The following is a 54744-nucleotide window of genomic DNA, read 5'->3' as shown; positions in this document are numbered from 1 at the left end:
GGTCCGGTCCAGTTCCCGGTCAACAGCGTCGGCTCGTATTGCGTCAGCGTACCGGTCTTGTCGAAAACGACGGTGTCGATTTCCGCCAGCCGTTCCAATGCCGATCCGTCCCGTGCCACGATACCCCAGATGAACAATCTGCGTGCTGCAACGACCTGAACCATCGGAACCGCCAACCCCAGCGCACATGGGCAGGCAATGATCAAGACCGAAATCGAAATCGTCAGGGAGAGGTGGATGTCCTGTGTCACCGCAAACCACGAAAGGAATGTCAGCACCGACAGTCCGTGGATAACGGGGGCATAGAGACGCGCGGCCCTGTCGGCGAGTATCCGGTATTCAGACCGGCCGTCCTCGACGGCTTCCAACATCCTATGCAGCTCGGCGACGGTCGAATCTCCCGGTGCGGCGGTGGCTTCGACGGTCAGGGGATGGCCGACGTTCAAATCTCCCGCGCGAACCTGTCCGCCCGGTCCAACCGTCTCCCAACGGCTCTCACCCGTCAGCAATGAACGGTCAAGTTCCGACTGGCCGGAGAGAATCGTCCCGTCGGCTGGAATTCTATCGCCGGCTGCAATCAGAGTGCGGGTTCCGGGCGCGATTTCGTTCAGCGGAACATACTCGATCCGTCCGTCCGCGCGTATCACATTCGAGCCTTTCGGCATCATCTCGGCCAGCGCCGTCGCCGCCGAGTGTGCCTTCCTTCGCATCAGATGATCCAGCGTGCGTCCGACGAGCAAAACGAAGAGTAGCGAGGTACTGGCCTCGAAGTAGGCTTGCCGTCCTTCGGCGAACGTGTCGTATACGCTGAGACCGAACGAGAGCAGCACGCCGATGCTGACCGGCACATCCATGTTGGCCCGACCGTGCACGAGCGCCCGCCACGCCGACCGGTAGAATGTCGCCCCGGAGTAGATCACGGCCGGTAGTGCGAGCGCGGCCGACATCAGGTGGAGCGTCTGACGTGTTGCCGGGTCCGCACCCGCCCAGACCGATACCGACAGCACCATGATGTTCATTGAGCAAAAGCCGGCGACTGCCAGCGCGCGCAGCAGGCCTGACACCTCACCGTCCGGTTGATCGCGGCCTTCCGCCGGCAAGACAGCCGTGTAACCGATCGTTCCGATCAGAGCGGCAAAATCGGGTGGCGAACCATTTTCCGCTTGCCAATGGATGGTTACACGCTTTGCCGTGAGATTGGCGCGCGCCATGTGAACTTCGGGGTGCTTGCCAAGAGTCGATTCCAGAAGTGCCATGCATGAACCGCATCGCATGTCCGGAACGGACAACGTGATCTGCCTAAGACCATTGCCCAAATCCCTGCTTGCCAACGCGATCTCGTCCACACCCGGCCTTCTTGATCCGGGCTCGTGGAGCGACAACGCAATGGACGCACAGCAGGTCATTGTCCGTTCCTCGCTACCTCATTGCCTTATAGGCATGCCATGTGGCGTGGCCGAGCAAAGGAAAAACGACGATCAGTCCGACAAGTCCCGTCAGCAGGCTGGCGAGAAAGAGGGCGAGGACGATCGCACCCCAGACCATTGAGGGTCCCATGTTGTTCCAGACCATGACAACGCTAACGCCCATCGCCGTGAAGGCGTCTATGCGCTCATCCAGAAGCATCGGGATTGAGAACACCCCGATTGCAAAAGCGAATCCAGCGAACAATGCGCCCACACACAAGCCGACGATCAGCATGCCCCAGCCCGAGGGGGTGGTGACCAATAGCCTTGCTACGCCATCAAGGCCGGGGAACGGATTAACGCCGAAAAAGAGCGCGTAGATAATAACCGCCGCCCTCATCCAGAGCAGCATCACCATGCACAGCAGCATCCCCGTGAAAAACACCTGCCCTCCAGCTCTCGGCCGGACGAATAACATCTCACGAAACGTGGTGCGTTCCCCGTTCGCCAAACTCCTGCTCTTGACATAGAGCCCTGCGGCAAAGAGCGGGGCGACGATCAATATGCCCGCCAATGCGGGAAAGAGAAGATAGTCGCTATCGAGCCGAAACAGCATCACGGTGGCCATCAGCGCGAGTAAGAACACCACGAACCCATAGGCCAGACTTGGCCAGGGTTGCCGGATCAAGTCCTGCCAGCCTTGGCCAAGCCAACCGAGAGGAGCGCCGAGGGGCAGATGCCGCTGCCACTCGGGATTCATCGTCTCCTGTATCCCCGATACCTCGCTCCGATATCGGCCGGAAGTGTCGTCCTGCGGCATCTGATCCTCCTCGTGCGTTCAGCAAGCTGAAGCGGCGGCCCTGAATTGGTTGGGCTGCTGCCCTTTTTCCTTGATATGCTCGATGCAGGCGGGCTGGGTGGCGATCGCCATGTAAACAAAATGGGCGTTAGCGCCGACAAAGATCGCCCCGGTCAGCCCGATCAGCAGCCACTTGAAAGCGCGTGGTATAGGTCTCTTGGCTTCGGGCATCACTGTTGACCCCCACCCAGCTTGTTCACATAAAGCGCGAGTATCTTTATCTCAGCGGGACTGAGGCGTTCGTCCCAGGTGGGCATATGTCCCTGCCGTCCGCCATGGATCGACTGGACGATCCGTTCGATGCCCCCGCCGTAAATCCAGCGGCCATCGGTCAGGTTCGGCGCACCCACATCCTGTTTGCCTTTGGCGTCTTCGCCGTGGCATGCCACGCAGCTAGCCATGAACACCTCGCGGCCCGCAGCTATCTGGCTGGCGTCTGCGGCCTCGGTGGACGTATTGCTCAACGAATAGACATAGGCGGCGACGTCGCTCACCTGTTTTCGGTTGAGCATTTCGTCTGTTCCGAACGCAGGCATCTGGGACACGCGGCTTTGCGAGTGCGTCGTATTGACCCCCACCGTCATGGTCTGGACGATCTTTTCTGGTCCTCCACCCCAAAGCCAGTCGTCATCGGTAAGATCGGGGAAATCTCGTCCGCCCTTGCCGTCCCTTCCATGACAGGCGGCGCAGTTGTCTCCGAACAACTGGTGGCCGCTGGAGGCCACCTTCGCCATCAGCTTTTCGTCGGCACGGATCTCATCGAAGGAACTGGTCTCGATCTTCTCGATCCAGGGCGCGCGCGAAGCATCGGCTTCTATGATCTTTCGCTCTACCGCCTGCTTTTGACCCGTCCCGATCAGGCCCCTCGTATACGTGCTTCCAAGCGGCCAGGTCGGATACAGTATCCACCAGAGAGCGGCGAACAGGTGCGTGATGATGAGGAAGAGCAGAACCCCGCGCGGTACAGGAGTATCGAGCTCCTTGATGCCGTTCCACATGTGTCCCGTCGTCTTCCGGCCTGTTACGGGATCGACTTCCTCTATCGCCATGGGGTGTCGTCCTTATCGAATATGTCCGTTTCCGCCCGATCGAAACGCGCCTTGTTGGAAGGCCAGAAGGTGTAGATGATCACCCCGATCGAAAACAGGATGAGATAGAACAAGCCCCAAACCTTGGACAGTTCCAACATGGTTTCGTGGCTAACATCCATCTCAAATCCCCTGAGGAATCAATTGTTGGGGTTCGGCATCTGCTCCGGTGCCGCAGTGTTCTGGTAGGCAGCTTTCGTGAGGCGGCCAAGCACCTGCAGATAGGCGACCATGGCGTCCATTTCCGTCACTCTGGTTTTTACACCGTCAAACGCAGAGACCTGCGTGTCTTGCCCATAACGTTCCGTGACGCCTGAGGATTGCTCGCTGTCTGGATTGGCTTGGCCGAAGGCATCGGCAGGCGCGTTTGCGACCATGTCGTCCGTATAGGGCACGCCCACGGTTCTCAGCGCCGCCACTTGGTCGCGCAGATCGGCAAGATCGAGTGGGGTTGTCGCCAACCATTGATAGGACGGCATGTTGGATTCCGGGACGACCTCGCGAGGGTTGATCAAATGGGCCACGTGCCAGAGATCGGAATACTTTCCGCCGATGCGCGCCAGATCGGGACCCGTGCGCTTTGAACCCCACAACATGGGATGGTCATACTTGGATTCGACCGCAAGAGAATAAGGACCGTATCGCTCGACCTCGTCCCGCAGCGTTCTGATCATCTGGCTGTGGCAGGCGTAACACCCTTCTCGGACATAGATGTTCCGGCCCGCCGCCTCGAGAGGTGTATACACTCTCATGTCCGGGGCGTCCTCGACCGTCTCGTGGATCGTGAACAACGGGGCGATCTCGACGAGCCCGCCGACGCTACCCGCTACAACGATAGCCAGCATAAACCCGACGGCCGTCCGTTCCAGTCTTCCATGCAGAGGTTCGCTCATCTCTCACTCCGCCGGCGCATTTTCGAGAAGGCCCGAAGTCAGGGGCGCGTCGTGAACTGCTCTCACGGCGGGAGCCGTTCGGACGGTCATCCAGATATTGAAGCTCGCCACGATCGCCCCAAGGAGGAAAAGCAGCCCTCCGAAAGCGCGTGCGATGTAGTAGGGATACATCGCCAGCAGACTGTCGACGAATGAATAGACTAAGGTGTTGTCGGCTGAATATGTGCGCCACATCAAGCCCTGGATGATGCCGGAATTCCACATGGCGAAGACGTAGATGAGCGTGCCTGCAAGCGCCAACCAGAAGTGGACTTCGACCAGGGCTGCAGAATACATCCTTTCGCGCTTCCAGATCGATGGAACGAGTGTGTAGAACGCCCCGAACGTTATCATGGCGACCCAGCCCAGCGCACCGGCATGAACGTGTCCAACCGTCCAATCGGTATAATGAGACAGTGAGTTGACGGGTCTGATTGCCATGAAAGACCCTTCGAATGTCGACAGACCGTAGAAGAACGCCGCCATCATGATGAAGCGAAGAGTGGCGTCGTCACGAACGCGATGCCAAGCCCCGTTCAACGTGAGCAACGCGTTCCCGGCCGACGCCCACGACGGAACGAGCAGCATGACCGAGAACGTCATTCCAAGGTTTTGCACCCAGATAGGCAGCGCGGTGTAATGGAGATGGTGGGACCCCGCCCACATGTAGAAGAAGGTGATCCCCCAGAAGCTGAGAATGGACAATCGATAGGAAAAAATCGGCCGCTCAGCGCGGATCGGCAGATAATAGTAGAGCATCCCAAGGAAGCCCGACGTCAGAAAAAACGCCACGGCGTTGTGCCCATACCACCACTGGACCATCGCATCCTGTACACCGGGCCAGACCGTGTAGCTTTTGGCGTGTCCGAACGATACCGGCACTGCCAGGTTGTTGACGATATGGAGGATCGCCACAACGATGATGAAGGCGAGATAATACCAGTTGGCCACGTAGATGTGCGGTTCCTTGCGCCGCGCCAAGGTGCGTACGAAGAGCGCGAAATAGGCGATCCAAACGATCACGAGCCAGAGGTCGGCATACCATTCCGCTTCAGCGTATTCCTTGGACTGGGTAACGCCCATGAAATACCCGCTGACCGCGATCAGACAGAAAAGGTTGAAGCCGAAGATCACGAACCACGGCGAGAGTTGATCGGCCAGCCTTGCGCGCGATGTTCGCTGAACGACATGAAATGATGTTGCGATCAAGGCGTTTCCACCGAAGCCGAAGATCACCCCTGTCGTATGAGCGGGCCGTATACGGCCGAAGCTCGACCACGCCGTATCGAAATTCAGGCTCGGCCAGGCAAGCTGTGCGGCTGCCCAGACGCCGATAAACATGCCAAAGACCGCCCACGCCAGTGTGAGGGCCACGCCGACCTTGATTGGGTCGTCATAGTAGCTGGAAAAGCGCGAAGCATCCGGTTCTTCGCTGAAAGCCGAAGTCAGGATGTAGCAGAACAACGTGCCGCAATATACGAGGACGATAGCGCCGTGTATGCCGATGGGATCAAAGCGGCCAGCGGCCGCCATCATGACACCGACAATCATCAAAGCGATAAGTATGGCTGCCGCGGACCCCCGCTCTCCGCTCGTGAGCTGTCCCATCGTTCCATCCCCCGGCTGTGCCGATGATGGTGCTCCACAAAGCGTTGAAAGGCAAATCCGTTCTACGCGCGAAGATAGACTAGATCGTCCAGCGAGGCTCTGGATCACGTTTTATGCGAAATAACTTAGTCTGGCCCCAACTCGTTGATCAAGCCAGAAGATGACGGCTGCTACGATGCAGATTGCCGAGAAAGAGGTGTGAGCACTTCGGCCGTAAAACCAGGACCTCAAAAGGCGTCTTTCGGGATTCCCTCCGGTCGCATCTGTTTCTTCAGAGAGGCGATCCGGAAAATTGCGTTCGGCGCGCCGTAGCCGCGGTAACCCTGACGCTCGACGATCTCGAAAAAGAAACCCTCTCCATAGGTTCCGCTATAGAGCTGAAAATATTCACCATGCTCGTCCCGGTCATAGAGGATGTTTTCCGCTTTCAGCCGCTCGGTCAGAGCCGGATCGAGGCCGAAGCGTGCTTCGACGTCGTCGTAGTAGTTCGGCGAAATGTGCAGCGATCTGAAACCGCAAGCACGAAGGTTTTTGGCGGTTGCAAAGATGTCCTCGGTCAAAAATGCCAGATGCTGTATGCCGGCCCCGAATTTCTCGGCGATGAAATGTCCCGCCAGGGTGCGGCGATTCTCGGCGCCGTTCATGGTAATGCGCAGCGTCCCGGTGTCGTTCTCGACGACTTGACTGCGCACCACCCCGGCCGGGTCGATGATATCGACCATCGGGGTCTTCCGCGTTTCGAAAATGGACGTGTAGAACAGAAGCCATGTGAGCATCTCATCGTAGCCGACCGTCTGGGCGACGTGATCGATGCGCAAAAGGCCTGCAGACGGCGCGGCGCTGTCATCGGTGACCGGCTGAAAGTCGATTTCGGAGAAGCGACCCAATGCACTCTTGTCGTCGATGAGATAGACGATCCCGCCGCCCACGCCCCGAATGGCGGGCAGCTCGAGCTCACCGTCCGCGACAGGCTGGGTGAATGGCTCGGCATCCAAGGCGAGCGCGCGCTCATAGGCCTTTGCCGCATCGTCGACGATCAGGGCCATGGCATAGGCAAAAGTACCGTGAACGGCGTAGGCGGCGTTCGCGAATCCTGCCTGATCGACATTGACGAGGATCCGGATCTCGCCCTGTTCGAAGAGGGAGACCTTTTTCGTGCGGTGGGTTGCCGTCCTTTTGAATCCGAGGGTGCGCAGCAATGCAACCAGCTCGACTTCATCCTGTTCGTCCGTGGCGAACTCGACGAAGCCGACGCCCTTGACGGAAGGCCTTTCCGGCATCGCCGCTCCGGTCATGCTTCCGATGCCGAGATGGCGTCGTACCTGGTCGCCGAGATAGAGCAGCGAGCGGTGGCCGTCGGCAGCGATCGCACGCGACAAACCGCCTCGGAACTGGTCGTTGAAGATCTCCAGGGAGAAATAGCCGTCATAACCTGTCGCCGCGACGGCTTCGGTGAACGCCGTGACGGGAAGGTCGCCTTCACCCGGCATATTTCGGAAGTGGCGGCTCCAGTAGAGCAGGTCCATGTCGATATCAGGGGCATCGGCAAGCTGGACGATGAAGAGTTTCTCTTTGGGAATCGAGCGGATGGAATTGACGTCGATTTTGCGCGACAAGGTGTGGAAGCTGTCGAGGATAAGACCGACATTCGGATGATCGGCGCGACGGACGATCTCCCAGGCGTCGCGGTGGTCGCTGATATGGCGGCCCCAGGCAAGCGCCTCGTAGCCTACCCTCAGTCCACGCTTGGCGGCACGCTCGCCAAGTTCATGAAAGTCCGCCGCCGCCCGGTCGATGCCGCCGATGGCGGCCGGCGAGACGTTGGAGCAGACGAGCACCAGATCCGTTCCAAGCTGCTGCATGACGTCGAACTTCCGTTCCGCGCGGTCAAACGTGCGGCTTCGCAGCGGCTCCGGCATGCCTTCGAAATCGCGAAATGGCTGAAACAAGGTGATCTCCAGGCCATGGTCGCGGACGAGTTTTCCGACATCCGTCGGGCTTCCGTCGAAGGCAAGGAAATCATTTTCGAAGATTTCGACGCCGTCGAAGCCCGCTTCGGCGATGGCCTCGAGCTTCTCGGGAAGTTCGCCGCTGATCGTTACAGTCGCAATCGAGGTCCTCATGTCAAAGCCCTTCCGATATCCGTGCGAGATTAAACGAACGCCGAGCACCACGATGCGTCCCGGAAAATCGATCGCTACTATTATGGCAAATGTCGTGAGGAATTCAAATAGCGTGTCTTATTATAAATTCTCATATAATTTTGAAAAACTCTGTTGATTTGAGCGCTCCTCTCTGGCAATCATTCCTCTCACAGTCAAAAGGTGAGGTGGCTGTCCGGTCGAGTGACCGCCAAAGGAGGAGGAATCACATGTTCAAATCTATGCTGACGCGCCGAAACGCGATGCTCGGAGCCGCGGCCCTGGTGGCTGCCGTCACCCTGGCGCAACCGGCCGCCGCCATCACGCCCGATGAAATCAAGGCCCGCGGCAAGATCATCGTCGGAATTCAGGGTGACAACCCGCCTTGGGGCTTTGTGACCAGCAGCGGCAAACAGGACGGCCTCGACGCCGACATCGCAACGCTGTTTGCCAAGGAACTGGGTGTTTCGGTCGAGTTCGTGCCGCTTGAAGTCAACAATCGCATTCCCGCACTGACGGCCGGCCGTGTCGACGTTCTGTTCGCAACGATGGCGATGCTGCCGGATCGTGCAAAGGCCGTGCAGTTCAGCAAGCCCTATGTTGCCAATGCCATTGTTCTGATTGGTCCAAAATCGGCTGAAATCAAGACGAATGCCGACATGGCCAAATTCACGGTCGGCGTCGCCAAGGGGGCTGCCCAGGACACGCAGGTCACAAAGAACGCACCGGCGGGCACGACCATCCGGCGCTATGATGGAGATGCCCCGAGCGTCCAGGCGCTGGTGTCCGGCCAGGTCGAGACGCTGGGCGGCAACATCTTCTACATGGACCGGGTGGAGAAGGCCCGTCCGGGCGAATTCGAAAACAAGCTTGAGTTCCAGAAGCTCTACAACGGCGCTTGCACGCGTCTCGGCGAAAAGGAAATCAATGCGGCGCTCAACACCTTCATCGACAAGATCAAGGCCAACGGCGAACTCAAGGCAGTCTACGACAAGTGGATGAAGGTTCCGGTCCCGGAATTCCCGGAAACGCTGGAAGGCATTCCGTTCGCGGCGAACTGAAAGCTCATAAATCGAGCATTTAGTCGAGGAGGTGGGCATCCCTGGTGATGCCCGCCAACGCTACCATCATGTTTCGAGACCGGCTTCGGCCCGCATCCAGGAGCGCGATCATGAACAAACCAATTTTTGTGCTCAACGGGCCGAACCTCAATCTTCTCGGTCAGCGCGAGCCGGCGATCTATGGCACCACGACGCTGGCCGACGTCAGGAAACGGTGCGTGACCAAGGCAAAAGCCCTGGGATTCGACGTCGAATTTCGCCAGACCAATTTCGAGGGCGAACTGGTCGAGAGCGTGCACCAGGCCCGGACTGACGCCTGTGGCATCATCATCAACCCTGCCGGCTACACGTTCACATCAATCGCTCTTCTCGATGCGCTGAAAATGTTCGACCCGCCGAAGATCGAGCTGCATATTTCCAATGTTCATGCGCGCGAGAGCATCTACCACAATTCGCTGATCTCACGCGTTGCCACGGCTATCATGATCGGTTTTGGAGCCGACGGCTACGAACTCGCCGTCCAGGCGATGGCTGGAATGGTCAAGCGGGACTGAACTCGGGAAGTCGGATCAGAAGGATCGCCATGAATTATAAGTTGGATTTCACCCCGGTCATAGATGGCCTGCCGAGCCTTCTGCTCGGCTGCCTCGGGACATTCTTGCTTGCCATTTGTGGGATGCTGCTGGCGATCATCATCGGAATTGGCGGCGTTGCGCTCCGCGACTCCGCCCTGAAGCCGGCGCGATGGCTGGTCATCGCCTTCGTCGAGTTGATCCGCAACACGCCGTTTCTGGTCCAGATCTTCTTCATCTACTTCGCGCTTCCGCTCGCGGGCATCAGGCTGGATCCGACACCGACGGCGATTATCGCGCTCGGCATCAACGGCGGCGCCTACGCGATTGAAATCATTCGCGGCGGCGTCCAGTCGATCCCGAAGGGGCAGATGGAGGCCGGTCTGGCGCTTGGTCTGCACAAGGCTCAGGTTTTCCGGCTGATCATCCTCAAGCCGGCATTGCGGGCGATCTATCCGTCTTTGACCAGCCAGTTCGTCCTGTTGACGCTCACCACCAGCATCGCATCGGCAATTTCGGCCTATGAGCTGACCTCCGTTTCCCAGCGCATCGAGTCGGAGAGCTTTCGCAGCTTCGAGGTCTACTTCACGGTCACCGTTTTCTATTTCGTGATCTCCTGGCTGATGATGCGCATCTTCGCGCTGTTTTCGGCGCGCTACTTCAAATATCCGGTCAAGTAGGAGGAATTCCATGGGTCACGAAGAATTCGTCTTCCTCCTGATCGGCCTGAAATGGACCGTGCTCCTGTCTGCCGTCGGCTTTGTCTGCGGTGGCATTGCAGGGCTCGGCGTCGCCCTTGCCCGTGCCTCGGGCCTGCCGCTGCTGGAACGCGTCACGGCCGGCTACATCGCCGTCTTCCAGGGAACGCCTCTGCTGATGCAGCTTTTCGTCGTTTATTACGGCCTTGCTTTGGTCGGGCTGATGCTCGACGCCTGGGTGGCCGTTGCCATCGGACTGACACTGCACGCCAGCGCCTATCTCGGCGAGATCTGGCGCGGATCGATCGAAGCGGTTCCGCGCGGCCAGACGGAAGCGGCAAAGGCTCTCAGCCTCCGTTACGTCTCACGCATGAAGGATGTCATCCTGCCGCAGGCGCTGCGCATCTCGCTGCCCGCCACGATCGGTTTCCTGGTGCAGTTGATCAAAGGCACCTCGCTTGCATCGATCGTCGGCTTCACCGAGCTGACGCGAGCCGGCAACATCATCTCCAACCAGATCTTCCAACCGCTGACGGTCTTCGGCATCGTCGGCATTCTCTATTTCGTGATGTGCTGCCCACTGACGATTCTTGGCGCCCGCCTCGAACGAAAGTTTGCCGCCTCCGCGCGCTGATCCGCATCCCTCGTCCTCGACGCTGTCCAGCCCGCCAATATGGAGTTCTACCGATGACCAGTCCCAGTCCCGCTCAAGGCGGGCAAACCATGATCACCATGGAGCGGGTGGAGAAGTGGTATGGTGCTTTTCAAGCCCTGCACGACATCAACATATCGGTTCGCAGCGGCGAGAGGATCGTCTTGTGCGGGCCTTCCGGCAGCGGCAAGTCGACGCTCATTCGCTGCATCAACCATCTCGAGACCTACGAGAAAGGTGAAATCCGCGTCGGCGGAATTCTTCTCGGCAATCAGGCCAAGACCATCGATGCGATCCGTCGCGAAGTCGGCATGGTCTTCCAGCAGTTCAATCTGTTTCCGCATCTGACCGTACTGCAGAACTGCATGCTGGCGCCGATGAAGGCAGTCGGCGTCGGCAAGGCGGAGGCCGAGGAAAGGGCACGCGGGCTGCTCGAGCGGGTCAAGATCCTCGAGCAGGCCGACAAATATCCGGTGCAGCTTTCGGGCGGCCAGCAGCAGCGTGTCGCCATCGCCCGCGCGCTTTGCATGCGGCCGAAAGTCATGCTGTTCGATGAGCCGACGTCGGCGCTTGATCCGGAGATGGTCAAGGAGGTGCTGGATACGATGATCGCGCTGGCCGATGAGGGCATGACGATGATCTGCGTCACGCACGAGATGGGCTTTGCCCGCCAGGTCGCCGATCGGGTGATCTTCATGGCCAGCGGCGCGATCGTCGAGGAAGCCCGGCCGGCCGAGTTCTTCACAAACCCACAGCATGAGCGAACGAGGAAATTCCTCGGAGAAATCCTGCGGAAGTAAGGGTCTCAAGGTTTCGATGCGTCTGGCAAATTATGGGAGCCTGCAATGAAGTCGCTAGAGATTGCAGTCATGGGAGCCGGCCTCATCGGCAGGCGCCACGTCGAGCGCATCATGTCCGAGCCGGGAACGGTTCTCTCGGCGGTCATCGATCCTTCCGCCGCCGGTCGCGACTTCGCCGAGACTGTCGGCGCCCGATGGTACCGAAGCTTCTTAGACATCCGCGTCCAGGACAGGCCTGACGGCGTGATCGTCGCAACGCCGAACCAGCTTCACGTCGAGAACGGAATGGAGATCGTCGCTGCCGGCATCCCCGCTCTGATCGAGAAACCGATCGCCGACGATGTCGATGCTGCTGCAGCACTGGTTGCCGCCGGCGAGAAGGCAGGCATCCCACTGCTGGTCGGCCATCACAGGCGCCACAATCCGATGATCCAGGCGGTCAAGCAGATCGTCGACGGCGGAAGGCTTGGCCAGATCGTCACGGTGCACGGCACCTTCTGGGTCGCCAAGCCCGACGACTATTTCGACATCCCCTGGCGGCGCGAAGCGGGCGCCGGCCCGGTCTTCGTCAACCTGATCCACGATGTCGATCTCTTCCGATATCTCTTCGGTGAGGTCGAAGCCGTCCATGCGATGGAATCGCACGCCGTGCGGAACCATGCCGTCGAGGATACGGCCGTCGTCACGCTGCGTTTTGCAAGCGGGGTCCTTGCCACCCTCAACGGCAGCGATGCCGTGGCCGCGCCCTGGAGCTGGGAGGCGACCACCGGGGAGAACCCTGCTTTTCCCCGTTACGATCAATTCTGCTACCAGATCGGCGGCACCAAGGGTTCGCTCGGAATTCCCGATCCGACGCTTTGGACAAGTTCCTCGAGGCCGGATTGGCTCGAGGCGCTTGCTCAGGAGCGCGTGCCTTACCAAACAGCCGATCCCCTTTGCGTTCAGCTCAGACATTTTTGCGACGTCATTCGTGGCGATGCAACGTCTTTGGTGAGTGGCCGGGAGGGCCTCGCCACGCTCAGGGTCGTCGAGGCGATCAAAAGATCGGCGCGCTGGGGACAGATGATCCACCTCGCGGACGCCAGCGCCTCTTCCGATCCCCAGAAAGCCTGACCACATGATCACCGGGACGACCAAACTCATCGCGCACCTCGGCTATCCGACGGAGTCGTTCAAGGCGCCGCTGATCTACAATCCGTACTTCGAGAAGAACGGAATTGATGCCGTCGTCGTGCCGATGGGCTGCAGGCCGGAGGACTATCCGGCGTTTTTGAAACTTCTGTTCCGGCTATCCAATATCCACGGCGCTCTGATCACGATGCCGCACAAGATTTCGACGATGGCGCTGCTCGACGAAACGTCGACCAACGCGAAAGTCGCCGGCTCGTGCAATGCGGTCCGTCTCGGTTCGGACGGCAGGCTGATCGGTGACATGTTCGATGGCGAGGGCTTCGTTCGCGGCGTGTTGCGCAAGGGTAAAAAGGTTGAAGGAGCCCATGCGCTCATCGCCGGTGCCGGCGGGGTCGGCTCGGCGATCGCGGCGTCCTTGGCGCAGGCAGGCGTGGAGCATCTCGCCATCTTCGACGCCAACCAGACGACCGCCACCGCGCTGCTGGACAGGCTGAGGAAGTATTATCCACAGCTTGACGTGACGGTCGGCTCCGCTGATCCTGAAGGTTTCGACATCGTCGTCAACGCGACACCTCTCGGCATGCGACGGGGTGACCCGTTGCCGATCGATATCGACCGCATCTCGCCATCGACCTTCGTCGGCGAAGTCGTGCTGACGAGGGAGATAACCCCTTTTCTCGAGGCCGTGCGGGCGCGCGGCTGTGCATTTCAGGTTGGGACGGACATGTTGTTCGAACAGATCCCCGCCTATCTCGAATTCTTCGAATTCCCGACGACGACGGCCGACAATCTGCGTGCCATCGCCAAACTCGGATGATGCAAATTCAGAGCATGATGCCGAAAGTGTGAGCGGTTTTCGGACGACATCCGGTTCTAGAGCGAGGCGGTGATGCCGCCATCGACCGTCAGCATATGGCCGTTGACGAAGGAAGAAGCATCCGAGGCGAGGAAGACGGCGGCGCCGACGAGCTCCTTGACCTCGCCCCAGCGGCCGGCCGGCGTGCGGGTTTCCAGCCAGGCGGAAAACTTCGGATCGTCGACAAGCGCCTGGTTGAGCGGCGTGCGGAAGTAGCCGGGCGCGATCGCATTGACCTGCAGGCCATATTTCGCCCAGTCGGTCGCCATGCCGCGCGTCAGGTTCTTCACCGCGCCCTTTGTCGCGGTATAGGGCGCGATGCCGGGACGGGCGAGTTCGGCCTGGACGGAGGCAATGTTGATGATCTTGCCGCGGCCGCGAGCAATCATCGCCTGGGCGACCGGCTGGCTGACATAGAACAGGCTGGAGACATTGGTCTTGAAGATCTCGTCCCATTTGTCGACCGGAAAGTTCTCCAGTGGTGTGCGGAACTGCATGCCGGCATTGTTGACGAGAATGTCGATCGGGCCGATCTCCGCCTCGATATAGGCGATGGCGGTGCGGCTCGCCTCCGCATCGGTGACGTCGAAGGCGGCACTGACGGCGTGGCGATGGCTGCGACGGATATCTTCGGCTGCCGCCTCCGCCTTCTGCGCGTTGCGGCCGTTGATGATGATCGAAGCGCCATGCTCGGCAAGCCCGACCGCCATTGCGCGGCCGATGCCCTGACTGGAGCCGGTAACGAGGGCGCGGCGGCCGGAGAGATCAAAGAGGGGGAAGGTCAAGAGGCTGCTCTCATCTTAGGAGGTCAACTTGAAAAACATAGCACCGGGTGCTACTTCCAGGCATGGTGGAACGCTTTCAAAAACCGGCTGGTTACCAAGGCGGGTCGCAAAGCGCGAATATCGGATTCCGAATTATTGAAAGCTATCAGGCAGGTCGCGGAAGGCAAGGCCGATGATCTAGGCGGCGTCTGGAGATCGAACATGGCAAAAAGCATTCAGTACAAGAGCGATTCGTTCGAGGCGATTCACACGCCCGCGAAGGCTATGCATGAAATAGGAACCATCGACAAGGAAACGATGCGCTCCTTCGATGATAGCTGCCTGGTTTCGCCGCGCGCGCTTGGTCCCGAGGCCATCAAGGCACTGCGGGAAAGCAATCACGTCAGCCAGCCGGTTTTCGCCCGATATCTCAATACCAGCCTATCCACCGTGCAGAAGTGGGAAAGTGGCGCCAAGCGGCCGAGCGGGATAGCGCTGAAGCTGCTCTCGATCGTGCGAAAGCACGGGCTTCAGGTTCTGAACTAGGCCTTTCCAAGTCTCCTGATATTTCTTATCAGCTCCCCGGCGAGCCGCAGGCTGGCGGCGGTCGCCATCGTCATTTGCGGCAGCAGCAGCCATTCGAGCGTCCAGGCTGCACCCGAGCGTTCCTGTTCGTGCACGAGGGACTGGTGGACGCCAGATAGAAGAGTGGCGTTGAAGCGCGCGAGCGAGATGAGGACCTCGGCGGAAACGGGGTTTTGCTTGTGCGCCATCGCCGACGAGGTGCCGCCGCCCGATATTTCTATTTCATCGCCGGCCTGGGCAAGCAGCGCGATATCCTGCCCCATCTTGCCGAGACTGCCCGATATCGATGCGAACAGGCCGGCGATGTCGGCGATCGGCAGACGCCCGCTTTGCCATTGCGGTGCATCGGTGAGGCCGAGTTCCTGGGCGAGCGAGGCCCGGATGGCTGCTGCCTGCGACCCGAGCTTGTCCAGCGTGCCGGCCGCACCCCCGAACTGGACGGGAAAACTCTGCTCGGTCAGGCGGTCGCGATAGGTCGTCAACGGTGCATGCCACGCGCGGAGGCGATCGGAGACGGTGATCGGGATCGCCGCCTGCATGCGGGTGTGACCCATCAGCTTGTTCCGGCCGAACTGGCCGTCGAGCGCATCGAGCCCCGCGGCGATGGTGGAAAGCCGGCCGGCAAACAAGAAGACGACGGCCTTCAGGCGGATCATCAGGCTGGTATCGATGACATCCTGGCTGGTCGCGCCGAAATGCAGGCTTTTTGCCGCTTCCTCGCCGGCATCAGCGCGCAGCTGCTTGATGAGGTCGGGAACGACGACACCGTCCCTTGCTGTTGCCGACCGAAGACTGGAGACATCGGGTGAGAAGGCAGCGCAAGTTTCAGCGATGCGCCTTGCGGCTTCGGCAGGAATGAGGCCATGAGCGGCTTCGGCCCTGGCGAGCGCGGCCTCAAAGGAGAGCATCGCCCGTATATCCGCCTCTGCGGAGAAATAGGGCGCGATTTCGTCGTCGCCGAGCAGGCCGGAAAGGAAGGGGTGATCGAAGGGCAATGCGGTCATGATCGTCTCGGTTCGTGGTGGTGGCCCCCTCATCCGGCTGCCGCCACTTTCCAGCGGGGAGAAGGGACCCGAGGCGGCGTCCGCGCTTTATGGGCAGGTGATCTCGTGGCACGTCCCCTCCCGCCGTGGGAGAGGGTAGGGTGAGCGGGAGGCTACTTGCACGGAGCTCTGCGAACAAGCGACTTGCGCGGCCCGCCCTCAGATATCGAGAAACACCGTCTCCTTCGGACCCTGTAGATGGATGTCGAAATGACAGGTCGCGCCGTCGCGGGTGGCGATCATCGTTGCGACGCGCTCGCGATGTTCGATGCGGCAAAGCAGCGGGTCGGCGGCGTTGGCCTCCGTCTCTTCCGGAAAATACATGCGCGTGTGCAGGCCGATATTGATGCCGCGGGCGACGATCCAGAAGGTGATGTGCGGGGCTTGCCTGCGGCCGTCCTTGAAGGGGACGTGGCCGGGCTTTACCGTCTCGAAGCTGTAGACGCCGTCCTCGGCGCGGGTCGGGCAGCGGCCCCAGCCGGTGAAATTGGGATCGGCGGCGCCGCGCATTTCCGACGGGCTGTTGTAGAGCCCGGCGCTGTCGGCCTGCCAGATCTCGATGACCGCATCGCGCACCAATGCGCCGGCGCCATCGAAGATCCGGCCGGTGACGGTGATGCGTTCGCCGAGCGTCTTGTCGTTGACCATCGCGATGCCGAGATCGGTGTCGTAGACACCCAAGATATCGCAGAAATTCGGCGTCAGGCCGATATGCACATAGGGGCCTGCCGTCTGCGACGGGGTTTCCTTGAGGTAGCCGAGCTGCTGCATGGTCAGTTGCCCTCCGGTCTGTTTTCGAACATCGTCGAGCGGCGGCCGCGCAGCACGATATCGAATTTATAGGCGCGTGAATCCATCGGGATGGTGTTGCCCCAGTCGAGCGGCGCGATCAGCTGCTCGATCGCCGCCTTGTCGGGGATGGTGCCGACAATCGGACATTTCCAGATCATCGGATCGCCTTCGAAATACATCTGGGTGATCAGGCGCTGGGCAAAGCCATGGCCGAAGATCGAGAAATGGATATGGGCGGGACGCCAATCGTTGATGCCGTTCGGCCAGGGATAGGCGCCGGGGCGGACGGTGCGGAAATGGTAGCGGCCATCCTCGTCGGTGATGGCGCGGCCGCAGCCGCCGAAATTCGGGTCGATCGCCGCCAGATAGGTTTCCTTCTTGTGGCGATAGCGGCCGCCGGCATTGGCGTGCCAGAACTCGACCAAGGCGCCGGCAACCGGCCTGGCGCGTTCGTCGAGCACGCGGCCATGGACGATGATGCGCTCGCCAATCGCACTTTCGCCGGGCTGCGCGTAGTTCAGGATCAGGTCGTTGTCGAGTTCGCCGATCATCGAATGGCCGAAGACTGGGCCGGTGGTCTCGGAAATCGTGCCGTCGAGCGACAGCAGCGCGCGCTGCGGCGCGCGCAGCACGGAGGTCTTGTAGCCCGGCGTCAGCGCCGGCGCGTGCCAGGCGCGGTCGCGGGCGAAGAAGCCGCCGGTCTCGGGCTTGCGGTTCGGTCGTTCGGACATGTTCCTCCCTCAGGCCGCTTTTTCGGCGTCCATCTGTTCAAAAGCCTGCTTTGCGATCTTGATCGCGTGATTGGCGGCGGGAACGCCGGCATAGATCGCCACATGCAGCAGCGCCTCGCAGATATCCTCGCGGGTCGCCCCGGTATTGGCGGTGGCGCGCACATGCATGGCGACCTCGTCGTCCTGGCCAAGCGCCGCAAGCAGAGCAATCGTGATCATCGAGCGCTCGCGCTTCGTCAGTGCCGGGCGCGACCAGACATGGCCCCAGGCAGCTTCGGTGATCAGTTCCTGGAAAGGGCGGTCGAACTCCGTCGATGTGGTGGCGGCGCGGTCAACATGGGCATCGCCAAGCACGGCGCGGCGGGTCGCCATGCCCTGGCGATAGCGCTCGGAAGGGGACGCGGTTTCATTCATGGGCTGACTTCTCCAGGCGGAATGGATGTGAGGAAGGCGCGGATGATCGCCGTCAGCGCGTCGGGCTGCTCGACGCAGGGAATGTGCGCGCAATCACGGATCACTTCATAGCGGGCGCCGGAGATCAGCTTCGCGGTCGAAAGCACGAGATCGGGCGGCGTCGAGCCATCCTGGTCGCCGACGATGCAGATCGTCGGGACGGTGATCGTCTTTGCGACCTCGGTGAAGTCGGCATCACGAATCGCGGCGCAGGCGGCGACATAGCCCTCGACGGGCTGGCGCGTCAGCATGTTGCAATAGCCGGCATAGGCGGTGCTCTCGGGCCGGCGGAAGGCGGGCGTGAACCAACGCTCCATGACCGCGTCGACGATGCTGGCGATGCCGTTTTGCTCGACGGCGGCGATGCGGGCGTCCCAGCTCTCCGCCGTGCCGATCTTGTGGGCGGTGTCGCAGAGGATGAGCGCGCGGATGAGATCCGGCCGGCGGTGATAGAGCGACTGGGCGATGAGGCCGCCGACTGAGAGGCCGCAGATGACGGCATCCTTGACCGACAGCAGATCGAGAAGTCCGGCGAGATCCGTCGCATGGTCCTCGATCGATGACGGAAGCTGGCCGACATCGGAAAGGCCGTGGCCGCGCTTGTCGTAAAGCACGATGGCGAATTCGCCGGCAAGCTGCACCACGACGTCGCGCCAGATGCGAAAATCGGTGCCCAGCGAGTTGATAAAGACGATTACCGGCCTGTCGGCAGGGGCACCAATGATCTGATAATGGATCGTCACGTCGTTTATGCGGGCGAATTGCACGTCACTCTCCTCCTGAATTGTGAAATTGACTGGTTGATCCGGTTAAGTAAAATGATATTTATTGGCGTTTCGATAACCCTGGAGTTATGCGAGCGATGATCGACAGCCGGGTCAAGTTCCGCCATCTGCAAACCTTTGTCGAGGTGGCGCGGCAAAAGAGCGTCATGAAGGCCGCCGAATTGCTGCATGTCAGCCAGCCTGCGGTCACCAAGACGATCCGCGAACTGGAACAGGTGCTCGGTGTCGGTGTTTTCGAGCGCGATGGCCGCGGCATCAAGATCACCCGCTACGGCGAGGTCTTCCTGCGCCACGCAGGTGCGGCGCTGACGGCGCTGCGCCAGGGTCTCGATTCTGTGTCGCAGGAGCAGTTTTCCGATGCGCCGCCGATCCGGATCGGCGCGCTGCCGACGGTGTCATCGCGCATCATGCCGCGGGCGATGGAACTCTTCCTCATGGAAAAGACCTGGAGCCGGGTGAAGATCGTCACCGGCGAGAACGCGGTGCTGCTGGAGCAGCTTCACGTCGGCGACCTCGACCTCGTCGTCGGACGTCTGGCCGGCGCCGAGAAGATGGCGGGCTTTTCCTTCGAACATCTTTATTCCGAGCAGGTGGTGTTTGCCGTGCGCGCCAGCCATCCGCTGCTCGAGGGGCGGCAATCGCCGTTTGCGGGCTTCGGCGACTACACGGTGCTGATGCCGACGCGGGGTTCGATCATCCGGCCGGTGGTGGAAAATTTCCTCATCGCCAACGGCGTCTCCAGCCTGCCGAACCAGATCGAGACGGTGTCGGATTCGTTCGGCCGCGCATTCCTCAGGGCAAGCGATGCGATCTGGATCATTTCCTACGGCGTGGTGGCCGGCGATGTCGCCGACGGGCGGCTGGCGCTTCTGCCGGTCGATACCGGCGAGACCAAGGGGCCGGTCGGGTTGACGATGCGCGCCGATGCAGTGCCGTCGCTGCCGCAATCGATCCTGATGCAGACGATCCGCGAGGCGGCAGGCGAGGCGACCCTTTAAATTCGCTTGGTGAATGCCCAGATTTGGACTATGTCTAATTCAATACAGGAGGCTTTCATGCAGCATGCGCGACGGGAGCAACGGGAGGACCAGGGGCCACAGCGGCTGGACATGGAGCGGTTTGCTCCGGCCAACCGCAAGAGGCTGAGCGCCCCGGCCCTGCGAACCTTTCTGGCGATCGCCGATCTCTGGGGGCTGAGCGAGGAGCAGCGTCTGCTTATGCTCGGCTATCCATCCCGGTCGACCTACCACAATTGGGCCAAACAGGCGCGCGAGCACGGCGGTTTCACGCTCGATGTCGATACGCTGACCCGCATCTCGGCCGTTCTTGGCATCCATCAGGCGCTCGGCGTGCTGTTTTCCAATGAACGCGCTGGCGTCGCCTGGCTGCGCACGCCGCACCAGGCGCCGGTTTTCGGCGGGCATCCGCCGCTTGATATCGTGACGAACGGGACCCAGGACGGGTTGATGACCGTACGCCGGTTTCTCGACGGCGCCCGCGGCGGCCTCTACATGCAGCCGAATATGCTCGACGAAGCCTTCACACCTTACAAAGATGCGGACATCGTCTTCCGGTGAGGGATCGATTTGCCGAGGCGCCGCGTCCGTCATACCGGCTGATCCCGTCGCAATTTCCGCCGATCGGGCTTTTCGAGACGGTGACGCGGGCGGCCGATCTCCAAGCCGTGATGGAGCTCGTCGGTTGGACCAACGACCGGCTCGTCGCCGACCGCATCCAACGGCTTCCCGAGGACCAATGGGTTTATGGCGTCGCCAATGCCAGCATTGTCATGGCGGCATTCCTGCATGTCGCGCCGGGAGGAATGCGTTTCAACGGCCCCGATCTCGGCGCCTGGTACGCAGCCGACGATCTCAAGACGGCCGCCGCCGAGGTCGGCCATCATCTCAGGCGCGAGGCCATCGCGCGCGGGGTGGCGACGATGGCGCGCACCTATCGAAGCTACGCGGCCACCCTGTTTGGTAACTACCTCGACATTCGCGGAGAGCAGACGCTACGGCCGGATGTCTATGACGGCACGAGCTATGCGGCGTCGCAGGTGCTGGGAGAAGAGGTGCGTTCGACCGGCGGTGCCGGTATCCTCTATGATAGTGTCCGGCTGAGAGGTGGAATGGCGATCGTCGCCCACCGGCCGCGCAATATTCAGGGCGTGGTGCAGGCCGACCACTTCGAAATCACCGTGTCCGCCACCGACCGGCGCATCGATGTCAGGAAGCTTGCAGCCTGACAACGGCAACCGCAGACGCCTGCCGTGCCGGGGATATGGTGATGCTCAAACCGGCAGTCGTTCGGCCCATGCCTTCGCCGCCTTCGCCATCATGGACAGGTGATCGGCACTGGAGAAACCGGAGATGGTTTTGCGCGGCTTGAGATCGTGGTCGCCGTCCTCGAGCCAGAGGATTTCGATCCTGTCGGACAGATCGTAGCCCGGCACCTCGTCCCGCGTGCCGAATTCGTCGCGTGTTCCCTGGCAGATCAGGGCGGGCGTCGTCAGCCCTGTGAGATGGCCGGTGCGCAGCTTCTCCGGCTGGCCGGGCGGATGGAAGGGATAGCCGAGGCAGAGCAGGCCGGCGACCTTTCCCTGACGATGAAGATCGTCGGCGACCATGCTGGCGACCCGGCCGCCCATCGACTTGCCGCCGATGATCAAAGGGCCGCTGACGCCGAGCTCGGCAACGGCCGCCTCGTATTCGGGATTGAGCGTTTCGGCGCGCGGCGGCGGTTTACGACCGTCCGAGGTGCGGCGGGCGGCCATATAGGCGAATTCGAAGCGGGCCACACGGAAGCCAACGCCGGCTAGTGCATTTGCCGCTGATGTCATCGATGCCGAATCCATCGGCGCGCCGGCGCCATGGGCCAGAAGGATCGTGAAGCGGGCATCCTGTGGCCCCTGCAGCAGAAACCGGTCAAGCATCGGTAATCCTCCATCCCATCGCCGGAACCATGTCGACGGCCGTGACTTCTTCCTTGAAAGGAGACCGACAATGTCGACGAACGATCAAAACGTAAAGCCCGAGCAGCGGCGACCCAAGGATGTCGGCGCCGTTCCAGAAAAACCGGAGCCCGCCGACGCGGAATCGATGGCGCCGCCTGTGGTGCAGCCGGCTGGGGTCAGGGACAAAAGCGAACGACCCGTGGTCAATCCGATCACCGGGGTCGCCTCCTGATCGACCATGGTCGATTATCGTGTAGAACCGCGGAACCGCCTCTTGAAACCCCGGCCGAAAGGGTCCATATACCCGTCCTGCCTGAAAAATGGATGCGCGCGGTATCGACGTCGTCGAGCTGCTCGTGTCCGACAGGATAAGGGCGCTCCCCGCAAGGGTCGAGCGCCCTTTTTGCTTTCCAGCCCTCGTGGCCATCCTGGTATTACCTGGCCGCAGGTTCAAATCGTGCCCCCGCAACCAGTTCAAACATAAATGTTGACCGCTCCCATCTGAGGGGGCGGTTTTTGCGTTTCGGGACGTTGACAAATCTGCCCCCTCCGCAAGCCGACTGACCTTGCCCATCCAGTTTTGAGTTCGCTCCAGCGGTTTTTGGTTGCTGTTGTTGGTTCGGTAGCGGCGGGTTGCGGTGCGGAGCCATTTCGGCTGCGCAGCACCGCATCACGTCGCGGGTTGAGTGTCTGAGCGAATTCGGCCGGTGTCAGCCAGCCAAGGCCTGAATGCGGGCGTTGATCGTTGTAATCGCTACGCCAGTTTGAAAGCGCAGACCGGGCATGAGCAAGCGACGAGAACAGAGTTTCATTCAAGAACTCGTCTCGCAGCCGCCCGTTGAAGCTTTCGATAAAAGCGTTCTGGATCGGTTTTCCAGGCGCGATGTATTGCCAGTCAACCTTGGTCCGGTCCGCCCATTGCAAGATCGCGTTGCTGGTGAACTCGCTGCCGTTGTCGCTGACGATCATCCTCGGCTTGCCGCGCACCTCGATAATCCGGTCAAGCTCCCGTGCGACGCGAAGACCGGAAAGCGATGTATCGGCGACGAGCGCCAGGCACTCCCTCGTGCAATCATCGACGACGGTCAGAATCCGCAATCTGCGCCCATCGGTGAACTGATCCGACACGAAGTCTAGCGACCAACGATCATTGGCCACCATCGGAACCAGCATCGGCGCTCGCGTGCCTATCGCTCGCTTGCGACCGCCGCGCTTGCGCACCGTCAGTTTCTCCTCCCGATAGAGCCGGAAGAGCCTCTTGTGGTTCACGAGGTGACCTCAACGTCGAGAAAGCCGCGCTGTCGTGCGACGTCAACAAGATCATACTGCCGTCGCTGGCTTTCCAGATTGGTCATCACCTGTGACTGAGTGGACTGCCGAACGTAAACGACGGCCTTGCGTTCAAGTAGCGCTGTCGGAATCAGATCAGTGCTGGTCATCGTTGAGCTCCTCGACGGCCAGACCGGCCGCCTGCATCAGCAGGCAAGCCAGTGTTGATATCGCCTTCTTGCGATCCTTGTCGCTCAGTCCGTCGAGCGTGCGGGTTTTGAATATCAGGTCGAGCTGCCGGCCCGACGCCGGCACCAGCGTGTTGCGGGATCTCATCATCTTCCTCCTGAGTGATTCTATGTTCACCTCAGAAGAGTGCCGCCTTCGCACCGCCTGAGACCAGTCTGTTCAGTTCGATCAGCGCCGCAAGATCGACGCACGCCGTTCCCATGGTCATGCCGCGGCACACCACAGGATCAATCATCCACCCCGAAATCGCGATCACGACACCTGTCGGTCCCAAAACCTTCAAAAACCGACCTGTCGCTCGTTCTTCGACGCGCCGAACAGACACCTTTTGGCCGAAATACGGATGCCAGCGATAATGAACTTCGACTTCATCGCCGACATGGGCAGAATGAACGGGGGATGGCCTTGAACAGGAAGAATGCTCTCTTCGCCGGGCACGACGCCGGGGCCGAGAGCTGGGCGACCGTCGCCTCGCTGATCGAGACCTGCAAGCTCAATGCCGTCGAGCCGTTTGCGTATCTGACGAGTATCCTCACCGCCATCGTGAACGGCCACAAGCAAAGCCAGATCGCCGACCTATTGCCGTGGAATTGGATGAACAAAGCAGCCCAAGTTTAGCGGCCTTTTTGGTTGGAAGGGCCGAATCTATCTGTTCTCCGCAGCTCAATGACGGGGTCATGAGGCCGAACAGTTATGGTGCGCTCGCTGCGGTAGGTCCTGCCGAGATCAGAAACAATTTCAATTTCGCAAGCGACCTTGGCTGGGGCAACGATGGAAACCTTGATGGTTGCATTCGCGAGCCACACCTGCGGCATTGAATTGGCCTCCATCATTCGCAGAACCGCGCCTCGATAATACTTCTCTGACGCAGCGATGACGCGATTGTCAGGAGCCTCAGTCGCGTCCCTCAGCGTGAGCTGAAGTTGGCTTTCGCCTAGACGTTCGAGGAGCGCAACGTACTGGCCCAAGGACCAATAACCATCGTGATCGTTGTACCGGCTAACAAACGTTCCGAGGATGTCGTGGCAAATCCCGTTAAACTGGTTTCTTCTGGACATCTGAAATCTGAATCTCTTGCCGCGAACAGAGCATAGTAAGCGGTGTTTTCCTCGCACATTGACCAAGCTCGGTTTGCCATTCCGAAAAATGCCGCTACGACATTGGTGGCAAGAATGAGCCAATTGCGGACCTCCTCGAACCGTTCATGGAAGACCATTCCTGACGCGGTTCCGGTCATTCAATCCGTGGGAAGTCCCAAAAGCTGCCGCTTGATAAATTGAGAATGGGACTTGCGGAGGGCACGATGATATTGTGGCAGCGGGGATAAGCCTGTTCGCTATGAGGGAAAGAATGATTGAAACAGACCGGTTGAAGCTGAGGGATTGGCGAGAGGCGGATAAGCCCTTGCTGAGCGTAATCCATGCTGATCCTCACGTAATGCTGTTCCTCGGCGGCACGAAGACTGCGTCTGAGACCAGCGATGTTGTTGACCAACTGACGCGTCTTTCCGAAGGCGGCGAGCCAACTTTCTGGGCTGCCGAGCGTATCGATGACGGCTCGTTGATCGGCGCAGTTGGCCTGCATTGGCTCGGAGCTGTTTTTCCATTCGGTCCGGCTTTAGAGGTGGGATGGCGACTTGGTCGCGACTATTGGGGCAAGGGTTATGCGACCGAAGCAGCTCGCGCGGTTCTCGATTATGCATTTAGCACCTTGGATGTGCCCCGCGTTTACGCTTTTACCGCATTGGCGAACAAGCGTTCTGAAATTGTAATGCAGCGACTGGGGATGACGAGAGTTGAGGGCGGCGAATTTCTTCATCCCGATTATCTGCCGACCGACCCGAGCGCGATGCACATGCTGTATGTTGCCGAAAAGACAATATGGATGTCGGATAGCTAGGCCTTAAACTCGGAAAAGCGGACTGTCGCCTTTCCATCCCACCTCAGACGAGTCCGCTCCTGCAATGACCGCTTCGGGCCGACCGCAGACCTCAGCCGTTTGTTCGTCCCGAATAATTCCACGGCAGAATCTCATCGATCCGATCCTGCTTATGACCATTGACGATGGCGGTGAGGGTGGCGGCCAGATAGGCCTGCGGTTCAACGGAATTGAGTTTGCAGGTCTCAATGAGCGAGGCGATGGTTGCCCAGTTCTCCGCTCCCACGTCATGGCCTGCGAAGAGTGCGTTCTTGCGATTTAGGGCTATCGGCCGGATGGTCCGCTCGACGGCGTTGTTGTCGATCTCGATGCGGCCGTCGGTCAGGAAGAGCTTCAAACCATCCCAGTATTTGGCGATGTAGGCCAAAGCCTCGCCAAGCGGGGATTTGGTCGCGACGCGGGCGCGGTGATGGACGAGCCACGCCTGCATGTCGGCGACCAGTGGCATTGATCGTTCCTGCCGTCCAGCAAGTCGAGTGTCCGGATCATGGCCGCGCAGTTCGGCCTCGATCCGATACAGCTCACCGATCCGCCTGACGCCGTCCTCGGCAATCGGTGCTGTTCCATTGCGGGTGATCTCAACCAGCTTGCGACGGGCGTGGGCCCAGCAATAGGCAAGGCGGATGTCTGGACCAATACGGTCTGGTGCAATCAGTCTGTTGTATCCGGCATAGCCATCCACCTGCAGGATGCCGGAGAAGCCCTGCAATATACGTTCGGCATGAAGCCCGCCGCGACCGGGAGCGTAGGTGAAGGCCACGCCTGGTGGAGCGCCGCCATTCCAAGGGCGGTCATCTCGCGCAAGAGCCCAGAAGTATCCGGTCTTGGTTTTGCGGGAGCCGGGATCGAGCACCGGTGCACGGGTCTCGTCCATGAACAGCTTGGTCGAGCGCTTCAGGTTGGCAATCAACGCATCGAAGACAGGCCCCAGCTCATAGGCTGCCCGACCGACCCAGTCGGCAAGTGTTGAGCGGTCGAGATCGATGCCCTGGCGGCCCATGATCTGCGCCTGCCGATAAAGCGGCAGATGATCGGCATATTTGGAAACCAAGACATGGGCGACGGTCGCTTCCGTCGGCAGCCCCGCCTGGATCAGCCGTGCTGGAGCCGGAGCCTGAACGACACCGTCTGTGCAAGCACGGCACGCATATTTGGGGCGACGGGTGACGATGACACGGAACTGTGCTGGGATCACGTCCAGTCGTTCGGAAACATCCTCGCCAATGCAATGCAGGCAACCGCCGCAGCCGCAGATCAGGCTGTCCGGCTCGATCACCTCTTCGACACGCGGAAGATGCTTTGGAAGGGAGCCGCGATTGATCGCGCGTGGCTTGGCAATCCTGTCTCCAGTGGGAGCGTCCGCTTCATCCTCGGCATGGATGGAAGCAATCGCCGTCTCCAGGTCTTCCAGTGCCAGATCGAACTGGTCGGGATCGGTCTTCTCGGACTTGCGTCCGAAGGCTGCCTGCTTGAATGCTGCAACCAGCTTCTCAAGCCGCTCTATCCGCTCGTCCTTACGAGCGATGTGCTCGTCCTTGCTCGCTATCGCGAAGTCCTTGGCTGCCTCACGTGCTTGCGCCGCGATCAGCATCGCCTTCAGAGCAGCAACATCATCGGGAAGATCGGCGGCATCAAGCATGGCCGGAACCTACCAAATCCCCCGCCGATTTGCCTTTGGAATTTACAGTTCTGAGTCATCGTGCCGCAGCTATTCGATGGTCTCCGGGGTTCTCGTCTGGACGGCATGAACCCGCCGCCAATCGAGACCCGCAAACAGCGCTTCGAACTGGGCGTGGGTGAGCGTCATCAATCCATCCTTGATGCCTGGCCAAGTGAACGTGTGCTGTTCCAGCCTTTTGTAGGCCATGACGATCCCGGAGCCATCCCAGTAGATCAGCTTCAACCGGTCCGCCTTGCGTGACCGGAACACGAAGACCGTTCCGGTGAATGGGTCCTTGTGCAACTCGTTCTTCACCAGCGCCGACAATCCGTCATGACCCTTGCGGAAGTCGACCGGCTTTGTTGCCACCATGATCCGCACTCGGTTCGATGGAAAGATCATGGCGTGGCCAAGGCACGCGCGATGGCGGCGATCCGGGCGGCAGACGCACCTTCCTCAAGACGGATGGTGACGGGACCGAGGACGATCTCGGGGCGACCAACCGTTTTAGGCGGCGGTTCCGAAACAGGCGGATCGACAATGACCGTCGCGAACTCTACCGCATCCTCCGGCTCTGGCAGGATCAGTTTGCCCTGCCGCGCCATCGTTCGCCAAGTGGAAAGGCTGTTGGCTCGCAATCCATAGCGCTGCGCAACTTCATTGACAGTCGTGCCAGGCCTCAAGCTTTCCGAAACAATCTTCGCCTTGACCTTATCAGGCCAATGTCGGTGAACCTCACGTCCAGGCTTCCCGGTTGTGAGAAACTCCAGTGTAGTCTCCATGGAGAAACTCCTTATAGCTCATCCATGGAAGGTCGATCACAGATCAGGCGACAGCAGACAATGTGGGGTCAGCACACCGGTTACAGAGCATATAGGAGCAATTCCCGATAGCAACGGCTCTGGCTCAAGACAATGTGGGTCTGAAACATCGGTTACGGCCAGAGCTTACTTCAAAATGGATTATTTCAACGGGGCAAGGTCATGAGCACTGAATTTCTTTGCTCGCAAGGCCACATCGCTGAAATGCTTTTGACCACGGATGTACTGGCACTGGTACGAAGGCGATCATGAGCAAGGTCGGTGCGGTATCGCCACGGCCTTTTTTTGCCTGAGAGGCTGGAGTTGCTCAGGGCGGATCAGTGCCAGGTATCCAGCAACGGCTCGTCGTCGTCAAAGTTTCCATTGCTGGCGGCATCGTACGGGTTGATGCTCCGGCCGCCGCCACGCGTGCCATATGCCGTCAACTGAACCATGACCTCTTTCGCACGCTCAATGGCCTCGTCTTCGCTTGCAGCGTGACCGTCCGCGACCTTGATCGACACCGCTTCGCCGTCGTCGCCGACAAAGTCTACCCGCCATCCGGTTGTCTCGTGAACAATCTTCGTTTCCAGCAAGTGCATCTGACTATCCTGACTTCCTACCTTTGAGATCTGCCTCGACGCTCTTGCGGAGCGCGTCCATGATGCTGACCACATTGGACTTCGGAGCGGCTTCGGCCGCTTTCCCCTTCGCCGCCTTTCTCGGCTTCAGCGCCTTCTTCTTCTCAGCGATGATCTTGAGCAGGCTCTCCTGGATTGGATCACTCACCATGTCCGGAGACCAACGCGCGGTCTTCTTCTTGATAAGCTGCTGCACAAGGGGAATGAGATCCGGATCGGCCTGCTCGTCGATTTCCTCGAAGTAATTCTCCTCCGGTCGAACCTCGTCGCCGAAACGCAGCGTCCAGAGCACGATGCCTTCGCCGCGCGGTTCCAGGACGACCGCCCGCTCTCGGCGGCCCATCACGAGCTTTGACACGCCGAAAACCTTGTCGGCTCTCATGGCATCCCTGATCACCGCAAATGCCTCGTTGCCGACGGCGTCGTCCGGCATCAGGTAATGTGGCTTCTCAAGGTAGATCCACTCGATGCTGTCGGCCGGGACGAACTTGTCAATGTCGATCGTCTTCACCGTGTCGAGCGCAACGGCATCCAGATCGTCCTCGGTGAGGATAACGTAGTCGTTCTCCCCGCGAGCGTAGCCCTTGGCTTCGTTCTCGTCCTTGACTGGCTTGCCCGTGACGGAATCGATGTACCGGGAGACGACGCGGTTGCCCGTCTCTTTGTTGAGTGTATGGAAGCGAACCTTCTCGCTTTCGCTCGTGGCCGGGGTCATCGCAACGGGGCAGGTGACCAGGGAGAGTTTGAGATAGCCTTTCCAGTAATATTTCGGAGCCATGACCTATCTCCCTAGCTGGCTTTGCGCTGCGGGGCAGCCTTTGAAGCGGCGGACTTTGCTGCCGCCCGCGCGGCGCGCTGCCTTCCGGTCCCAGTGTTAGCGTTGGCGGCAGTGCGTTTCGGTTTGTCCGCAGCGGCCTTCATCAAACCTGCGCTCTCGCGGAGCGCGGCCAGCAGATCGTTGGGCTTCGAGACCTGGACCTTCTTCGGCTTTGGAAGTGATTTGCCTTCCAGCTTCGCCTTCACCAGATCCGCGAGGGCGGCTTCGTAGCGGTCATCGAAGGTCGCCGGATCGAACTCGCCCTTCTTGGTGCTGATGATGTGCTTGGCGAGATCGAGCATCTCGCCTTTAATCTTGAGCTTGGGCATCTCCTCGAAAGCCTTCTCGGAGGAACGAACCTCGTAGTCGTAGTTGAGCGTGCTGGCGATCAGGCCCTTGCCGTGCGGCCGTATCAGCACCGTACGCATGCGACGGAATAGGACGGTGCGGGCGATGGCCGCGACCATCGACTTCTTCATCGCATCGCGGAGAGCCACGAACGCGTCTCCGCCCATCTTGTCGGGCGTGAGGTAGTACGGCTTGTCGAAGTAGACGTCGTCGACGTCGGAGCACGGGATGAACGCTTCGATCTCGAGCGTTTTGTTGCTCTCAGGGATCGCGGCGGAAATTTCCTCGGGATCGATGATGATGTACTGGCCATTCTCGATCTCGAAGCCCTTGGTCTGGGCTTCCTTCGGCACCGGATCCTCGGTCTCGCTGTCTATGAAGATGCGGTTGACCCGGTTGCCCGTGGCCTTGTTGATGGTGTTGAAGGTGATGCGCTCGCTGGTCGAGGCTGCCGTATAGAGAGCGACGCCGCAGCTTACCTTGCCGAACTTCAGAAAGCCTTTCCACTGCGCACGCTGTCCTGACGGCATGACAAATACTCCGAATCACTAATCCGCGACTCAAAGACGTGTCAGGGTGATTCGTTCCGACACAAAACGAATCATTTTTCAATAGTTTACGGAATTTCTCTCCCAAATTGATTCCGCCGTCTCCGCTCATCGAATTGCGCCCGGCAGTAGTGGAAAGCCGTGGAGATTGTTTAGTTCGAGAGCCACAGCAACCTGCTTCCTCCAGCACCATGCGCGCGCACCGCTTAGGGAATTCCGCAGCCGTTTTAAGCAGCATCATCATCCACTATCGCCCCGGGAACCACCGGAATCGTTGTGAGTTTCTAATGCGGACGCTCATTCGAAGGAGAAGCCCGATGGCACAGACACCGACATCCCGCGGCCGCGCACAGGATCGAGCCCGCGTGGCCGGCGGCCAGGATCACGAGGTCAAGTACGAAGCAAAGAAGGAGGGCGTCTCGAAAGATGCCGTCACGAAGGCCGTGAAGAACGCTGGAAACTCGAGGAAGAAGGTCGAGGCTGAGATTGACCGCCGTTAGACGGCCGAACGACGTTGCTCTGTCCACGGACGAGGCAGGTCACGGGGGTGTCCTGTCTTCCTAGTCTGGGTTCATGGCGACGCCGCTATCGTAACGAAGCAGTCATAGCCACGCAGGCCTGCCGCCTCCATGTCTGGGGTAACGCATGTCCAAGTGCATTGAGAACGACCACCTGCTGATGTCGAAGGCGGTCCGTGAATGGTATCGGCACTACGAGGTGGAGTGGGACGATCAAGCGTCCTCGTTCTTGTGTGATGCCGCAATCGAACTCTACAACGAGGGCTGTCGCTCGGTTGAGGAGATGGCGACCGTTTTGATTGGCACTTACGTTGGGCTGGCCGCCACGCGCGTAAACGCGCCATCTTCGAGCTCAATGCATTAACAGGCCAAATCAGATCGGGCTAAACTCGACGAATTCGCACGGAATGTGATCAGACCGCGTCTTCTTTCAGTCGTAGACATATTCGCCTTGATCGATTGCTGAGCAGCTCATTCCAGGCACCACGGTACCGGATGGATTGGTCGCCGCTTTCAGAGCGATGTACCGCCAGAACATGCCCGAGGTATCGGACTGGTCCTTCAGTTTCGGGAACCATCGGTCTAGCTCTCGGTGGACGCGCTCTAGGAAGCGCAGGTGCAAGCGACCAGATGGTGAGTTCCTACAACTTTAAGTAATGCAAAGACCGAAAATAAAACAATCTCTGCGATAAAAACGTATGAGCAAGTTTTCACTTCTTGTAATTGCGTCTTCGACCGCAGCCTTTCTCGGCTCTGGCGGCTACACTCTTCTGCCTCGCGAGTTTACGACCCTGCCTGTGACATCAAGGGTAATGTGTCGATTGGTTCGGGAGCCAAGATTTACCACGTCAAAGGCCAAGAGGATTACGAAGCGACCATCATCCGATCCGAGTATGGCGAACGCTGGTTTTGCTCGGAAGCGGATGCCCGTTCGGCTGGATGGCGACGAGCTGGACGATGACGGTCGCGGAGGCGGTGCCTGCAGCGAGTGGCACTCTTGTCATTGGCCGGGGGCGAGAAAACGCTTTGGATAATAGATGTACTCCCTTGACGTCGATTATTTCCAAGAGCCGCGAGCATCGTCAGGCGAACGAGATCTGCGCGAGGCGTATTTTTGCAAGGCGGAGCGCGAAGCGGTGCAATAGGGGCAAACTGAAGTTGAAACAGTTTGAGATATGTTCACTTTATGTTCTGAATCGGCTAGATGTCGTTTGAGAGCAGGTGGTCACATGAAATTCAAGTTAGCACTATATCGAGATCAACGCCGGTTGGCCGTAACAAAGTTAGCTTCGCACCCCGATGGCAGTCCCTGGCGAGAGAAATACGAAGCTTGGATACGAGAGCTGGACGAGCGAATTGCGCAAACCGGAATGGCGTTAACGGAACTGGAGGTGGTGGCATCCATCCCGGCCAACAGCCCCGCCATTCAGCAGGCCCCTTCATCAACGGACGAAGTATATTCGGCCGTCGAGATAACCGGAACCACTGGCATACCGCGTAAGCAAATTGGTTTGTCGAAGCCAAGAGCGCCACAGGTGGTTGGAACGGCTTGGGGCCGCCGGAATGCATCGCTTCCACATGCGAGGATTGCTCGCGCACAGGACGAAGGCAACGCGCGCGTCCAAGGAAATGCACAAGAGGCTGTTTACCGGAAATCGCTGCTCTCAGAAAACGAGCTACTTCGTAAAATGCTTGAGCGATTTGCGTAAGAGCTACGGTTGGTGAGCATGTAATTGCGTCGGCCGGCACCTTCGTCTACGGCGACTTCATCGGCGTCCACCCGCTCTTGGCCGGCATCGATGGCGGCATCACATAAAAACGAGGACGCTTGATCGTCCCACTCCACCTCGCAGTACCGATATCATTCACGGACCGCCTTCGACATCAGCAGGGAGGAGATGGCGACCGTTCTGATCGGCAGTTACGTCGGGCTGGCCGCCACGCGCGTAAATGCGCCAACTTCGAGCTCAGTGCATTGACGGGCCAAATCAGATCGGGCTGAGCTCGATGAATTCGCACTGAATGTGATCAGACCGCGTCTCTTCCAATCGTAGACATATTCCCCTTGATGGATCGCCGAGCAGTTCATTCCACGCAACACGGTGCCGGATGGATTGGTCGCCGCCTTCCACTGAAGAGAACTGACGTTTCGCCTTGTTCATCCTCCGGAAGTGCCGGCTCGGCGCGGCCAATGCACCGATTTCGCTGGAGTCTTGAATGCAGATGTGCGCTTGTTTGCGCTCGTTGTTGGCCAAAAAGACGACACAGATAGCCAAGATTCGTCAAGTTGTGCACATTAGTGCATATTGACGCACGATTGGATTCCAAATACATAGCCGGCATGCAGCCCGTTTTCGCGTTATCACGTCGTGACCATATCAGCGCCCGGTTGGCAAATGGCCAACCGGTTGTCTCAGCGGAACTCGCCGCAGAGTTCAGCGTGTCGGAGGACGCTGTGCGCAGAGACCTTAGAGCGCTTGCGGAGGAAGGCCGTTGCAGAAGGGTATATGGAGGTGCGTTGCCTCCGGTTTCCAAGCCTCATTCCATGGCCGCGCGATTGAGCGTGGCTACCGTGGAAAAGTCGAACCTTGCGCGGCTTGCCGCGGGGACGGTTCAGGAGGGCGAGTACCTGTTCTTAGACTCCGGCAGTACTAATCTTGCGATCGTTCAGTATCTGCCCGAGGACAAGAACATTACCGTGGCGACGAACTCGATTCATATCGCGGCTGAGATCTTCTCGCGTGGTGATTTGCCACTCATGATGGTCGGTGGCGACGTCAGTCCAGTCGTTGGAGGGTGCGTTGACGCCGCAGCTGTAGCGCTGGTTGAAGGGCTGAACATCGACAGATGCTTCATCGGAGCGTGCGCCATATCCCCATCGAGCGGACTCTCTGTGCACGATTTTGCTGACAGCATTTTCAAACGGACTCTAATAAGGAGAAGCTCGATCAGTGTCGTCATGGTAACCATCGACAAACTTCACGATCGAGCTCCGCATGTGGTTGCGACAGGCTCCGAGATCGACATCCTGATCGTCGGCAACGAATTTTCCCCAACTGATAGAGACGCGTTGGTGACAGCTGGATACAGCCTGATGAAAAATTCGGACCGTCCCGTCGTTTCCAGATGAACCCGACAAGGAAAGTAAATAATCCCATGACTTTGTTGGCCAATTCACCGCGCGTGGCCGCACGCTTAGCCTTCCTTGTCGCTGGCTTCAGCATCGCCTGTTGGGCACCTATGGTACCCTTCGCAAAGGAGCGCCTGAACGTAGACGAGGCGGTCCTGGGCATCCTTTTGTTGTGCTTGGGTCTCGGGTCTGTCGTTGCAATGCTTGCAGCCGGGCCTATCACCTCGCGAACTGGGACCAAGCCCATTGTCGTCATAGGAGGCCTCGGGGTGGCGGTTCTTCTTCCTGTTCTTGCTATTGCAAACACTCCTCTGACCCTTGGTGTTGCCCTGGCACTTTTCGGTGGATTTCTTGGTATCTTGGAAGTTGCGATGAACATCCACGCCGTCGAAGTCGAGAAACTGGACAGTGTCCCGCTGATGTCCGGGTTCCATGCACACTTCAGCATCGGCGGCTTCTTTGGTGCATCAGTCATGACACTTGCCATGACGTTGGGAGCAAGCCTGCTGGCATCCGCGTTGATAGGCACGGCACTGATGCTCGTTGCCACGGTCCTGGCGGCTTCCCGCATGCTGGAAACCCGTGCACAGGACGATGCGCCTCTGTTCGTAACTCCCACGGATTTGTGGTTCTGCTCGCAAGTCTGGCCGTCATCATGTTTCTGATCGAGGGCGCGATACTCGATTGGGGTGCATTGCTGCTCACGCTTGAAGGCCGTGTGCCGCCTGAGCAGGGTGGCCTTGGATATATGATGTTTGCGATCGCCATGACAGCCGGCCGCCTGATCGGCGACAGCGTGACTGCAAAGTTCGGAGATTTCAGCGTTCTCTTCGTCGGTGGGCTGGTGGCTGTCGCCGGGATTGCGGTGGTGCTTGCCTCACCGTTCTATCTGGGTGCCATGGCGGGGTTCGTGCTGATCGGTCTGGGAAGTTCGAACGTGGCTCCGGTCTTCTTCCGCTTGGCAGGGGCGCAAAAAGCGATGCCGGCAAATCTCGCTATTACCGCGGTGACTTCAATGGGCTACGCGGGTATCCTTATCGGCCCTGCGGCCGTAGGTTTTGTCGCCAATCACACTGGCCTGCCGAACGCGTTTTGGTTCCTGGCCGCTCTGCTATTCGTGATTCCCATGCTTGCGAAAACGGTCACCGCGAGGTCCTGACCACGATAAAGCCCACCTGAGAGTCGTTGGTTCTCGTTAAGAACGCGAAATTAGCATAGCTGATCGGATCGGGTCGTCTCGCTGCTTGGCCCATTAGCATTAGTGTTCAGATCGCAAGGTCACCGGGAAGAGGAAATGCCGACGAGTGATGGTGCCGACACGCCCGCGGCCGGGTTGCAAAAACTTGCTGCGGAGCTTGGCATCCAGCGCGTTCGGCAGGGCGTCATCGGTATCTTCAATGCGATACCCGAGCGATGGCCCCGCGCGTTGGGATTTCCAGCGTCTGGGATGGCCGAGATCGAAGAGAGCGGACGGCGGATATGGCTCCGCCAGAAGTCGTTATGTCCGAGGTTGGAAAGCCGGTGCCAAACATTGACCTCGTTCAGCCCGAGCAATATCAATTGCTCATGAAACCTGAATTTTCCCTATCGCGACGCGAGGTTATCCTGGAGCGTCTCGCTGCCGGCCAGTCGGTCGTCGCCGCGACCCTTGCTCTCGAATTTGACGTGTCGGAAGATGCCATTCGGCGCGATCTGCGAGCCCTCGCAGCAGAGGGCCTATGTCGTCGCGTTTACGGCGGCGCTCTTCCGCTCGCGCGACCAGCCCAACCTATATCCGCAAGAATAAATTCTGATCTCAAGAGAAAGCGGCAGTTGGCGCGTGTAGCTGCGGAACTTGTCAGACCTGGCGAGCTGGTTTTCATGGACTGTGGCAGCACAAACCTCGCAATGGTGGACTTCCTCCCAAAGGACATTGGCGTAATCGTCGCGACGAACTCAGTGGATATCTCCGCAGCTGTTGCCAAGCGCGGCGGCATGGGCCTGATAACAATTGGTGGGTCGGTAGACTTAGCCATCGGCGGTGCCGTTGATGCCACCGCAGTAGCGGTCATCAGAGAAACCAACTTCGATCTCGCCTTTGTGGGCGGATGCGCGATAGCCATCGGGTTTGGTATTGCGGCGAACGATCATGCCGACGCCACGTTCAAGAAAATGGTCATCAAGCAGAGCCGACGATGCGCGCTACTTGCGCTGACAGAGAAGTTCTCTGAGGAAGCTCCCTACAGAGTAGGCGGGCCGTCGGACTTCGACTGCCTTGTCGTCGAGGCCAATCTCGATAACGAGCTGGCTCGCGAACTCGAGAACGAAGGCTTTAGCCTGATGAGGGCGGGCGAAGGTTCAGACCTGGCTACAGTCGATGTCGGGCATAATTTCGGGGCTGCCGAATAGGCTTCTCAGCTGTCGCGGAGTTCGCGAGAGATGCTGCGAGCGATCCGTCGACGCGAGGTATTCCTCGCTCTCCCCCAATAGAAACGCGTATCCGCCCTGTTCGATGAACGGCACCATGACGTCGTGGACAGAGAGCGTGTCCAAAGCCGGTGGGAAGACGGCACGTGCGTTTTTTACGAGATTGTCTGTCATCGCGCCGCTCCGTCTCTTAGGCTTGGCCGAGCAGAATCTTGAGCGCCGCTCGGTGGAGTTCCATGTTCGCGGAGGCGAGAACGCGGCCGCCGTCTTCGGCTCGACCGCCGTCGAGAGTCGTGACGACGCCGCCTGCTGCCTGGATGACCGGAATGAGCGGTACGATATCGTAAGGCTGCAGGTTGTATTCGAGGCATAGATCGATCTGGCCGGCTGCCAACATCGCAAACGCGTAACACTCTCCTCCGTAACGCGTCATTTTCACGGCGGCGTCTAGGCCATCGAAATTGACGTCCTTGTTTCTCTTGACGCCCTCAGGCGAATTCGTGTGCAGGATGGCTTCGGCCATCTCCGTCTTGGCGCTCGACCGTAAAGGTGTTTTCCCTGCCGACGTCTCGAGCCAGCTTCCGGTCTGATCCGCCCAGAAACGCTCGCGTGTAACGGGTTGGCTCATCATTCCTGATGCAGCTCGTCCTTCCTGAGTAAACCCGATCAGTGTTGCCCACACGGGAATACCCAGAAGGAATGGGCGTGTCCCGTCTATCGGGTCGAGCACCCACTGGAAGGTCCCCGTGCCGGATAAACCGTATTCCTCGCCGAGCACCGAATGGTCGGGGAATTCCGCCGATATCAGTTCCCTCATCACGCGCTCAGCTTCGCGATCCGCCTCTGTCACAGGGTCGAAACGGTAGCCGTCTTTTGGCTTTGAAGACGTATCGAGAGGTTTTCTGAACCTGGCGAGGGTCTCCCGGTCGGCCGCATCAGCAAGCTTATGAAGGAATTCCGGGGTCGGCATGGTCATGGGTGATCTCCGAAAATAGATGATGGCCTGAAATACCTTTCTCCAAAACGTGCGTCAACGTGAAAACCTGCATAAACATGCACAAAGGGTCAGCAACGTGGCAAGGTTTTAGATGCTGGTATCAATCCAACGAACTGGAAATGATGGGAGTTGTGATCGCCTTGGCGGAGCCCGCCTGCCTATCTATGGCCGCCCGGTTCATCGTGAAGACGTGGTAAAGAAACCGGTCTGCCAATTCGGATGCGGTGCCGGGACCCGTGATCGTGACCACATCAGGTTCATCGCATGGCTCTTCGAGTGCCGCAAATTGACTGTCCACGAGCGAAATTGGCATGAAATGGCCCGGCCGTGACGACATACGCTCCACTACTTCCGAGCGCGGAACCTGAAGATAGAGGAAGATCAACGGTCGAGCGGCTGCATCCCGCAATCGCTGTCGATACCTCGACCGTAGCGCTGAGCAGCTGGCAACCGACGTGGGATGGGGAGCGCCGAGAAACTCCCCTGTTTGTGCAAGCCAGCTGGCTCGATCTTCATCGGTCAGCGCGATCCCCGCAGACATCTTTGCGACATTCGCGGGCGGGTGCAGATCATCGCCCTCAATAAAGGGACGACCCATGCGATCAGACAAGATTCTGGCCACGGTTGATTTTCCGCAACCGGAAACACCCATCACGACAATGGGCGTTTCCTGCATACTAGCAATGATCATTATGAGTTCACTTCTTGGTTTCGACACAACACGCGCCCGTTTTAGAGCCCTAGTGTTTCGCGCTTTTGAACCAGCCTTGGACAGTTTGGGCGACGGTACGCAGTGCCTCGGCAGCGTACGGGCTCATATAGCGAAAGGTGTTCATGATCCCTCCCGTGCTACGCCTTGCGTCGTTTACGGTTGCGGTAGACGTCGGTAGTCACCGCAGCGACGATAATCACGCCCTTGACGATTTCCTGGTAATACGCATCGATCCGGAGGAAGGTGAAACCGGAAGACATCACGCCCAGAATGATCACCCCGATCACGGTTCCGGTTATCCGTCCCGTACCACCCGCGAGCGAGGTGCCACCGATGACGGTGGCCGCGATGGCATCCAACTCGTAGTTCGCGCCCATTCCGGACTGGGCCGTTTGCGCGCGCGCCGCCGTTACCACTCCGGCCAGACCTGCGAGCATCCCTGCGATCGCATAGACCTTGAGGAGGTGCTTTTCGATGTTGATGCCGGAAACTCTTGCGGCCTGTGCATTCGCTCCGATGGCATAGGTGAATTTTCCATACCGCGTGTAGCGGAGCACAACGTGGAAAATGACCGCGATCAAAATGAAAACAATTACCGGCCATGCGCCGGAACCAATGAAGGTGAATTGCTCGCTTAGGCCTGAAATCGGCTGGCCCTTCGTGTACCACTTCGAGATGCCGCGTGCCGAAACCATCATCCCGAGCGTCGCGATGAATGGAGGAATCCCGGCGTAGGCTATGAAGGCACCGTTGATAAGGCCAGCGGCCAGCCCAAGCAGGACACCAATGCCAATCGGCGCGACCGCGGGCATATCGGTAAGAGCCGGATACAAAGCCCGTGCCCAGTCGCTTGTCTGGGCTAAGCTTGCCGAGATCATCGCCGTCATTGCGACGAGCGATCCTGCTGAAAGATCGATGCCGCCGGTGATGATGACCTGAGTCACGCCAATCGCGATGATGCCGACGACCGAAACCTGAAGAATTGCAATTGTTAGGCGTTGGGGATTTGCCAGAAAGCTTTGCCCGACGAATATCCATCCTAGTACTTCATAGATCAGCGCAATGCCGATCAATACAAAGAAGATGCTGAGCTCCTGAGGCGGGCGCCACTTCCTGGCTTCGCCGCGGTCCGTGTATGCGAAGTCACTCGCTACGTTGTTTTTCATTGAAGTCGTTCCCTTATTGGCCACACGCGTCAACGCGAAGCGAGTTCCATTATTTTGATCTGTGACGCTTCCTCGCGATTGAGGAAGCCTGTGACCTTGCCTTCGTGCATGACCATCACGCGATCGCTCATTCCAAGTACTTCCGGCATCTCCGACGAAATGAGAATCACCGCAGCCCCGGCCTTTGCTAGGCTCGAAATCAGGGCATGAATTTCCGCCTTGGCTCCTACGTCGATCCCGCGCGTGGGTTCGTCGAGGATCAGAATGTGGGGATTGGTCAGCAGCCACCGTCCGATAAGGACCTTCTGCTGGTTGCCACCTGAGAGGTTTTCGATTCGCGCGTCCAAGCCAGAGGTTTTGACGCGCAGCTTCTTGCTCATTTCAGAGCATGCCGCGGTGAGCGACCGACCATGCACAAAGCCGTTTTTGGTAAAGCCCGTCTGGAGAGCGGCGACCTGCATGTTCTCTTGAACATCGAGTACAAGCATGCATCCGGTGTCCTTGCGGTCCTCTGTGAGAAAGGCAATTCCGTGCTTGATCGCCCGGCTCGGAGAGTCGATTTGGACGCGCCTGCCTTTGATTTCAATCTCGCCACTCGTTGCGGGTGTAACCCCGAACAAGGTCTCCGCGAGGTTTGATCGACCGGAACCGACGAGCCCCGCCAAGCCCAGAATTTCGCCAGACCTGAGGTCGAAAGTGACATCAGAGAAAACACCGTCGAGCGCAAGATTTTTTACGGATAGTACTACCTCTCCTGGCTCAACCTCTTCTTTGGGAAACATTTGCGAGACTTCGCGGCCAACCATCATTCGAATGATTTCATCTCGGGTGATGTTCTTCGAGGAATGGGTGCCGATGTAGCGACCGTCACGGAACACCGAGAGCTCGTCCGAAATTTCGTAAATCTCGTCCATCTTATGGGAGATGTAGACGATGCCTTTTCCCTGACCCCGAAGATCGCGGATGATCTCGAAAAGGTGCTCAGCCTCACGATGCGTGAGAGCGGACGTCGGCTCGTCCATAATTAAGACGTCGGAATCGTAGGACACCGCTTTCGCGATCTCCACCATTTGTCGATTGGCGACCGACAGGGTGCGGACCTCGGCGTCGGGTCGAAGTTTGATCTTGAGGCGGGAGAACAGTTCGGAGGTTTTTCTGTTCATCAGGCGATGGTCCACGAGACCAAATGCATTCTTGGGCTCGCGCCTGATCCAGATGTTTTCCGCAACGGTCATCGACGGCATCAGGTTGAGTTCCTGATGGATCATAGCGATGCCCTTCTCCAGAGCGTCGAGCGGGGTCTTCAATTCGACCTCTCGTCCATTCAGGACGATCCTCCCACTGTCGGGCTCATAGACGCCCGCAAGAATTTTCATGAGGGTGGATTTGCCCGCGCCGTTTTCGCCCATAAGGGCGTGTACGCTGCCTTTGAGGAGATGAAACTGCGCGTTATCCAGAGCTACGACGCCGGGAAATGCCTTGTGCACACCTTCCACCGACAGGAGATATTCGCGGGCAGTGCCTTCGGGCTCTGATTGTGATGACGCTGCTGAAGCGGAGTTCATGGCATGTCCTTCATTGATGAAAAGACGGACGCGTGGCGAAGGCCGCGCGTCCGGTTTGCATTAGTTGAGGAACTCCGAGAGGTTGTCCTTGGTGACGAGCTTAAGCTTTGAGAAGATTTTCTTCTCCGTCGGTTCGCCCTTTACGAGTTTCAGGATCGCATCGAGTGCGTCCTTGCCCTGAAGGGCGGCGTCCTGCTGAACGGTGACCTTCATGTCTCCGGCCTTCATGGCGACCAGCGCATCCTGGGTGGCGTCGATCCCGGCGACGACAACGTCATCGGTGGATTTGCCGGCCGACTTCAGCGCCTGAACGGCACCCAGAGCCATTTCGTCGTTGTTCGCGATTACGGCGTTGAATTCCGTGCCGGCGGTCAGCCAGTTCGTAACCAGGTCGAGCGCGTTCGTGCGCTGCCAGGTGGCAGTCTGTTCGTCGACGATGTCGATACCCTTGCATTCATCGGTTTTGAAAACCTCGTGAACCGCCTCCGTTCTGCCGCGTGCGACCAATGTACCGAGCTCGCCCATCAGAATCACGGCCTTGCCCTTGCCGCCGAGCAGCCTGCACACTTCCTTGGCTTCGAGTGTTCCAGCCTCGATCTGGTTCGATCCGACGAAGGCCTGTTTCTCGGGCAGCTTGTCGACGTTGGAAGGCTGGTTATTCGCGAAGACGAGCGGAATGCCGGCCTTTTCTACCGTCTTGGAGATCGTGACACCCGCATCTGCTTCGACCGGAATGACAATCATGCCATCGACTTTGCTGGCGATGAAGTTGTCGATCTGGCTCTGCTGTTTCGACACATCACCTTGCGCATCTTCGATCAAAACCTTCACGTCGCCGAGTTCCTTGGCGTGGGCTTCCACGCCGCTGCGGAGGATGGCGAGGAAGTTGTCGTCGAAGCGCTGCATGCTGAAGCCGATGGTCGTCTCGGCGTGCGCGGAAGCTGCCATGATCGCAGACAATGACGCGCTAAGCAGAAGTTTCTTCATGTTCCTACTCCAGGGTTTTTGTTGTCGTAAAAGCCGGATTATTCGCCTGCGGAAACGAATTGTTACCGCAAGTTGACACCGACCGGCATCGGCGCTCCGTGTCCAGAACGCAGGCTCCCGTCCGCGGCCGTCGTCGGACAGCCACGCTTTTTCGAGGGATTTTCATGCCTGCATCGCGTCGTCTCAGGCCTGTCAAAGGGCTGGCCAGGGGCATCGGACATCGATGGCACTGACCCATCCTCCTAGTGGGGCAGAGATCGTCGTGATTGGTAAAACGATAAACATGACATACTTTTTGTGTCAACAATGAAAAAATGAAAATGCCGAAAAATTCTTGAGAATGGCAATAAGGTGGAAGTTTAGCTTAGTTTCTCATTTTATTATTTTCAAAAAATCCGTTTGACATCCGTTTTGGTAGGTGTAACGTTTTACTAGATTGCTCCTTTGGCCGTGTTTGTTGGTTAGGGGGCGAGCTGCACGCAGGAGTGGTTTCATTCTTCTGATGGAGTTTGTAATATGCCGCCTATCTGGGATGTTGAGGAAACGATGTTAATGCCGCCAAAGCGCAGCTTACCCGCGAACGGAGGTTCTACGGAGCCGCCCGTTAATGCCGTTTCCGAACGCGTGACAATTCAGGACGTTGCCAAGGCGGCGGGCGTATCCAACAGCAGCGTGTCGAACTATATGAACGGCCGCCTGCACAGGCTCGGACCGGAAACACGCACAAGGATCGCAGACGCCATAAGCGGCTTGGGTTTTCGGCCGAACCAGGCCGCGCGTCAGCTGAAAACAGGCAAGACGCATGGCATAGCGCTGGTTGTGCCGAGCATCGTCAACCCTTTCAATGGTCAGCTTGTGTTTGCTATCGAGCAGGCAGCTGTCAGGGCGGGTTATGGTGTTCACCTGTGTAACACCATGCGCGATGCAAAGGTCGAAAAGGGCTTCCTGGAAAATCTCGTCGGTATCGGTGTGACCGATTTGATTACAATTGCGCCGCTCAATACACGCCGGGGATACTATGCGGGGCAAAACGACCTATCGGTTGTTGCCATAGACGCGATCCGCTCTGATCTACGTTTGCCAAAGGTCGACACGATCAATCTGGACCACGAATCGGCGATCGCGCTGGCAGTCGAACATCTCTTTGCCCTTGGGCACAGGCGGATAGCCTACGTCACCGATCCGCTCATCACATACAGCCGCGTCATGCGTCTCTCCGGTTTCAGGAAGGCAATGGAGGAGCATGATCTCAGTGCCGACCTTATCGTCCTGCTGGACGAAGCGCATGGGGCTCGTGACATTGCAGATGCGGAGATGGTCGACGTTGGGCGAAACGCGGCACCGGAGGTCCTCAAGCTAGAAGTGCGGCCGACCGCAGTTATCGCGTTCAACGACATGATCGCGCTCGGCTTGATGGCAAGCTTTCGTCAGGCAGGAATGTCCGTGCCGGGCGACATCTCGATCGTCGGGATAGACGATGTCTGGGTAAGCCAGCTCTCCTATCCCGGCCTGACCACTGTTCGCCAGCCCATCGAAGCGATGGGCGCAGCTGCGGTCGAACGCATTACCAATCCGTCGGCAGTGCTTGCAGGAGCCGGGACCGATACTCTCTTTCTGCCGGAATTGATAATCCGGCAGAGTTGCGGGAAACCGCCACGGCCATCTGGGCGTGTGGGTAAGCCTCCGGAAGCCTAAGCTCCCGAAAGTTCAAAATTTTCAATCTTAAAGTAACTGGCCGGCTCTTTGCCGCGCCTTAACGAGAAGGCATGCTTTATGGACAACCAGCTTTCCTCATCCGCGAGCAAAACACAGGATCTTCGCCTTGCGTGTGACACAGGCGGAACGTTCACGGACCTTGTGGTAGAAGACGGTGATCAAATCCGCCTGTTCAAGGCGTCAACCACACCTGACGACCCGGTTCGCGGAGTTCTCGACGCACTCGCTCTAGCCGCCGAACATTATAAGCTGGACCGCCGCGATTTTCTTGATCGGGCGTCGATGTTCGTGCACGGCACCACCCGAGCGATCAATGCGATCATTACAAAAAGGACTGCAAAGACAGCGTTCATCACGACGAAGGGTCACAGGGACATTCTCGTCATCCGTGAAGGTGGTCGCATCGAACCCTTCAACTTCACAGTCGCATATCCCGAGCCGTATGTTGCTCGTCGCTACACCTTCGAGGTGCACGAGCGCATCGATGCACGTGGCAACGTGGTTGCAACACTCGATGAAAGTGCGTTCGTTAAAACCATTCAGAGATTAAGGGATCTTAAGATCGAGGCCGTTGGGGTCTGCCTTCTGTGGTCTGTGGTGAATTCTGCTCATGAGCGTCGCATTGGCGAACTTCTCGAGGAGCATCTCCCTGATGTCCCATTCACCCTTTCTCACCAGTTGAACCCGACGCTTCGCGAGTATCGGCGTGCCTCCGCGACGGTGATGGACGCCTCCCTGAAGCCATTGATGTTCAAATACCTCGATGGTCTCACCAACCGCTTGAGAGAGGCGGGCTTCAACGGTCGCACCCTGATGGTAACGTCGAGCGGCGGTATCATGGATGCGGAGGCCGTAGCTCGTGCGCCGATCCATTCGATCAATTCGGGTCCGGCGATGGCTCCGGTCGCGGGACGGTACTACGCTGAACGGGACTTCGGTAATCCCGTTGCAATCGTTGCCGACACCGGGGGGACGACCTTCGACGTCAGTCTCGTCCGCGACAGCCGAATTCCCTGGAGCCGTGAGACGTGGATCGGTCAGCCGACCCGTGGACATATGACGGGCTTCCCGTCGGTCGATATCAAGAGCATCGGTGCAGGCGGCGGCTCGATCGCATGGGTTGATAACGGCGGCATTCTGCAGCTTGGCCCCCAGAGCGCGGGCTCGACCCCAGGCCCTGTTGCGTACAGCAGGGGCGGCACTGAACCTACCGTTACCGACTGCGCCTTGATCCTCGGCTACATCGATCCGGATTTCTTCCTGGGTGGTGCAATGGTTCTCGATCGTGAAGGTGCAACAAACGCGTTGCGAACCAAAGTTGCCGAGCCGCTTGGGATTACCGTCGAGGAAGCGGCTGCGTCCGTTCTCAAGCTGTCCACCGAAAAGATGGTCGGCGCTGTGGAAGAGATCACCGTCAACCAGGGTATCGATCCGGCATCCGCATTGTTGATAGGTGGCGGCGGTGCGGCGGGTCTCAATGCCGTGGCGATCGGGAAGCGGCTGGAGTGCGCGGGGGTGCTGATCCCGGAAGCCGGAGCAGTCATGAGCGCCGCCGGCGCACTGATGTCCGACCTGTCATCCGACTTCGCGCAGCTTCACTTTACAACCAGCGGCAACTTCGATGAGATCAAGGTCAACCAGGTTCTCGCTGATCTCAAGGCACGTTGCCAGGTATTCGCCAACGGCCCCGGCGCGGACGCGATCGAGCACAAGATTGAGTTCTCAGTCGAGGCGCGGTACCCGCACCAAATCTGGGAAATCGACGTTCCCTTGGGCAGCGACCAGTTTACCGACGCCGCCGACATGAAGGCGCTCAAGAGCGCCTTTCACGAGATGCATCAGCGGATCTTCGAAATTTCCGACCCGAACTCGGAGGTTGAGTTCGTCACCTGGCGCGCAAAAGTCAGCTGCAAGCTCAAGGAAACAACATCGGGTTCGTTGCCGAACGAGGGAGATTTCTCCGGCGGCAAGGCAAAGCGCCCGGTCTACTTCAGCGAAACCGGTTGGATCGACGTTCCGGTTCACCGCTTTGAAGCCATGAAGCCCGGCGACCCCGCCGCAGGCCCGGCGATTGTCGAATCATCGTTCACGACCGTTGTCGTCGAGCCCAGCACCATAGCCGAGAGAACCGCTGGTGGCGGTCTTCGGGTGACATTCTAATCAGGAGCAAGCAGATGACTGAAGCACCTTCCAAAAAAACGCCTGATGGCGTGCAGATGGCCATGATCTCGAGCCGGATGGAGACCATCGCTCGCAAGATGCAGAACACCATTTTCAGGACTGCTCGTTCTGGCATCTTGAATACGGCGCATGACTTCTCCTGTGTCGTACTCACTGCCGATTGCCAGATGCTTGCAGCGGCTGAAAGCCTGCCAAACCACACCCTGATCGGTCCGGACCTGATGTGCCAAGCCGTTCTCAAGCATCATCCGGTGATGAAGCGCGGCGACTGCTTCCTCCACAATAGCCCTTACGAGGGCAACTCCCATGCGGCCGATCATTGCATGATTGTTCCCGTGGTGGATGACGACGGCGTCCTTCGTTTCTTCGTGTTGGCCAAGGCACACCAGGCCGATTGCGGCAACTCCCGGCCTTCGACCTACCTCGCTGACGTCAAGGATCTCTACGAAGAAGGTGCGCTCATCTTCTCGGCTACCAAGATTCAGGAGAACTACGAAACAAACCAGGATATCGTTCGCATGTGCCAGGCCCGTATTCGTGTGCCTGACCAATGGTGGGGTGACTTCCTGGCAACGCTCGGATCAGTTCGTATCGGCGAGCGCGAGTTGCTGTCGCTTGGACGTGAACTCGGTTGGGACGCGCTCGAGGGTTATGCAGAACGCTGGTTCGACTACTCCGAACAGAAGATGATTGGAGCGATTTCGAAGCTTACGAGCGGCAAAATCACGCTCAAGTCGGCGCACGATCCCTTCCTTGGCCTGCCGGATGGAATTCCAGTCAAGGTCGACGTTGAAATCGACGCCGTCAACGCCACGATCGTCGTTGATCTCCGGGACAATCCCGATTGCCAGCCCTGCGGTCTTAACCTGACGGAAGCAACATCCAAGAGCGCGGCAATGATCGGGATCTTCAACGCGCTTCTCGATCATTCCGTTATTCCGAATTCCGGTAGCTTCCGGCGCATTGACGTCAAACTGCGGGAGAATTGCTGCGTCGGCATTCCAAGACATCCGGCGTCCTGCTCTGTCGCGACGACGAACCTAGCGGACCACGTGACCAATCCCGTTCAGCGGGCGATCGCGGAGCTGTCAGCAGGTTTCGGTCAGGCGGCGACGGGTCCGATCCAGCCTCCGGGCATGGGCGTTATCTCGGGCCGTGATCCACACAACAACAACGAGCCCTTCATCAATCAGGTTCACATCGGCGTGAGCGGCGGGGCGGGCACTCCGGTGACCGACGGTTTCCTGTCGATCATCCACGCCGGAAATGCCGGGATGTGCCGCATCGACAGCGTGGAAGTCGATGAACTGCATCACCCCATCCTGATCGAAGACCGCCATATCATGGAAGACAGCGAGGGTGCCGGCACCTACCGCGGCGCACCGTCGATCTACAGCGAATACGGTCCGTGGGGCGGCGGCGAGCTGACCGTTCTCTATGCGGCTGACGGCACGATCACGCCAGCGGCCGGAACGCGCGGAGGCGGAGCTGGGAGCACGGCACGTGCGGCGATGCGGAAGGGCGACGGCTCCGTGGTGGAGCTGCCCCCATGCCACGGGATCACTCTTGCTGCAGGCGAGAAGATCATTTCGCACTCGGCAAGTGGTGGTGGCTATGGCCTCCCAACGGAACGTGATCCCTCGAAGGTAATCCACGATCTCGCGGAAGGTTGGATCAGCCTCGAACGCGCACGCGATGTCTACGGTGTCGTCGTCAGCGGCTCGCGCGAAGCAGACAATCTCGCATTGGACGCGGCTGCGACCGAAGCTGTTCGGCGTGGAAGCGGCGGCCTGAAGATGATCGCCTAATCGGGCGACTTCACCACAGTCAAAAGCATGAAACTCGTAACAAGGGAGAGCCCAATGAGTGAACCGGATTGGAGCACAGGTGCCGCCTATATCGACGGACAGTATATGCCGTTGAGGGACGCGAAGATTCCGGTGACGGAGTGGGGATACCGCCGATCTGACGTTACGTATGACGTGGTGGGTGTCTACTACGGCGTCTTCTTCCGCCTTGACGACCATATCAAGCGCTTCCGCAACTCCATCAATAAACTCCGACTGAATCCGACGGAAACCGACGAGCAGATCAAGGAAATACTGACCGAACTCGTCAAGCGATCTGGCTATCGCGAAGCCTACGTAGCCATGGACTGCGTCCGTTCGCGCCCGCCACGAGGTGTTCCTCTGCATCCCGCCTACGGTCGCAGCTATCTGATCTGCCACGTCCTGCCATGGGTATGGGTCTTCACGCCCGAGCAGCAGGAGCGCGGAGTGCATGCGATCATCGGCTCAGCAGAACGCATCGCGCCCGAATCCATCGACCCGACGGTCAAGAATTTTCATTGGGGCGACCTGACGCGCGGCAACTTCGAGGCGCATGAGCAAGGTGCCGAGACCGCCATCCTGCTCGACCGCCACGGCAGGGTCACCGAAGGGCCAGGCTACAACGTATTCGCCGTCTTCGATGGGAAGGTCGCAACACCTCGTTCCGGTGCGCTGGAAGGGATCACCCGCAAATCCGTCATCGAGCTTTGCGACATGCTCGGAATCGAATGCGAACTTCGAGATATCCATCGCGCCGAATTCGAGGCCGCCGACGAAATATTCTGCTCCACCACAGCGGGCGGGATCATGCCAATCAGCCGCCTCGGCGATCGAATTCTCGGCAACGGACGCCCAGGTCCGATCTCGACCCGCCTCAAGGACACATTTTGGGAGAAGCGCGAGCAAGGTTGGCACGCGACGCCTATCGCCTACGAATAGTAGCACTGGGCAAGTCGCTGGGTCGGGACCCGGCTTTCGAATTGAAAGCAAAATCAAATTCAGAAGAAGAGAGTGAATGAGCGTTCTGCACAATGCATCCATTTTCGACCTTACCGGAAAAACGGCACTTGTGACTGGGTCGAGTCAGGGTATCGGTCTGGCGCTCGCCAAAGGGCTTGCCCAGCATGGTGCCAAGGTCGTCTTAAATGGTCGGAACTCGGAGAAGCTTGACGCCGCGCTCACACAATTAAAGGAGGAAAAGCTCCTTGTAGAGGCCTGCAGCTTTGATGTGACGGACGCGCAATCTAGCGCTTCCGGGGTCGCACAGATAGAAACTTCAGTCGGCCCGATCGACATTCTCATCAACAATGCCGGCATGCAATTCCGCACTGCACTGGAGGATTTCCCGATTGAGAAGTGGGAGGAACTCTTCAGGACCAATGTGTCAAGCGCGTTCTACGTTAGTCGCGCCGTGGTCCGGGGCATGATCGAGCGCGGCCAAGGAAAGATCATCAATATCGCATCAGTGCAAAGTGAACTCGCACGCCCTGGAATAGCTCCATATACGGCAACCAAGGGGGCTATTCGCAATCTTACCAAGGGGATGTGCACGGACTGGGCGAAACACGGCTTACAGATCAATTCAATCGCGCCGGGCTATTTCAAGACACCGCTTAACGCAGCGCTGGTCGAGAGTGCGGTGTTTTCGGACTGGCTCCAGAAGCGAACCCCGGCAGGCAGGTGGGGAGAGGTCGACGAACTCGTGGGCGCGGCGGTGTTTTTATCCAGCGTTGCTTCGTCTTTCATCAATGGCCAGACGCTGTATGTCGATGGCGGCATAACCGCCAGTCTGTGAGGTGGAATTGAAACACCTTTCCTGAACACCCGACTGGCCGTTCAATACTAGAGGGCAGCCGTTTCAGTTGACTTAGCGCGGTGGAACCGAGTGCATCAGAACTGACCATGCAATCCATATATTTCGGTCGGCATCAACTCGCCCTCTGAAGTCAGTGAATTCAACGACTCGCGAAAAAGCGTAGCAGCCGGCGATGAAGGCCGGTCGCCTAGACGGAGTGTGACCAAAATGAAAAAACTGAATGATATACATGCCGAGGCCAGCAAATATTTTGTTGCAGGTGCATCTGCAGGGCAACGGTACAATGCTCCGTTAGGCCAGCCGCTCTACATTTCCCGTGCCAACGGTAGCAGGTTTTGGGACGCCGAAGGAAACGAGTTCATCGATTTCCATACTGGCGCGGGTGCAGCGCTTTTCGGACATAACAACCCTCGTATACGTGAGGCGATCAACCAGGCCCTGGAACTTGGTTTCTTCATGAACTTCGATACGGAACATCATACACAGCTGGCTAAGCTGCTGCAGCATTTCTTCCCCAGCTGCGAGCGTATGCGGCTGCTGAACACAGGCTCGGAAGCGACACAGGCCGCGATCCGCTTGGCTCGTACCTATTCCGGACGCGACAAGGTGCTAAGGTTCGAGGGCCATTTCCATGGTATGCACGAAAGCATCTGGTTCAACCACAATATGATCAGCAATGTCGATGCATACGGAGAGGTCGAGACCCATCCGGATTCGGTGGGATTTCCGATCAATGCCAAGGACGGCGTCGTAAACGTCATTTTCAATAATGTAGACGCTTTCGAACATGCACTGAAGAAATACAAGGACAAGATCGCTTGCGTAATCCTCGAACCGATCAGCTATAACTGCGGATGCCTTGAGGCACGTGGAGAATATCTTCGCGCCGTCCGCGAGATCTGCACGCGCGAAAACACAGTCCTAATTTTCGACGAAGTCGTTACGGGTTTGAGGATGCGTCCGGGTAGCGCTCAGAAATATTACGGTGTCCTGCCTGACGTGACGGTTATGGCGAAAGCGATCGGCGGCGGCATGTCGATTGCTGCATTCGGTGGAAAAAAGGAGATCATGGAGCATCTCAACCCGATCGGAAAGACTGCTGTCAGCGGCACATACAGTGGTGCGCTGATGCCCGTCCTGGCCAGCGTGGCCTGCTTGACGATGGCTAGTGAGCAGGGCTTTTACGACCGGTTAGAGGATACGGGCAACAAACTGTATGCTGGAATCGACGATCTTCTCGCCAAGCATAAGATTGCCGCCCACGTGCGTGGGCTCGGTGCCCGGTTCGGCATTTACTTTGGTGTTGAGAATCCAGAGGACGATTTTGACTTCCGCAAGGTTGCTGTAGCTGAGGATAAAGGGACCTATAAGAAATTCGTGACCGAATGCGTTAAGAATGGGCTCTGGTTCCACGATACCGCGGGTCCGGTTTCACCTGCACACTACGGCTTTACAGTCGCTCACACCTCGCACGATATCGATGATGCCCTGGGACGGCTGGACTCCATATTTGCGAAGATTAGTCGATAGCCAGGTAGGTCACTCGAAATCCAGCCGCGCCACTTAACGCCAGTGGCGCGGCGACATCGACTTGGCTGGGACAAGCAGAGCTTGGGGTATGAGTTCCCATTATTAAGCACCGGCTTGCACTTGCGCCGCTTTGAAGCCGTGGGCATCGAAACGGAAACTCTCCGGAATTGCTTGAGCCTTGTTTGAAAGAGCCGGCAATTTCGACGACAGAACGGGTCGCCGCGTCGAGGCGATGTTCGAGCGGAAACGGCGGTCTCGCTACCGATCATCGGTCCGGAGGCGCTCAGTTTCGCCCTCATGCTCGCCAATTGGGCGAGTTGCGGGAAAAGCAGCGCTAGACAAAGTCGCGCACCCCTTCAGCATCGAAGTCGCATCTTAGATCGTCTGTATCGCCATCGCGGCCGCTGCCCGCTCACGTTCCAAGACCTCGGAACGGTTGGCATCTGACTGACCGAAACAACCGAAGGCGCACTATCAAAGAAATCGTTGAACATAAGAGAGGCTCTTTTTAGCGAACGCCACCGGGTCTTTGGGATTGTCGTGTTCGATGACCAATGTACGCGCGCCGTTCTGGACTGCCGCTTGCCACAGAGACGGCCATACCATTACGCCCGCGCCGACATTGGCCCATCCGTCTTCGTCGATGCTCTCACCGTCGGCCGCCTGGTCTTTGACATGCGCTGAGGTCAACAGGCCCGAAAAACGCCGTAGCCAGTCACGAGGGTTCACTCCAGCTCGATGTAACCAAGCAATGTCTGCTTGCCACACCAAGGGTGAGCCGGATGCCGCACGAAACAGGACTTCGAAACCGTACTGTCCGTTTGGTAAGAGCCGAAAGCCAGAATTCACGTTATGGAAGCCCAAAGTCACTCCATGGGAGAGCATAATTTCAGCGTGTTTACCAAGCTCAGTTCCGGTTTTCTGCCAATAGGCTACTTTTTCAATAGCAGCGTTGTTAGGAATTTGAACGAACAGTTCCCGAACGCCACAGCGGATACAGTTGTCAACCGTGCGCGCCGTCTCAGCTCTGAAGGTTGCCAATGTGACGTGGGCCGTTGGCGCGGCTACAGCGTTGTCCCTGAGAATGCGATCAAGGCCCTCGGCTTCGACCAGATGATGTTCAAGCGGCTCAACGAATTGATATCCAACCGCCGCCGCTGCCTCTACTTGGCATGCAAGGCTACCGAGACCGCGCATAGAGTGAAGTTGGAGCGAGATCGACGGCGGAGACCTCGTATTGAGCGTTCTGGGCCGTAATGGTGGGCCTTGAAACCATGACATCGAAATAAGCCTCCTTCTACTGCTCGCCACTGCCCTTATCCTCTACACATTAGGCAATCTTTCGATGATCGCTCTCATGCGGACGAGCGGGTTTTCCCTCGCTATTTCGTTGTCGTCGGTCGCGCAGCTCATCGCCATCAACGCGATCGCCGTCTTGGTTTTCGACGAGCGGCTCGGCTGGCATCAGGCGGTTGGCGTAGTCCTCGGGATAGCATCGGTTACGCTCATGGTGATCGGATGAATGGCTCTCAATTGCGTTTCCTTGACTACGGCGGATGGCAGTCATGGGGCGGGCTCTCATGGACGCAAAACGTCATGCGGCGATGTGACGGCGGTATTGGACAAGAGGCTCGGCCGAAATCAGGCTTGGGTGCCAAGGCGACCTGAACATGTACGATATCATGCTTCTTTTCCTTGCTGGCTTGTTGGCAGGCAGCATGAATGCGTTGGCGGGCGGCGGGTCGTTCGTATCCCTGCCTGCGCTGATATCTGTCGGAGTGCCGTCGGTAGCCGCAAACGCGACAAGCACCCTAGCCTTGTTTCCCGGCGGTATGGCGAGCTCGTGGGTCTACCGTGATGGGGTTAGGAGTGTGTGCGGCGTCAATGTCATGCCCATTGCCATCGTGACGGTGATGGGTGGTGTGGCCGGAAGCATTCTATTGCTGCTAACCCCATCGAGGATTTTCGATGGTATCCTGCCATGGCTTTTGCTGGTGGCGACATTGATGCTGGCGGCAGGTCCGAGGGTCAGCGCGGTATTCCGGACGCAGGCACGTCCGAGTGTTCTGACCTTCGCAACGGTTCAATTCTTTCTCGGTCTTTATGGCGGCTATTTTGGCGGCGCGGTGGGTCTTATGATGCTTGCGGCATGGAGCGCGCTCGGGGGCGGGGCCATTAAGAGCCTGAATCCGACAAGAATGGTGATGGTAACTGCCGCAAACGCGGTCGCCGTCATCGTCTTCGCACTTGCCGGGGCAATCGTCTGGCAGGCGTGCATTGCCATGACGATTGGAGCCGTTATCGGCGGGTGGATCGGAGCGCATATCGGACGAAGGCAGCCACCATCGGTTGTTCGGGTGCTGACCCTCGCGGTCGCCTTTTTAACGACCGCAGTATTCTTTTCGCGAGCTTACCTTTGAGCGGAGGTCCCGTACCCTCTCTGGCGCTCAGTCAACAACTTGCAGTTGATGGAGCCGAACTCCTCCAAACTGCTCAAGGGGCTCGACGAATTGGATCGCGGGAAGGTGTCGATGAAGCGGATGTGATTGAGAACGCACGAACGATCATCATTGCCGCCGAATATTGGCGGCACGTGGATGGGCTGGTGTCCAGTGTTCGCCTTTCCAAATGCGCGGATTTGCTGGGCAAGAGGCGCGATCCCGGGCTGCTGGATCACTCAACTAGTGCCCGCAATGCGGCGCGTCCTCGAAGGCGTAGGGATTGGGGAACTGGTGCCGCCAGTTTCTTGTCTAGCGGTGAAATCCGGGCTTTCGATCGAAGCGAGCGCCCATGTCCAGAGGAACCGTTGGGATATCACCCCGCAATATCGCAAGAAATAGATACACATTGTGTATGCGGTTGTGGTATATGGCCTTGAAGGAAGAGGCCATGACCAGCAAAAACGCCACTGATACCCATACCCGCGCCGTTAACTTGAGGGTTCGTGAGGACGTTCGCGTCCTGATCGACCGTGCCGCCAAGGCCCACGGGAAGACCCGTTCGGATTTCATGATCGACGCTTCGCGCCGTGCCGCAGAAGACGCGCTTCTCGATCAGACATTGGTGCGGGTCGATCCTGACAGCTACAAACACTATCTCGCCGTCCTCGACCAACCGCCAAATAGCGAAGGCTTCGAACGGCTGATGAACACTCGCAAACCCTGGCAGCCGTAATGCTGTCTGCACCGACGCTTCTCGGCGAAGCGCACGATCTCCAGCTATTCGACAGCGGGCACGACAGCCTTGATGAATGGCTACGCCGCAGGGCGCGGGCCAATCAGGTCAGCGGCGCATCGCGAACCTATGTGGTCTGCGAGGGCGAGCGCGTTGTCGGTTATTACTGCCTCTCATCGGGAGCGCTGGCTGTCGCCGACTCGCCGGGAGCGATCCGGCGCAACATGCCCGACCCGGTTCCCATGGCAGTCCTTGGCCGTCTGGCCATCGATCGCAACTGGCAGGGAAGAGGAATCGGAGCCGCGCTGTTGCAAGACGCCGTGCTGCGTACCGGACAGGCAGCCCATATCATGGGTATTCGCGGCCTTCTGGTTCACGCGATCTCCGATGAAGCCAAGGCCTTCTATGAGCATTTTGGATTTACATCGTCGCCCGCGAATCCTATGGCCTTGGTGTTATCATTGAAAGCTCAAGTAGGCCTGAAGTGATCGGTGAAAATCGCCTTCGGCCGCTCCTCTGACAACCCAACGGCGGTTGGCAAATTGACGGAGAGCTTTGAAAAATTGCCTAACATCGGAATCCACGTCCTAATTGCGATTTCGAATTTATGGAGCTTGCCGGCAGTAGAAGAAGAGAGGCGGTTACAAGTCGAACCGCCCAAGGACGATTAGGAGCAAGATACGCTCGAGGCGAGGGGCGTCGACTGGCTCTTGCTTTCCGGTGTCCACACCAAGACGAAAGTTCGTTGTTCTCAGCCTTAGAGCCTGACCGAAAAAGAGTTGAGTGAAATCAGCCAGTTGTGATTCTGTTTGTTTGCTTAGGACGAACGGAGACCAC

General features: G+C 58.6%; 60 protein-coding genes and 3 pseudogenes (1 of these 63 only partly in view). 32 read left to right on the top strand and 31 right to left on the bottom strand.

Annotated elements, in window-relative coordinates:
- The 8 genes from BS630_RS27625 to BS630_RS27590 form a co-directional block, all read right to left on the bottom strand.
- Positions 1-1406 carry the 5' portion of a heavy metal translocating P-type ATPase gene (locus tag BS630_RS27625; RefSeq protein WP_077979927.1) on the bottom strand. 859 nt of this gene lie to the left of the window's left edge, so the window shows 1406 of its 2265 coding nt (coding positions 1-1406); its start codon is at positions 1404-1406; its stop codon lies beyond the left edge, outside the window.
- Positions 1407-1419: 13 nt separating this feature from the next.
- Entirely contained in the window at positions 1420-2226 is an 807-nt protein-coding gene (locus tag BS630_RS27620; protein ID WP_077979926.1) for a DUF2189 domain-containing protein, read from the bottom strand.
- 18 nt (positions 2227-2244) lie between these two features.
- The gene (locus BS630_RS27615; RefSeq protein WP_003546173.1) at positions 2245-2436 is read right to left on the bottom strand and encodes a hypothetical protein; all 192 of its coding nucleotides are present in this window, start codon (positions 2434-2436) and stop codon (positions 2245-2247) included.
- On the bottom strand, positions 2436-3314 hold the full coding sequence (ccoP, locus tag BS630_RS27610; RefSeq protein ID WP_077979925.1) for a cytochrome-c oxidase, cbb3-type subunit III: 879 nt from the start codon (positions 3312-3314) through the stop codon (positions 2436-2438). Before ccoP ends, BS630_RS27615 begins: the two co-directional genes overlap by 1 nt.
- Positions 3305-3475 (bottom strand): cbb3-type cytochrome c oxidase subunit 3, encoded by a 171-nt coding sequence (locus tag BS630_RS27605; protein WP_077979924.1) that lies wholly within the window; start codon positions 3473-3475, stop codon positions 3305-3307. The genes ccoP and BS630_RS27605 overlap by 10 nt, the downstream gene beginning before the upstream one ends.
- Positions 3476-3493: 18 nt before the next feature.
- Positions 3494-4246 (bottom strand): cytochrome-c oxidase, cbb3-type subunit II, encoded by a 753-nt coding sequence (gene ccoO / locus BS630_RS27600; RefSeq protein ID WP_077979923.1) that lies wholly within the window; start codon positions 4244-4246, stop codon positions 3494-3496.
- Between the two features lie 3 nt (positions 4247-4249).
- On the bottom strand, positions 4250-5893 hold the full coding sequence (gene ccoN, locus BS630_RS27595) for a cytochrome-c oxidase, cbb3-type subunit I (protein ID WP_077979922.1): 1644 nt from the start codon (positions 5891-5893) through the stop codon (positions 4250-4252).
- Positions 5894-6120: 227 nt separating this feature from the next.
- Positions 6121-8016, bottom strand: a complete 1896-nt coding sequence (locus BS630_RS27590) for a bifunctional sugar phosphate isomerase/epimerase/4-hydroxyphenylpyruvate dioxygenase family protein (protein WP_077979921.1) — start codon at positions 8014-8016, stop codon at positions 6121-6123.
- Positions 8017-8264: 248 nt separating this feature from the next.
- Between BS630_RS27590 and BS630_RS27585 the strand changes: the two genes are divergently transcribed.
- From BS630_RS27585 to BS630_RS27555, 7 genes are all read left to right on the top strand, one after another.
- Positions 8265-9095, top strand: a complete 831-nt coding sequence (locus tag BS630_RS27585) for a transporter substrate-binding domain-containing protein (RefSeq protein WP_003548449.1) — start codon at positions 8265-8267, stop codon at positions 9093-9095.
- Positions 9096-9205: 110 nt separating this feature from the next.
- Complete coding sequence (locus tag BS630_RS27580; protein ID WP_025397736.1) at positions 9206-9649, top strand: type II 3-dehydroquinate dehydratase; 444 nt, start codon at positions 9206-9208, stop codon at positions 9647-9649.
- Between the two features lie 29 nt (positions 9650-9678).
- The gene (locus tag BS630_RS27575; RefSeq protein ID WP_077979920.1) at positions 9679-10347 is read left to right on the top strand and encodes an amino acid ABC transporter permease; all 669 of its coding nucleotides are present in this window, start codon (positions 9679-9681) and stop codon (positions 10345-10347) included.
- A 10-nt stretch (positions 10348-10357) separates the two neighbouring features.
- A complete protein-coding gene (locus BS630_RS27570; RefSeq protein WP_077979919.1) occupies positions 10358-10999 on the top strand; it encodes an amino acid ABC transporter permease in 642 nt (213 codons plus the stop codon).
- Between the two features lie 53 nt (positions 11000-11052).
- Positions 11053-11817 carry an amino acid ABC transporter ATP-binding protein gene (locus BS630_RS27565; RefSeq protein ID WP_077979918.1) on the top strand — a complete coding sequence of 255 codons (765 nt, stop codon included), beginning with the start codon at positions 11053-11055 and terminating at the stop codon, positions 11815-11817.
- A gap of 45 nt (positions 11818-11862) precedes the next feature.
- The gene (locus BS630_RS27560; RefSeq protein WP_077979917.1) at positions 11863-12930 is read left to right on the top strand and encodes a Gfo/Idh/MocA family protein; all 1068 of its coding nucleotides are present in this window, start codon (positions 11863-11865) and stop codon (positions 12928-12930) included.
- 4 nt (positions 12931-12934) lie between these two features.
- Positions 12935-13765, top strand: coding sequence for a shikimate dehydrogenase family protein (locus BS630_RS27555; protein WP_077979916.1), 831 nt, complete (start codon positions 12935-12937; stop codon positions 13763-13765).
- Between the two features lie 56 nt (positions 13766-13821).
- Here the strand turns inward: BS630_RS27555 and BS630_RS27550 are convergent, their stop codons facing one another.
- Complete coding sequence (locus BS630_RS27550; protein ID WP_077979915.1) at positions 13822-14589, bottom strand: SDR family oxidoreductase; 768 nt, start codon at positions 14587-14589, stop codon at positions 13822-13824.
- 135 nt (positions 14590-14724) lie between these two features.
- Between BS630_RS27550 and BS630_RS27545 the strand changes: the two genes are divergently transcribed.
- A complete protein-coding gene (locus tag BS630_RS27545) occupies positions 14725-15114 on the top strand; it encodes a helix-turn-helix domain-containing protein (RefSeq protein WP_183594607.1) in 390 nt (129 codons plus the stop codon).
- Here the strand turns inward: BS630_RS27545 and BS630_RS27540 are convergent.
- The 5 genes from BS630_RS27540 to pcaD all read right to left on the bottom strand — a co-directional run bounded on the left by BS630_RS27540 (position 15111) and on the right by pcaD (position 18939).
- Positions 15111-16157 (bottom strand): 3-carboxy-cis,cis-muconate cycloisomerase, encoded by a 1047-nt coding sequence (locus BS630_RS27540; protein ID WP_077979913.1) that lies wholly within the window; start codon positions 16155-16157, stop codon positions 15111-15113. The two genes, BS630_RS27545 and BS630_RS27540, sit on opposite strands and share 4 nt — an antisense overlap.
- A 198-nt stretch (positions 16158-16355) precedes the next feature.
- Positions 16356-16967: a protocatechuate 3,4-dioxygenase subunit alpha gene (gene pcaG, locus BS630_RS27535; RefSeq protein ID WP_077979912.1), complete on the bottom strand. Its 612-nt coding sequence runs from the start codon at positions 16965-16967 to the stop codon at positions 16356-16358.
- Positions 16968-16969: 2 nt separating this feature from the next.
- A complete protein-coding gene (gene pcaH, locus BS630_RS27530) occupies positions 16970-17719 on the bottom strand; it encodes a protocatechuate 3,4-dioxygenase subunit beta (protein ID WP_077979911.1) in 750 nt (249 codons plus the stop codon).
- 9 nt (positions 17720-17728) lie between these two features.
- Complete coding sequence (pcaC, locus tag BS630_RS27525; RefSeq protein ID WP_077979910.1) at positions 17729-18133, bottom strand: 4-carboxymuconolactone decarboxylase; 405 nt, start codon at positions 18131-18133, stop codon at positions 17729-17731.
- Complete coding sequence (gene pcaD / locus BS630_RS27520) at positions 18130-18939, bottom strand: 3-oxoadipate enol-lactonase (protein WP_077979909.1); 810 nt, start codon at positions 18937-18939, stop codon at positions 18130-18132. Before pcaD ends, pcaC begins: the two co-directional genes overlap by 4 nt.
- Before the next feature lie 95 nt (positions 18940-19034).
- On the opposite strand from pcaD, the gene pcaQ reads away from it, so the two are divergent.
- From pcaQ to BS630_RS27505, 3 genes are read left to right on the top strand one after another with little or no spacing between them, the layout of a single operon-like run.
- The gene (gene pcaQ, locus BS630_RS27515; RefSeq protein WP_077979908.1) at positions 19035-19955 is read left to right on the top strand and encodes a pca operon transcription factor PcaQ; all 921 of its coding nucleotides are present in this window, start codon (positions 19035-19037) and stop codon (positions 19953-19955) included.
- A gap of 57 nt (positions 19956-20012) precedes the next feature.
- Positions 20013-20534 carry an MbcA/ParS/Xre antitoxin family protein gene (locus BS630_RS27510; RefSeq protein ID WP_077979907.1) on the top strand — a complete coding sequence of 174 codons (522 nt, stop codon included), beginning with the start codon at positions 20013-20015 and terminating at the stop codon, positions 20532-20534.
- Complete coding sequence (locus BS630_RS27505; protein ID WP_077979906.1) at positions 20531-21202, top strand: RES family NAD+ phosphorylase; 672 nt, start codon at positions 20531-20533, stop codon at positions 21200-21202. The genes BS630_RS27510 and BS630_RS27505 overlap by 4 nt, the downstream gene beginning before the upstream one ends.
- 45 nt (positions 21203-21247) lie before the next feature.
- Here the strand turns inward: BS630_RS27505 and BS630_RS27500 are convergent, their stop codons facing one another.
- Positions 21248-21889 (bottom strand): alpha/beta hydrolase family protein, encoded by a 642-nt coding sequence (locus tag BS630_RS27500; protein WP_077979905.1) that lies wholly within the window; start codon positions 21887-21889, stop codon positions 21248-21250.
- A 70-nt stretch (positions 21890-21959) separates the two neighbouring features.
- On the opposite strand from BS630_RS27500, the gene BS630_RS27495 reads away from it, so the two are divergent.
- Entirely contained in the window at positions 21960-22142 is a 183-nt protein-coding gene (locus tag BS630_RS27495; protein WP_003548476.1) for a hypothetical protein, read from the top strand.
- 341 nt (positions 22143-22483) lie between these two features.
- Here the strand turns inward: BS630_RS27495 and BS630_RS27490 are convergent.
- From BS630_RS27490 to BS630_RS27485, 3 genes and pseudogenes are all read right to left on the bottom strand, one after another.
- Positions 22484-23188, bottom strand: a pseudogene (locus tag BS630_RS27490) (IS3-like element ISRle4 family transposase); the annotation flags it as partial.
- Positions 23185-23349, bottom strand: a pseudogene (locus BS630_RS37480) (recombinase family protein); the annotation flags it as partial. The pseudogenes BS630_RS27490 and BS630_RS37480, both read right to left, overlap by 4 nt.
- Positions 23336-23515 (bottom strand): hypothetical protein, encoded by a 180-nt coding sequence (locus BS630_RS27485; RefSeq protein ID WP_025393262.1) that lies wholly within the window; start codon positions 23513-23515, stop codon positions 23336-23338. The pseudogene BS630_RS37480 and the gene BS630_RS27485, both read right to left, overlap by 14 nt.
- Before the next feature lie 306 nt (positions 23516-23821).
- Here BS630_RS27485 and BS630_RS27475 point away from each other — a divergent pair.
- Positions 23822-24046: pseudogene (locus BS630_RS27475) on the top strand (transposase domain-containing protein); the annotation flags it as partial.
- Here the strand turns inward: BS630_RS27475 and BS630_RS27470 are convergent.
- Entirely contained in the window at positions 24043-24486 is a 444-nt protein-coding gene (locus tag BS630_RS27470) for a hypothetical protein (protein WP_051449384.1), read from the bottom strand. The pseudogene BS630_RS27475 and the gene BS630_RS27470 sit on opposite strands and share 4 nt — an antisense overlap.
- Before the next feature lie 292 nt (positions 24487-24778).
- Between BS630_RS27470 and BS630_RS27465 the strand changes: the two genes are divergently transcribed.
- Entirely contained in the window at positions 24779-25327 is a 549-nt protein-coding gene (locus BS630_RS27465) for a GNAT family N-acetyltransferase (protein ID WP_158081433.1), read from the top strand.
- Positions 25328-25418: 91 nt separating this feature from the next.
- Here BS630_RS27465 and tnpC read toward each other — a convergent pair whose 3' ends face one another.
- From tnpC to ku (BS630_RS27435), 6 genes are all read right to left on the bottom strand, one after another.
- On the bottom strand, positions 25419-27005 hold the full coding sequence (gene tnpC / locus BS630_RS27460) for an IS66 family transposase (RefSeq protein ID WP_077979903.1): 1587 nt from the start codon (positions 27003-27005) through the stop codon (positions 25419-25421).
- A 69-nt stretch (positions 27006-27074) separates the two neighbouring features.
- The gene (tnpB, locus tag BS630_RS27455) at positions 27075-27428 is read right to left on the bottom strand and encodes an IS66 family insertion sequence element accessory protein TnpB (RefSeq protein ID WP_077979902.1); all 354 of its coding nucleotides are present in this window, start codon (positions 27426-27428) and stop codon (positions 27075-27077) included.
- Positions 27425-27808, bottom strand: coding sequence for an IS66-like element accessory protein TnpA (gene tnpA, locus BS630_RS27450; protein WP_025393257.1), 384 nt, complete (start codon positions 27806-27808; stop codon positions 27425-27427). Before tnpA ends, tnpB begins: the two co-directional genes overlap by 4 nt.
- A gap of 356 nt (positions 27809-28164) precedes the next feature.
- On the bottom strand, positions 28165-28428 hold the full coding sequence (locus BS630_RS27445) for a hypothetical protein (RefSeq protein WP_003548525.1): 264 nt from the start codon (positions 28426-28428) through the stop codon (positions 28165-28167).
- A 4-nt stretch (positions 28429-28432) separates the two neighbouring features.
- Positions 28433-29245 (bottom strand): non-homologous end joining protein Ku, encoded by an 813-nt coding sequence (gene ku, locus BS630_RS27440; protein ID WP_077979901.1) that lies wholly within the window; start codon positions 29243-29245, stop codon positions 28433-28435.
- Positions 29246-29256: 11 nt separating this feature from the next.
- A complete protein-coding gene (ku, locus tag BS630_RS27435; RefSeq protein ID WP_077979900.1) occupies positions 29257-30162 on the bottom strand; it encodes a non-homologous end joining protein Ku in 906 nt (301 codons plus the stop codon).
- A gap of 335 nt (positions 30163-30497) precedes the next feature.
- Here ku (BS630_RS27435) and BS630_RS27430 point away from each other — a divergent pair, with 335 nt between their 5' ends.
- The 8 genes from BS630_RS27430 to BS630_RS27395 all read left to right on the top strand — a co-directional run bounded on the left by BS630_RS27430 (position 30498) and on the right by BS630_RS27395 (position 36216).
- Positions 30498-30680 carry a DUF3606 domain-containing protein gene (locus tag BS630_RS27430; RefSeq protein WP_077979899.1) on the top strand — a complete coding sequence of 61 codons (183 nt, stop codon included), beginning with the start codon at positions 30498-30500 and terminating at the stop codon, positions 30678-30680.
- A gap of 145 nt (positions 30681-30825) precedes the next feature.
- Positions 30826-31062, top strand: coding sequence for a hypothetical protein (locus BS630_RS38195; protein WP_077979898.1), 237 nt, complete (start codon positions 30826-30828; stop codon positions 31060-31062).
- A gap of 450 nt (positions 31063-31512) precedes the next feature.
- Positions 31513-31659 carry a sunset domain-containing protein gene (locus BS630_RS38815; RefSeq protein WP_441004823.1) on the top strand — a complete coding sequence of 49 codons (147 nt, stop codon included), beginning with the start codon at positions 31513-31515 and terminating at the stop codon, positions 31657-31659.
- 268 nt (positions 31660-31927) lie between these two features.
- Positions 31928-32407, top strand: a complete 480-nt coding sequence (locus tag BS630_RS37125) for a hypothetical protein (RefSeq protein ID WP_158081432.1) — start codon at positions 31928-31930, stop codon at positions 32405-32407.
- 608 nt (positions 32408-33015) lie between these two features.
- Positions 33016-33828 (top strand): DeoR/GlpR family DNA-binding transcription regulator, encoded by an 813-nt coding sequence (locus tag BS630_RS27405; protein WP_245310515.1) that lies wholly within the window; start codon positions 33016-33018, stop codon positions 33826-33828.
- A complete protein-coding gene (locus tag BS630_RS38575; RefSeq protein WP_342588093.1) occupies positions 33825-34493 on the top strand; it encodes an MFS transporter in 669 nt (222 codons plus the stop codon). The genes BS630_RS27405 and BS630_RS38575 overlap by 4 nt, the downstream gene beginning before the upstream one ends.
- On the top strand, positions 34484-34987 hold the full coding sequence (locus BS630_RS38570; protein WP_312876050.1) for an MFS transporter: 504 nt from the start codon (positions 34484-34486) through the stop codon (positions 34985-34987). The genes BS630_RS38575 and BS630_RS38570 overlap by 10 nt, the downstream gene beginning before the upstream one ends.
- 320 nt (positions 34988-35307) lie before the next feature.
- Positions 35308-36216 carry a DeoR/GlpR family DNA-binding transcription regulator gene (locus BS630_RS27395; protein ID WP_245310514.1) on the top strand — a complete coding sequence of 303 codons (909 nt, stop codon included), beginning with the start codon at positions 35308-35310 and terminating at the stop codon, positions 36214-36216.
- Between the two features lie 208 nt (positions 36217-36424).
- On the opposite strand, the gene BS630_RS27390 is transcribed toward BS630_RS27395, so the two are convergent.
- From BS630_RS27390 to BS630_RS27370, 5 genes are all read right to left on the bottom strand, one after another.
- Positions 36425-37210, bottom strand: coding sequence for an inositol monophosphatase family protein (locus tag BS630_RS27390; protein WP_077979895.1), 786 nt, complete (start codon positions 37208-37210; stop codon positions 36425-36427).
- Positions 37211-37331: 121 nt separating this feature from the next.
- On the bottom strand, positions 37332-37922 hold the full coding sequence (locus BS630_RS27385; protein WP_077979894.1) for a gluconokinase: 591 nt from the start codon (positions 37920-37922) through the stop codon (positions 37332-37334).
- A 158-nt stretch (positions 37923-38080) separates the two neighbouring features.
- Positions 38081-39109, bottom strand: a complete 1029-nt coding sequence (locus tag BS630_RS27380; RefSeq protein ID WP_077979893.1) for an ABC transporter permease — start codon at positions 39107-39109, stop codon at positions 38081-38083.
- 29 nt (positions 39110-39138) lie between these two features.
- Positions 39139-40674, bottom strand: a complete 1536-nt coding sequence (locus tag BS630_RS27375; protein WP_077979892.1) for a sugar ABC transporter ATP-binding protein — start codon at positions 40672-40674, stop codon at positions 39139-39141.
- Between the two features lie 60 nt (positions 40675-40734).
- Positions 40735-41661 carry a sugar ABC transporter substrate-binding protein gene (locus tag BS630_RS27370; protein WP_077979891.1) on the bottom strand — a complete coding sequence of 309 codons (927 nt, stop codon included), beginning with the start codon at positions 41659-41661 and terminating at the stop codon, positions 40735-40737.
- A gap of 516 nt (positions 41662-42177) precedes the next feature.
- On the opposite strand from BS630_RS27370, the gene BS630_RS27365 reads away from it, so the two are divergent.
- From BS630_RS27365 to BS630_RS27340, 6 genes are all read left to right on the top strand, one after another.
- Positions 42178-43356, top strand: a complete 1179-nt coding sequence (locus BS630_RS27365) for a LacI family DNA-binding transcriptional regulator (protein ID WP_077979890.1) — start codon at positions 42178-42180, stop codon at positions 43354-43356.
- Positions 43357-43434: 78 nt separating this feature from the next.
- Entirely contained in the window at positions 43435-45537 is a 2103-nt protein-coding gene (locus BS630_RS27360) for a hydantoinase/oxoprolinase family protein (protein WP_077979889.1), read from the top strand.
- 14 nt (positions 45538-45551) lie between these two features.
- Entirely contained in the window at positions 45552-47366 is a 1815-nt protein-coding gene (locus BS630_RS27355; RefSeq protein WP_077979888.1) for a hydantoinase B/oxoprolinase family protein, read from the top strand.
- Positions 47367-47420: 54 nt separating this feature from the next.
- A complete protein-coding gene (locus tag BS630_RS27350; RefSeq protein ID WP_077979887.1) occupies positions 47421-48326 on the top strand; it encodes an aminotransferase class IV in 906 nt (301 codons plus the stop codon).
- Between the two features lie 76 nt (positions 48327-48402).
- Positions 48403-49182, top strand: a complete 780-nt coding sequence (locus tag BS630_RS27345) for an SDR family oxidoreductase (RefSeq protein ID WP_077979886.1) — start codon at positions 48403-48405, stop codon at positions 49180-49182.
- A 228-nt stretch (positions 49183-49410) separates the two neighbouring features.
- On the top strand, positions 49411-50733 hold the full coding sequence (locus tag BS630_RS27340) for an aspartate aminotransferase family protein (RefSeq protein WP_077979885.1): 1323 nt from the start codon (positions 49411-49413) through the stop codon (positions 50731-50733).
- 474 nt (positions 50734-51207) lie between these two features.
- On the opposite strand, the gene BS630_RS27335 is transcribed toward BS630_RS27340, so the two are convergent.
- A complete protein-coding gene (locus BS630_RS27335; protein WP_077979884.1) occupies positions 51208-52014 on the bottom strand; it encodes a sugar phosphate isomerase/epimerase family protein in 807 nt (268 codons plus the stop codon).
- Here BS630_RS27335 and BS630_RS27330 point away from each other — a divergent pair.
- The 4 genes from BS630_RS27330 to BS630_RS27310 all read left to right on the top strand — a co-directional run bounded on the left by BS630_RS27330 (position 52013) and on the right by BS630_RS27310 (position 54395).
- Entirely contained in the window at positions 52013-52255 is a 243-nt protein-coding gene (locus tag BS630_RS27330; protein ID WP_342588094.1) for a hypothetical protein, read from the top strand. The genes BS630_RS27335 and BS630_RS27330 overlap by 2 nt on opposite strands.
- 148 nt (positions 52256-52403) lie before the next feature.
- Positions 52404-53153, top strand: a complete 750-nt coding sequence (locus BS630_RS27325; protein WP_077979883.1) for a sulfite exporter TauE/SafE family protein — start codon at positions 52404-52406, stop codon at positions 53151-53153.
- 469 nt (positions 53154-53622) lie between these two features.
- Entirely contained in the window at positions 53623-53907 is a 285-nt protein-coding gene (locus tag BS630_RS27315; RefSeq protein ID WP_077980259.1) for a type II toxin-antitoxin system TacA family antitoxin, read from the top strand.
- Positions 53907-54395, top strand: a complete 489-nt coding sequence (locus BS630_RS27310; protein WP_077979882.1) for a GNAT family N-acetyltransferase — start codon at positions 53907-53909, stop codon at positions 54393-54395. Before BS630_RS27315 ends, BS630_RS27310 begins: the two co-directional genes overlap by 1 nt.
- Positions 54396-54744: the final 349 nt, after the last annotated feature.

The organism is Rhizobium laguerreae (assembly GCF_002008165.1).
GTDB classification, from domain to species: Bacteria; Pseudomonadota; Alphaproteobacteria; order Rhizobiales; family Rhizobiaceae; genus Rhizobium; species Rhizobium laguerreae.
The sequence above is the reverse complement of the archived record's forward strand: the minus strand, read 5'-3'. Positions and strand labels throughout refer to the sequence as shown.

What these genes read in the sequence shown, in the direction of transcription:
- BS630_RS27620 (WP_077979926.1), bottom strand. Translation starts at nt 2,226, where the DNA reads ATGCCGCAGGACGACACTTCCGGCCGATATCGGAGCGAGGTATCGGGG.
- BS630_RS27615 (WP_003546173.1), bottom strand. Translation starts at nt 2,436, where the DNA reads ATGCCCGAAGCCAAGAGACCTATACCACGCGCTTTCAAGTGGCTGCTG.
- ccoP (WP_077979925.1), bottom strand. Translation starts at nt 3,314, where the DNA reads ATGGCGATAGAGGAAGTCGATCCCGTAACAGGCCGGAAGACGACGGGA.
- BS630_RS27605 (WP_077979924.1), bottom strand. Translation starts at nt 3,475, where the DNA reads ATGGATGTTAGCCACGAAACCATGTTGGAACTGTCCAAGGTTTGGGGC.
- ccoO (WP_077979923.1), bottom strand. Translation starts at nt 4,246, where the DNA reads ATGAGCGAACCTCTGCATGGAAGACTGGAACGGACGGCCGTCGGGTTT.
- ccoN (WP_077979922.1), bottom strand. Translation starts at nt 5,893, where the DNA reads ATGGGACAGCTCACGAGCGGAGAGCGGGGGTCCGCGGCAGCCATACTT.
- BS630_RS27590 (WP_077979921.1), bottom strand. Translation starts at nt 8,016, where the DNA reads ATGAGGACCTCGATTGCGACTGTAACGATCAGCGGCGAACTTCCCGAG.
- BS630_RS27585 (WP_003548449.1), top strand. Translation starts at nt 8,265, where the DNA reads ATGTTCAAATCTATGCTGACGCGCCGAAACGCGATGCTCGGAGCCGCG.
- BS630_RS27580 (WP_025397736.1), top strand. Translation starts at nt 9,206, where the DNA reads ATGAACAAACCAATTTTTGTGCTCAACGGGCCGAACCTCAATCTTCTC.
- BS630_RS27575 (WP_077979920.1), top strand. Translation starts at nt 9,679, where the DNA reads ATGAATTATAAGTTGGATTTCACCCCGGTCATAGATGGCCTGCCGAGC.
- BS630_RS27570 (WP_077979919.1), top strand. Translation starts at nt 10,358, where the DNA reads ATGGGTCACGAAGAATTCGTCTTCCTCCTGATCGGCCTGAAATGGACC.
- BS630_RS27565 (WP_077979918.1), top strand. Translation starts at nt 11,053, where the DNA reads ATGACCAGTCCCAGTCCCGCTCAAGGCGGGCAAACCATGATCACCATG.
- BS630_RS27560 (WP_077979917.1), top strand. Translation starts at nt 11,863, where the DNA reads ATGAAGTCGCTAGAGATTGCAGTCATGGGAGCCGGCCTCATCGGCAGG.
- BS630_RS27555 (WP_077979916.1), top strand. Translation starts at nt 12,935, where the DNA reads ATGATCACCGGGACGACCAAACTCATCGCGCACCTCGGCTATCCGACG.
- BS630_RS27540 (WP_077979913.1), bottom strand. Translation starts at nt 16,157, where the DNA reads ATGACCGCATTGCCCTTCGATCACCCCTTCCTTTCCGGCCTGCTCGGC.
- pcaG (WP_077979912.1), bottom strand. Translation starts at nt 16,967, where the DNA reads ATGCAGCAGCTCGGCTACCTCAAGGAAACCCCGTCGCAGACGGCAGGC.
- pcaH (WP_077979911.1), bottom strand. Translation starts at nt 17,719, where the DNA reads ATGTCCGAACGACCGAACCGCAAGCCCGAGACCGGCGGCTTCTTCGCC.
- pcaC (WP_077979910.1), bottom strand. Translation starts at nt 18,133, where the DNA reads ATGAATGAAACCGCGTCCCCTTCCGAGCGCTATCGCCAGGGCATGGCG.
- pcaQ (WP_077979908.1), top strand. Translation starts at nt 19,035, where the DNA reads ATGATCGACAGCCGGGTCAAGTTCCGCCATCTGCAAACCTTTGTCGAG.
- BS630_RS27510 (WP_077979907.1), top strand. Translation starts at nt 20,013, where the DNA reads ATGCAGCATGCGCGACGGGAGCAACGGGAGGACCAGGGGCCACAGCGG.
- BS630_RS27500 (WP_077979905.1), bottom strand. Translation starts at nt 21,889, where the DNA reads ATGCTTGACCGGTTTCTGCTGCAGGGGCCACAGGATGCCCGCTTCACG.
- BS630_RS27495 (WP_003548476.1), top strand. Translation starts at nt 21,960, where the DNA reads ATGTCGACGAACGATCAAAACGTAAAGCCCGAGCAGCGGCGACCCAAG.
- BS630_RS27485 (WP_025393262.1), bottom strand. Translation starts at nt 23,515, where the DNA reads ATGAGATCCCGCAACACGCTGGTGCCGGCGTCGGGCCGGCAGCTCGAC.
- BS630_RS27470 (WP_051449384.1), bottom strand. Translation starts at nt 24,486, where the DNA reads ATGTCCAGAAGAAACCAGTTTAACGGGATTTGCCACGACATCCTCGGA.
- BS630_RS27465 (WP_158081433.1), top strand. Translation starts at nt 24,779, where the DNA reads ATGATTGAAACAGACCGGTTGAAGCTGAGGGATTGGCGAGAGGCGGAT.
- tnpC (WP_077979903.1), bottom strand. Translation starts at nt 27,005, where the DNA reads ATGCTTGATGCCGCCGATCTTCCCGATGATGTTGCTGCTCTGAAGGCG.
- tnpB (WP_077979902.1), bottom strand. Translation starts at nt 27,428, where the DNA reads ATGATCTTTCCATCGAACCGAGTGCGGATCATGGTGGCAACAAAGCCG.
- tnpA (WP_025393257.1), bottom strand. Translation starts at nt 27,808, where the DNA reads ATGGAGACTACACTGGAGTTTCTCACAACCGGGAAGCCTGGACGTGAG.
- BS630_RS27445 (WP_003548525.1), bottom strand. Translation starts at nt 28,428, where the DNA reads ATGCACTTGCTGGAAACGAAGATTGTTCACGAGACAACCGGATGGCGG.
- ku (WP_077979901.1), bottom strand. Translation starts at nt 29,245, where the DNA reads ATGGCTCCGAAATATTACTGGAAAGGCTATCTCAAACTCTCCCTGGTC.
- ku (WP_077979900.1), bottom strand. Translation starts at nt 30,162, where the DNA reads ATGCCGTCAGGACAGCGTGCGCAGTGGAAAGGCTTTCTGAAGTTCGGC.
- BS630_RS27430 (WP_077979899.1), top strand. Translation starts at nt 30,498, where the DNA reads ATGGCACAGACACCGACATCCCGCGGCCGCGCACAGGATCGAGCCCGC.
- BS630_RS38195 (WP_077979898.1), top strand. Translation starts at nt 30,826, where the DNA reads ATGTCCAAGTGCATTGAGAACGACCACCTGCTGATGTCGAAGGCGGTC.
- BS630_RS37125 (WP_158081432.1), top strand. Translation starts at nt 31,928, where the DNA reads ATGAAATTCAAGTTAGCACTATATCGAGATCAACGCCGGTTGGCCGTA.
- BS630_RS38575 (WP_342588093.1), top strand. Translation starts at nt 33,825, where the DNA reads ATGAACCCGACAAGGAAAGTAAATAATCCCATGACTTTGTTGGCCAAT.
- BS630_RS38570 (WP_312876050.1), top strand. Translation starts at nt 34,484, where the DNA reads ATGTTTCTGATCGAGGGCGCGATACTCGATTGGGGTGCATTGCTGCTC.
- BS630_RS27395 (WP_245310514.1), top strand. Translation starts at nt 35,308, where the DNA reads ATGGCTCCGCCAGAAGTCGTTATGTCCGAGGTTGGAAAGCCGGTGCCA.
- BS630_RS27390 (WP_077979895.1), bottom strand. Translation starts at nt 37,210, where the DNA reads ATGACCATGCCGACCCCGGAATTCCTTCATAAGCTTGCTGATGCGGCC.
- BS630_RS27385 (WP_077979894.1), bottom strand. Translation starts at nt 37,922, where the DNA reads ATGATCATTGCTAGTATGCAGGAAACGCCCATTGTCGTGATGGGTGTT.
- BS630_RS27380 (WP_077979893.1), bottom strand. Translation starts at nt 39,109, where the DNA reads ATGAAAAACAACGTAGCGAGTGACTTCGCATACACGGACCGCGGCGAA.
- BS630_RS27375 (WP_077979892.1), bottom strand. Translation starts at nt 40,674, where the DNA reads ATGAACTCCGCTTCAGCAGCGTCATCACAATCAGAGCCCGAAGGCACT.
- BS630_RS27370 (WP_077979891.1), bottom strand. Translation starts at nt 41,661, where the DNA reads ATGAAGAAACTTCTGCTTAGCGCGTCATTGTCTGCGATCATGGCAGCT.
- BS630_RS27365 (WP_077979890.1), top strand. Translation starts at nt 42,178, where the DNA reads ATGCCGCCTATCTGGGATGTTGAGGAAACGATGTTAATGCCGCCAAAG.
- BS630_RS27360 (WP_077979889.1), top strand. Translation starts at nt 43,435, where the DNA reads ATGGACAACCAGCTTTCCTCATCCGCGAGCAAAACACAGGATCTTCGC.
- BS630_RS27355 (WP_077979888.1), top strand. Translation starts at nt 45,552, where the DNA reads ATGACTGAAGCACCTTCCAAAAAAACGCCTGATGGCGTGCAGATGGCC.
- BS630_RS27350 (WP_077979887.1), top strand. Translation starts at nt 47,421, where the DNA reads ATGAGTGAACCGGATTGGAGCACAGGTGCCGCCTATATCGACGGACAG.
- BS630_RS27345 (WP_077979886.1), top strand. Translation starts at nt 48,403, where the DNA reads ATGAGCGTTCTGCACAATGCATCCATTTTCGACCTTACCGGAAAAACG.
- BS630_RS27340 (WP_077979885.1), top strand. Translation starts at nt 49,411, where the DNA reads ATGAAAAAACTGAATGATATACATGCCGAGGCCAGCAAATATTTTGTT.
- BS630_RS27335 (WP_077979884.1), bottom strand. Translation starts at nt 52,014, where the DNA reads ATGTCATGGTTTCAAGGCCCACCATTACGGCCCAGAACGCTCAATACG.
- BS630_RS27325 (WP_077979883.1), top strand. Translation starts at nt 52,404, where the DNA reads ATGTACGATATCATGCTTCTTTTCCTTGCTGGCTTGTTGGCAGGCAGC.
- BS630_RS27315 (WP_077980259.1), top strand. Translation starts at nt 53,623, where the DNA reads ATGACCAGCAAAAACGCCACTGATACCCATACCCGCGCCGTTAACTTG.
- BS630_RS27310 (WP_077979882.1), top strand. Translation starts at nt 53,907, where the DNA reads ATGCTGTCTGCACCGACGCTTCTCGGCGAAGCGCACGATCTCCAGCTA.